Annotated in this window: 54 protein-coding genes and 1 tRNA gene (1 of these 55 running past the window's edge); 26 read left to right on the forward strand and 29 right to left on the reverse strand. The window is 75.6% G+C overall.

Annotated elements, in window-relative coordinates; all coding sequences use genetic code 11:
• Positions 1-42: 42 nt before the first annotated feature.
• The 6 genes from BLW63_RS19030 to BLW63_RS19055 form a co-directional block, all read right to left on the reverse strand.
• On the reverse strand, positions 43-2646 hold the full coding sequence (locus BLW63_RS19030; RefSeq protein ID WP_091159759.1) for a bifunctional FO biosynthesis protein CofGH: 2604 nt from the start codon (positions 2644-2646) through the stop codon (positions 43-45).
• Positions 2647-2742: 96 nt separating this feature from the next.
• Positions 2743-3600: an ABC transporter permease gene (locus BLW63_RS19035; RefSeq protein ID WP_091159762.1), complete on the reverse strand. Its 858-nt coding sequence runs from the start codon at positions 3598-3600 to the stop codon at positions 2743-2745.
• Positions 3597-4598 carry an ABC transporter ATP-binding protein gene (locus BLW63_RS19040; RefSeq protein ID WP_091159765.1) on the reverse strand — a complete coding sequence of 334 codons (1002 nt, stop codon included), beginning with the start codon at positions 4596-4598 and terminating at the stop codon, positions 3597-3599. Before BLW63_RS19040 ends, BLW63_RS19035 begins: the two co-directional genes overlap by 4 nt.
• Positions 4595-5674, reverse strand: a complete 1080-nt coding sequence (locus tag BLW63_RS19045) for a hypothetical protein (protein WP_091159768.1) — start codon at positions 5672-5674, stop codon at positions 4595-4597. The genes BLW63_RS19040 and BLW63_RS19045 overlap by 4 nt, the downstream gene beginning before the upstream one ends.
• Positions 5658-6182: an RNA polymerase sigma factor gene (locus BLW63_RS19050; protein ID WP_244522669.1), complete on the reverse strand. Its 525-nt coding sequence runs from the start codon at positions 6180-6182 to the stop codon at positions 5658-5660. The genes BLW63_RS19045 and BLW63_RS19050 overlap by 17 nt, the downstream gene beginning before the upstream one ends.
• A 308-nt stretch (positions 6183-6490) precedes the next feature.
• Positions 6491-7003: a flavin reductase family protein gene (locus BLW63_RS19055; protein ID WP_091159771.1), complete on the reverse strand. Its 513-nt coding sequence runs from the start codon at positions 7001-7003 to the stop codon at positions 6491-6493.
• A 420-nt stretch (positions 7004-7423) separates the two neighbouring features.
• Between BLW63_RS19055 and BLW63_RS26275 the strand changes: the two genes are divergently transcribed.
• The gene (locus BLW63_RS26275; RefSeq protein WP_139263675.1) at positions 7424-7702 is read left to right on the forward strand and encodes a hypothetical protein; all 279 of its coding nucleotides are present in this window, start codon (positions 7424-7426) and stop codon (positions 7700-7702) included.
• Positions 7703-7706: 4 nt separating this feature from the next.
• Here the strand turns inward: BLW63_RS26275 and BLW63_RS19065 are convergent, their stop codons facing one another.
• Positions 7707-8234: an NUDIX domain-containing protein gene (locus BLW63_RS19065; protein WP_091159777.1), complete on the reverse strand. Its 528-nt coding sequence runs from the start codon at positions 8232-8234 to the stop codon at positions 7707-7709.
• A gap of 59 nt (positions 8235-8293) precedes the next feature.
• Between BLW63_RS19065 and BLW63_RS19070 the strand changes: the two genes are divergently transcribed.
• Positions 8294-9088 (forward strand): SGNH/GDSL hydrolase family protein, encoded by a 795-nt coding sequence (locus BLW63_RS19070; protein ID WP_091159780.1) that lies wholly within the window; start codon positions 8294-8296, stop codon positions 9086-9088.
• A 108-nt stretch (positions 9089-9196) separates the two neighbouring features.
• Here the strand turns inward: BLW63_RS19070 and BLW63_RS19075 are convergent, their stop codons facing one another.
• A complete protein-coding gene (locus BLW63_RS19075) occupies positions 9197-11122 on the reverse strand; it encodes a putative bifunctional diguanylate cyclase/phosphodiesterase (protein ID WP_091159782.1) in 1926 nt (641 codons plus the stop codon).
• Between the two features lie 217 nt (positions 11123-11339).
• On the opposite strand from BLW63_RS19075, the gene BLW63_RS19080 reads away from it, so the two are divergent.
• Together BLW63_RS19080 and BLW63_RS26990 are read left to right on the forward strand one after the other, a co-directional pair.
• Positions 11340-12377, forward strand: coding sequence for an LLM class flavin-dependent oxidoreductase (locus BLW63_RS19080; protein WP_170856861.1), 1038 nt, complete (start codon positions 11340-11342; stop codon positions 12375-12377).
• A gap of 156 nt (positions 12378-12533) precedes the next feature.
• A complete protein-coding gene (locus BLW63_RS26990) occupies positions 12534-12689 on the forward strand; it encodes a DUF6131 family protein (RefSeq protein WP_091159788.1) in 156 nt (51 codons plus the stop codon).
• Positions 12690-12785: 96 nt separating this feature from the next.
• On the opposite strand, the gene BLW63_RS19090 is transcribed toward BLW63_RS26990, so the two are convergent.
• Positions 12786-12858: transfer RNA gene (locus BLW63_RS19090), tRNA-Arg, on the reverse strand.
• 242 nt (positions 12859-13100) lie between these two features.
• On the opposite strand from BLW63_RS19090, the gene BLW63_RS19095 reads away from it, so the two are divergent.
• The 5 genes from BLW63_RS19095 (at position 13101) to BLW63_RS19115 (ending at position 18188) form a co-directional block, all read left to right on the forward strand.
• Entirely contained in the window at positions 13101-13598 is a 498-nt protein-coding gene (locus BLW63_RS19095; protein WP_091159791.1) for a single-stranded DNA-binding protein, read from the forward strand.
• Positions 13599-13699: 101 nt separating this feature from the next.
• Entirely contained in the window at positions 13700-15370 is a 1671-nt protein-coding gene (gene ettA / locus BLW63_RS19100) for an energy-dependent translational throttle protein EttA (RefSeq protein WP_091159794.1), read from the forward strand.
• 176 nt (positions 15371-15546) lie between these two features.
• Complete coding sequence (locus BLW63_RS19105) at positions 15547-15960, forward strand: acyl-CoA thioesterase (protein WP_170856862.1); 414 nt, start codon at positions 15547-15549, stop codon at positions 15958-15960.
• Positions 15961-15963: 3 nt separating this feature from the next.
• The gene (locus tag BLW63_RS19110) at positions 15964-17037 is read left to right on the forward strand and encodes an AMP-binding protein (RefSeq protein WP_091159800.1); all 1074 of its coding nucleotides are present in this window, start codon (positions 15964-15966) and stop codon (positions 17035-17037) included.
• Positions 17034-18188: a thiolase family protein gene (locus BLW63_RS19115; protein WP_244522670.1), complete on the forward strand. Its 1155-nt coding sequence runs from the start codon at positions 17034-17036 to the stop codon at positions 18186-18188. Before BLW63_RS19110 ends, BLW63_RS19115 begins: the two co-directional genes overlap by 4 nt.
• Positions 18189-18197: 9 nt before the next feature.
• On the opposite strand, the gene BLW63_RS19120 is transcribed toward BLW63_RS19115, so the two are convergent.
• From BLW63_RS19120 to BLW63_RS19135, 4 genes are read right to left on the reverse strand one after another with little or no spacing between them, the layout of a single operon-like run.
• Positions 18198-18716: an MOSC domain-containing protein gene (locus BLW63_RS19120; RefSeq protein WP_244522671.1), complete on the reverse strand. Its 519-nt coding sequence runs from the start codon at positions 18714-18716 to the stop codon at positions 18198-18200.
• Positions 18717-18727: 11 nt separating this feature from the next.
• A complete protein-coding gene (locus BLW63_RS19125; protein WP_091159806.1) occupies positions 18728-19369 on the reverse strand; it encodes a CbiQ family ECF transporter T component in 642 nt (213 codons plus the stop codon).
• Positions 19366-20106, reverse strand: a complete 741-nt coding sequence (locus BLW63_RS19130) for an energy-coupling factor ABC transporter ATP-binding protein (RefSeq protein ID WP_211517185.1) — start codon at positions 20104-20106, stop codon at positions 19366-19368. Before BLW63_RS19130 ends, BLW63_RS19125 begins: the two co-directional genes overlap by 4 nt.
• Positions 20103-20666: a biotin transporter BioY gene (locus BLW63_RS19135; RefSeq protein ID WP_091159808.1), complete on the reverse strand. Its 564-nt coding sequence runs from the start codon at positions 20664-20666 to the stop codon at positions 20103-20105. Before BLW63_RS19135 ends, BLW63_RS19130 begins: the two co-directional genes overlap by 4 nt.
• 559 nt (positions 20667-21225) lie before the next feature.
• Here BLW63_RS19135 and BLW63_RS19140 point away from each other — a divergent pair.
• A complete protein-coding gene (locus BLW63_RS19140; RefSeq protein ID WP_091159811.1) occupies positions 21226-21594 on the forward strand; it encodes a hypothetical protein in 369 nt (122 codons plus the stop codon).
• A 243-nt stretch (positions 21595-21837) separates the two neighbouring features.
• On the opposite strand, the gene BLW63_RS19145 is transcribed toward BLW63_RS19140, so the two are convergent.
• The 6 genes from BLW63_RS19145 to BLW63_RS19170 all read right to left on the reverse strand — a co-directional run bounded on the left by BLW63_RS19145 (position 21838) and on the right by BLW63_RS19170 (position 30320).
• Positions 21838-23370: an ATP-binding cassette domain-containing protein gene (locus BLW63_RS19145; RefSeq protein WP_091159813.1), complete on the reverse strand. Its 1533-nt coding sequence runs from the start codon at positions 23368-23370 to the stop codon at positions 21838-21840.
• Positions 23371-23553: 183 nt separating this feature from the next.
• Positions 23554-25083, reverse strand: a complete 1530-nt coding sequence (locus tag BLW63_RS19150) for a glycoside hydrolase family 13 protein (RefSeq protein ID WP_244522672.1) — start codon at positions 25081-25083, stop codon at positions 23554-23556.
• 348 nt (positions 25084-25431) lie between these two features.
• Positions 25432-25860, reverse strand: a complete 429-nt coding sequence (locus tag BLW63_RS19155; protein ID WP_091159816.1) for a globin — start codon at positions 25858-25860, stop codon at positions 25432-25434.
• Positions 25857-27284, reverse strand: a complete 1428-nt coding sequence (locus tag BLW63_RS19160) for an MFS transporter (protein ID WP_244522673.1) — start codon at positions 27282-27284, stop codon at positions 25857-25859. The genes BLW63_RS19155 and BLW63_RS19160 overlap by 4 nt, the downstream gene beginning before the upstream one ends.
• Positions 27170-28180 carry a mechanosensitive ion channel family protein gene (locus BLW63_RS19165; protein ID WP_091159818.1) on the reverse strand — a complete coding sequence of 337 codons (1011 nt, stop codon included), beginning with the start codon at positions 28178-28180 and terminating at the stop codon, positions 27170-27172. The genes BLW63_RS19160 and BLW63_RS19165 overlap by 115 nt, the downstream gene beginning before the upstream one ends.
• Positions 28181-28250: 70 nt before the next feature.
• Positions 28251-30320 (reverse strand): prolyl oligopeptidase family serine peptidase, encoded by a 2070-nt coding sequence (locus BLW63_RS19170; protein ID WP_091159960.1) that lies wholly within the window; start codon positions 30318-30320, stop codon positions 28251-28253.
• 214 nt (positions 30321-30534) lie between these two features.
• On the opposite strand from BLW63_RS19170, the gene BLW63_RS19175 reads away from it, so the two are divergent.
• From BLW63_RS19175 to BLW63_RS19195, 5 genes are all read left to right on the forward strand, one after another.
• Positions 30535-31071, forward strand: a complete 537-nt coding sequence (locus BLW63_RS19175) for an HNH endonuclease (protein ID WP_091159819.1) — start codon at positions 30535-30537, stop codon at positions 31069-31071.
• 124 nt (positions 31072-31195) lie between these two features.
• Positions 31196-32059, forward strand: coding sequence for an SCO6745 family protein (locus tag BLW63_RS26995; RefSeq protein ID WP_091159822.1), 864 nt, complete (start codon positions 31196-31198; stop codon positions 32057-32059).
• A 96-nt stretch (positions 32060-32155) separates the two neighbouring features.
• The gene (locus BLW63_RS19185) at positions 32156-33271 is read left to right on the forward strand and encodes a hypothetical protein (RefSeq protein ID WP_091159824.1); all 1116 of its coding nucleotides are present in this window, start codon (positions 32156-32158) and stop codon (positions 33269-33271) included.
• Between the two features lie 260 nt (positions 33272-33531).
• A complete protein-coding gene (locus BLW63_RS19190) occupies positions 33532-34668 on the forward strand; it encodes a hypothetical protein (RefSeq protein WP_091159826.1) in 1137 nt (378 codons plus the stop codon).
• A complete protein-coding gene (locus BLW63_RS19195) occupies positions 34659-35333 on the forward strand; it encodes a class F sortase (RefSeq protein WP_091159828.1) in 675 nt (224 codons plus the stop codon). Before BLW63_RS19190 ends, BLW63_RS19195 begins: the two co-directional genes overlap by 10 nt.
• A 60-nt stretch (positions 35334-35393) precedes the next feature.
• Here BLW63_RS19195 and kynU read toward each other — a convergent pair whose 3' ends face one another.
• Entirely contained in the window at positions 35394-36650 is a 1257-nt protein-coding gene (kynU, locus tag BLW63_RS19200) for a kynureninase (protein ID WP_091159830.1), read from the reverse strand.
• A 96-nt stretch (positions 36651-36746) separates the two neighbouring features.
• On the opposite strand from kynU, the gene BLW63_RS19205 reads away from it, so the two are divergent.
• The 3 genes from BLW63_RS19205 to BLW63_RS19215 are packed head-to-tail and all read left to right on the forward strand — an operon-like array spanning position 36747 to position 39125.
• Complete coding sequence (locus BLW63_RS19205) at positions 36747-38171, forward strand: amidase (RefSeq protein ID WP_091159833.1); 1425 nt, start codon at positions 36747-36749, stop codon at positions 38169-38171.
• Positions 38172-38209: 38 nt separating this feature from the next.
• Entirely contained in the window at positions 38210-38608 is a 399-nt protein-coding gene (ctaJ, locus tag BLW63_RS19210; RefSeq protein ID WP_091159836.1) for an aa3-type cytochrome oxidase subunit CtaJ, read from the forward strand.
• Between the two features lie 52 nt (positions 38609-38660).
• Positions 38661-39125: a DUF5130 family protein gene (locus BLW63_RS19215; protein ID WP_091159839.1), complete on the forward strand. Its 465-nt coding sequence runs from the start codon at positions 38661-38663 to the stop codon at positions 39123-39125.
• Between the two features lie 177 nt (positions 39126-39302).
• Here the strand turns inward: BLW63_RS19215 and pepN are convergent, their stop codons facing one another.
• Positions 39303-41855, reverse strand: coding sequence for an aminopeptidase N (gene pepN, locus BLW63_RS19220; RefSeq protein WP_091159963.1), 2553 nt, complete (start codon positions 41853-41855; stop codon positions 39303-39305).
• 164 nt (positions 41856-42019) lie between these two features.
• Here pepN and BLW63_RS19225 point away from each other — a divergent pair, with 164 nt between their 5' ends.
• The 3 genes from BLW63_RS19225 to BLW63_RS19235 all read left to right on the forward strand — a co-directional run bounded on the left by BLW63_RS19225 (position 42020) and on the right by BLW63_RS19235 (position 44192).
• Positions 42020-42682 carry a mycothiol-dependent nitroreductase Rv2466c family protein gene (locus BLW63_RS19225; RefSeq protein WP_091159841.1) on the forward strand — a complete coding sequence of 221 codons (663 nt, stop codon included), beginning with the start codon at positions 42020-42022 and terminating at the stop codon, positions 42680-42682.
• A 172-nt stretch (positions 42683-42854) separates the two neighbouring features.
• The gene (locus BLW63_RS19230) at positions 42855-43292 is read left to right on the forward strand and encodes a VOC family protein (protein ID WP_091159844.1); all 438 of its coding nucleotides are present in this window, start codon (positions 42855-42857) and stop codon (positions 43290-43292) included.
• 144 nt (positions 43293-43436) lie between these two features.
• Positions 43437-44192, forward strand: coding sequence for an SDR family oxidoreductase (locus BLW63_RS19235; RefSeq protein ID WP_091159847.1), 756 nt, complete (start codon positions 43437-43439; stop codon positions 44190-44192).
• 212 nt (positions 44193-44404) lie between these two features.
• Here the strand turns inward: BLW63_RS19235 and BLW63_RS19240 are convergent, their stop codons facing one another.
• Positions 44405-45073, reverse strand: a complete 669-nt coding sequence (locus BLW63_RS19240) for a DUF429 domain-containing protein (protein ID WP_091159850.1) — start codon at positions 45071-45073, stop codon at positions 44405-44407.
• A 26-nt stretch (positions 45074-45099) separates the two neighbouring features.
• Here BLW63_RS19240 and BLW63_RS19245 point away from each other — a divergent pair, with 26 nt between their 5' ends.
• Positions 45100-45579, forward strand: coding sequence for a ribose-5-phosphate isomerase (locus BLW63_RS19245; RefSeq protein ID WP_091159854.1), 480 nt, complete (start codon positions 45100-45102; stop codon positions 45577-45579).
• 102 nt (positions 45580-45681) lie between these two features.
• On the opposite strand, the gene BLW63_RS19250 is transcribed toward BLW63_RS19245, so the two are convergent.
• Genes BLW63_RS19250 through BLW63_RS19270 form a run of 5 tightly spaced genes read right to left on the reverse strand, consistent with a single transcriptional unit; the run spans position 45682 to position 49957 of the window.
• Entirely contained in the window at positions 45682-46923 is a 1242-nt protein-coding gene (locus BLW63_RS19250; RefSeq protein ID WP_091159856.1) for a GNAT family N-acetyltransferase, read from the reverse strand.
• 40 nt (positions 46924-46963) lie between these two features.
• A complete protein-coding gene (locus tag BLW63_RS19255) occupies positions 46964-47713 on the reverse strand; it encodes an MBL fold metallo-hydrolase (protein ID WP_244522674.1) in 750 nt (249 codons plus the stop codon).
• Between the two features lie 33 nt (positions 47714-47746).
• Positions 47747-47989 (reverse strand): hypothetical protein, encoded by a 243-nt coding sequence (locus BLW63_RS19260; RefSeq protein ID WP_244522675.1) that lies wholly within the window; start codon positions 47987-47989, stop codon positions 47747-47749.
• Positions 47990-48005: 16 nt separating this feature from the next.
• Positions 48006-48653 (reverse strand): response regulator, encoded by a 648-nt coding sequence (locus tag BLW63_RS19265; RefSeq protein ID WP_091159859.1) that lies wholly within the window; start codon positions 48651-48653, stop codon positions 48006-48008.
• Entirely contained in the window at positions 48641-49957 is a 1317-nt protein-coding gene (locus BLW63_RS19270; protein ID WP_091159861.1) for a sensor histidine kinase, read from the reverse strand. Before BLW63_RS19270 ends, BLW63_RS19265 begins: the two co-directional genes overlap by 13 nt.
• A 220-nt stretch (positions 49958-50177) precedes the next feature.
• Here BLW63_RS19270 and BLW63_RS19275 point away from each other — a divergent pair, with 220 nt between their 5' ends.
• A complete protein-coding gene (locus tag BLW63_RS19275; RefSeq protein WP_091159864.1) occupies positions 50178-51818 on the forward strand; it encodes a hypothetical protein in 1641 nt (546 codons plus the stop codon).
• A 65-nt stretch (positions 51819-51883) separates the two neighbouring features.
• Complete coding sequence (locus BLW63_RS19280; RefSeq protein ID WP_091159867.1) at positions 51884-52861, forward strand: sigma-70 family RNA polymerase sigma factor; 978 nt, start codon at positions 51884-51886, stop codon at positions 52859-52861.
• Positions 52862-52970: 109 nt separating this feature from the next.
• Here the strand turns inward: BLW63_RS19280 and larE are convergent, their stop codons facing one another.
• A complete protein-coding gene (gene larE / locus BLW63_RS19285) occupies positions 52971-53822 on the reverse strand; it encodes an ATP-dependent sacrificial sulfur transferase LarE (RefSeq protein WP_091159870.1) in 852 nt (283 codons plus the stop codon).
• 59 nt (positions 53823-53881) lie between these two features.
• A complete protein-coding gene (gene larA, locus BLW63_RS19290) occupies positions 53882-55177 on the reverse strand; it encodes a nickel-dependent lactate racemase (RefSeq protein ID WP_091159873.1) in 1296 nt (431 codons plus the stop codon).
• Positions 55178-55301: 124 nt separating this feature from the next.
• Here larA and larB point away from each other — a divergent pair, with 124 nt between their 5' ends.
• Together larB and larC are read left to right on the forward strand one after the other, a co-directional pair.
• Positions 55302-56003 (forward strand): nickel pincer cofactor biosynthesis protein LarB, encoded by a 702-nt coding sequence (gene larB / locus BLW63_RS19295; RefSeq protein WP_091159876.1) that lies wholly within the window; start codon positions 55302-55304, stop codon positions 56001-56003.
• Positions 56000-56795: the 5' portion of a nickel pincer cofactor biosynthesis protein LarC gene (larC, locus tag BLW63_RS19300; protein ID WP_091159879.1), read on the forward strand. Its footprint extends 422 nt past the window's final position; 796 of the gene's 1218 nt are visible here — the first part of the coding sequence; its start codon is at positions 56000-56002; its stop codon lies beyond the right edge, outside the window. Before larB ends, larC begins: the two co-directional genes overlap by 4 nt.

The raw sequence follows: 56795 nt of genomic DNA on the forward strand, positions 1-56795 counted from the left end.
GCTGTGCGTCCGGGAGCGTGCCAGATCGGCGATCTCGCCGCTTCACACCGGGGTGATCGACAGGTCCAGCGCGCGGCGGCCCTCCTCCGAGCGGGCGGTCGCCAGCCGCTCCGCCGACGGGGTGCCGTACTCCGTCGTCCGCTGCCGGGCCGGGCGGCCGATCGCGGCGGCGATGGACTCCAGCTCGGCGATGGTCTTCGACGAGCCGTTCTCGCTGCCGGCCATCCGGCTGATCGTCTCCTCCATCAGCGTGCCGCCGAGGTCGTTGGCGCCGCCCTGCAGCACCGCCCGCGTGCCGACGTCCCCGAGCTTCACCCACGAGGTCTGGACGTTCGGGATGCGCCCGTGCAGCAGCAGCCGGGCGACGGCGTGCACCGCGCGGTTCTCCCGCACCGTCGGTCCCGGGCGGGCGACGCCGGCGAGGTAGATCGGCGAGCTGTGGTGCACGAAGGGCAGCAGCACGAACTCGGTGAAGCCGCCGGTCTCGTCCTGCACCCGCGCCAGCGTGCGCAGGTGCGCCACCCAGTGGGCCGGGGTGTCCACGTGGCCGTACATCATCGTCGACGTCGTCGGGATCCCCACCCGGTGTGCCGTGGTGATGATCTCGATCCACGTGGCGGTGGGCAGCTTGCCCTTGGTGAGCACCCAGCGGACGTCGTCGTCGAGGATCTCCGCCGCGGTGCCGGGCACGGAGTCGAGCCCCGCTTCGCGAGCCGCCGTCAGGAAGTCGGCGAACGACAGTCCGGTGCGGGCCGCGCCGTTGACGATCTCCATGGGGGAGAAGGCGTGCAGGTGGATGCCGGGCTGCCGGCGCTTCACCTCGCGGGCGAGGTCGAGGTAGGCGGTGCCGGGCAGGTCGGGGTGGATGCCGCCCTGCATGCAGATCTCGGTCGCGCCGGCGGCCCAGGCCCGGTTCACGCGGGCGCCGACCTCCTCCAGCGAGAGCGTGTACGCGTCGGCGTCGGTGCGCCGCTGGGCGAACGCGCAGAACCGGCAGCCGGTGTAGCAGACGTTGGTGAAGTTGACGTTCCGGTTGACAACGTAGGTGACGTCGTCGCCGACCGTGTCCCGGCGGACGGCGTCGGCCAGCCCGCACAGCGCGTCGAGGTCGGTGCCGTCGGCGCCCAGCAGCGCGAGGTACTCGGCGTCGGTCAGCCCGGCCGGGTCGCTCTCGGCCGACCGGAGGGCGGCGTGCACCGCGGGGTCCCCGGCGGACAGAGCGGTGGACCCCGCCGACCGGGCCGACTCGGTGCGGGAGCGGAGTTCGGCCCAGTCGCCGTAGACGGCGTCGAAGTCGCTGCGCCGGTCGGCGGTGCGCCCGGTGGTGTCCACCTCGACGTGCAGGTCGGTCCGCCCGGACGACGTCCACGCCGCGTCGGGTTCCTGCCACGGCAGCCCGGCGGGGGTGCGCCCCTCCACCGCGAGCCCGTCCGGGCCGGCCAGTGCGGCGACGTGCGGGCGCACCCGCGGGTCCAGCCATGGCTCAGGGGAGAGCACGTACGGCGGCTGGGCGGCCAGCCGCTCGCGCAGCTCGAACCCGGCCTCGGCCGACAGGACGGCCAGCTTGTCGATGTTGGGCCAGGGCCGCTCGGGGTTGACGTGGTCCGGGGTCAGCGGGCTGACGCCGCCCCAGTCGTCGACCCCGGCGCGCAGCAGCAGGCCCAGCTCGGTGGAGTCGCTCAGGTTCGGCGGGGCCTGCACCCGCGCCTTCGGGCCCAGCAGCAGCCGGGTGACGGCGACAGCGGCGACGTACTCCTGCAGCGCCAGGTCGTCGTGGGCGGCCATCGCCGTCCGCGGCTTGGCCCGGAAGTTCTGGACGATGACCTCCTGCACGTGCCCGTGCCGCTGCGCGGACGCCCGGATCGCGGCGACGGCGTCCACCCGCTCGGCGTAGCTCTCGCCGATGCCCAGCAGCACGCCGGTGGTGAACGGGACGGCGGAGCGGCCGGCGTCCTCGAGCACGCGCAGCCGGACGGCGGGCTCCTTGTCGGGGCTGCCGAAGTGCGGGCCGCCGCGCTCGGACCACAGCCGGATGGCCGTGGTCTCGAGCATCATGCCCATCGAGGCGGAGACGGGCTTGAGCCGCTGGATCTCCTCCCAGCTCAGCACCCCGGGGTTGAGGTGCGGCAGCAGCCCGGTCTCCTCCAGCACCCGGATCGCCATCGCCCGGAGGTAGGCCAGGGTGGAGTCGAAGCCGTGGGCTTCCAGCCACTCACGCGCGACCGGCCAGCGGTCCTCCGGGCGGTCGCCGAGGGTGAACAGCGCCTCCTTGCAGCCGAGCGCCGCGCCGGCCCGGGCGACCTCGAGCACCTCGTCGGGGGAGAGGAACGGCGCCTTCCCCTGTGCCCGCAGCTGCCCGGGCGTGGTCACGAACGTGCAGTAGTGGCAACGGTCGCGGCACAGGTGGGTGAGCGGGATGAACACCTTGCGGCTGTAGGTGACCACACCGGGACGCCCGGCGGAGGCCAGCCCCGCGTCGCGGACCCGGCCGGCCGCGGTCAGCAGCCGGTCCAGCGGCTCACCCTCGCCCAGGCCGCGGGCGTGCAGCAGCGTCTCGGCCTCGACGGCGTCCAGGGTCACCCCGCGCTCGGCCCGGGCCAGCGCGCGGCGGACGGCGGACTCCGACGGGTTCAGCGGCTCGGTCATCGCGCCCGACGCTAGTAGAAGGACCCCGCTGCCGGGCCCGGGCTACTCGTCGCCCGCCTCTCGACGATCATGGAGCTGACGGGACGGCGTCCTCTCTCACACGTCGCGGCGGGAGAAGGACAGCGCGGTCAGTGCCCACACCATGGCGATCCACACCGCGGCCCACGCCAGGTAGGCGGGGGACAGCGTGGCCTCGCTCAGGAAGGGGAACCCGCCCTCACCCGGGCCCATCTGGACGAGCGCGATCGGGTCCTGGAACGCGCTCATGGCGCCGCGCCACAGGCCGTCGGTGGGTAGCAGGATCCGGGACACGGTGCCCACGCTCTCGACGCCGTCGTTGCCCAGCGCCCCGCCGATCCCACCGACCACGCCCGCGACCCAGGTCGCCCCGAACAGCCCGACGGCGACGATGCCCGACGCCATGGTCGAGACCACGCTGGACAGCAGGAGGGCCAGGGTCAGCAGCACGACCGTCTCCGCCGCGAGCAGCGCGAGCCCGGTCGCGGGCGCCGGGGGCCAGTAGCCGACCGTGGCGGCGACCACGAGGATCTGCGCCAGGCCGGCCAGCACCACGTAGCCGCCGCCGAAGGCGACCAGGCCGAGCCACTTGCCGAGCAGGACCGACGACCGTCGGACCGGCCGGGCGAGGATGACCAGTGCCTGCCCCGACTCCAGCTCGCCGGCCAGCGTGGGCCCGGCGAGGAACGCCGTGCCGATCGCCGCGATGAGGCTGAGCCCGAACATGATCAGGTTGAGCAGCAGCGAGGCCACCAGGCGCGCCTCGCCGCTGGTCATGGTGCCGAGCTCGGTGTCCAGCCCGACCAGCTTCGAGAAGCCCCAGGCGCTGAGCGCGAGCAGCACGACCGTCAGTGCCAGGAGCGCCCAGACGACCCGCCGGCGGGCGGCCTCGCGCAGGGTGAGCCCCGCGACGGTCAGGACGGTCCGCGTGGTCACGACCGGTCCCCGGCCCCGGCGCGGAGGATGCCGAGCAGGCGCTCCTCCAGGCTGATCCGCGCCGGCTCCACGGCGTGCACCCGCGCGCCCAGGGCCACCAGGTCGCGCACCAGATCCGGCACGGTCGTCCCGTCGTCCTCGGCCGACAGCCCGACGGTGAACCACTCGCCCTCGCGCTCCACCGGCCCGGCGGCGGCCAGCCGCGCCTGCCCGTCGGCACCGAGCGCGGTCAGGTGCAGCCGCACCTCGCGCCGGCCCAGCAGCTCGGCCAGCGTGCCCGAGGCGGCGACGCGGCCGCGGTCGAGGACGACCACGCGGTCGCACACCCGCTCCACCTCGCCGATGAGGTGCGAGTTCAGCAGCACCGCCACGCCCCGCCCCCGCAGCGACAGCACCACGTCGCGCACGTCGGCCCGGCCGAGCGGGTCGAGGGCGCTGGTGGGCTCGTCGAGCACCACCAGCTCCGGGCGGGCCACCAGCGCGACGGCCAGGCCCAGCCGCTGCTGCATGCCCTTGGAGAAGCCGCCGACCCGGTCGTCGGCGCGGGCGGCCAGCCCGACCAGCTCCAGGCAGCCGTGCTGCTCGTCCCGGGGGATGTCGGCGCCGGCCAGCCGGACGTGCAGCCCGAGCACCTCGGCCGCGGTCAGCCAGGGCTGGTAGCGGAACAGCTCGGGCAGGTAGCCGACCCCGGCGCGGGCGGCCGGGTCGCTGCCCGGCCGGCCGAGCACCATCACCTCGCCGCAGTCGGGCCGGACCAGGCCCAGCAGCATCTTGATGACCGTGGTCTTCCCGGCCCCGTTCGGTCCGAGCAGGCCGACCACCTCACCGCGGCCCACGGACAGCGAGACGCCGTCCACCGCGGTGCGCCGTCCGTACCGCTTGCGCAGGCCGTCGCACCACAGCGCCGGGGACGGCGGCAGGTCGCGGACCAGCTGCGCCGCGGCCCGGACGGCGGGGTCGCCCGGGCCGGCGAGCGGAGGTGCGTCGGCCGTGCTCACCCGAGGTCCCCGGCGACGGCGAGAATCTCCTCGGTGCTGACGCTGCCGCCGACGAGGGTGACGACGCCCTCGTCGACCCAGACGACGGCGGCCAGGGCCTGGTCATGCGACTCCAGCACGGTGGCGGGCAGGCCGCCGACCTCCGCCTGCGAGGTCTCCACCTGGTCGGCCGGCACCGGGATCGGCAGGGTGGAGCCGTCGGCGGTGAAGGTGCGCAGCTGGGCTGCCAGGTCCTCGGGCAGGCCCGGCAGCGAGAGCAGGAAGTCGCGGACGGTCTCGAACGGGACGCCGGACGACGACGCCGACGGGGCCACCGCGCGGCCGACCACCAGCGTGGGCACCCCCGAGGGCTGCGACCACACCGCCGCGACACCCGGACCGGCGGTGAGCCGCACCCGGCTGCCGTCGAGGCCCACAGGCAGGGGCGGCAGGGACTCCCCGGACGCCGCCGCGGCCTGGGCCGCCTTCTCGGCGGAGAACGTGAAGACGCCGCTCAGCTCGCCGACCACCTGGTACGTGGGCTCGCCGGCCACGCCTTCGGGGAGGGCACCCACCTCGGGGACGTCCAGGCCGGTCTCGGCGCGCGCGGCCGCGGCGTCGGGCACCGCGTGCGGGCCGCCGTCCCCGGTCAGCTCGACGTCGCCGTAGGCGGTGAGGTCGGGCAGCGCCACGAGGTCGGTGCTGCTGACCTCGAGCGGGGCGACCTGCTCGGTGCGGAAGATCGGCAGCCAGTCGTTCGCCGCGGCGACACCGGCACCGGAGAGGACGACAACGAAGGCGAGCACTGCCGCGGCCGGACGGTGCAGCAGCCCGCGGCGCCGCCGGGGAGCCGCCGGTGCCGGCGTCGCGGCTCGGGCGGGCAGCGCCGTGGACAGCCGCTGCCACGCGGCCGCGGGGTCGGGGGAGGCGGCGCCGTCGGAGTGCAGCGCGGCCCCCACGGCCGCGGCGTCCTCGCGGGCGGCGGCCAGGCCGACGAGGCACACGGGGCAGTCGGCGACGTGCTGCCGGTCGGCGTCGGAGACCCCGGCCGGCTCGTCGACGAGACGGCGCAGCACGCCCTCAGTCGGATGACGCATGGCGATCCAGCTCCTTCCGCAGCGCGGACTCGGCGCGCCGCACGGTCGTGCCGACGCTGCCGGGGGACAGGTCGAGGGCCGCCGCGACGTCGGCGTAGCCCATGCCGCTGTGCCGCAGCACGAGGGCCACGGCCTGCTTGCGGGGCAGCCGGGCGAGCGCGGCGCGCACCCGGCGGCGTTCCTCGAGGGTCACGACGGCGTCGGCCACGTCGGGCGCGACGGCGTCGTCCGCCGCGGCGGCGGTCTCCTCGCGGGAGGCGCGGCGGCGTCCCGAGCGGAGCAGGTTCAGCGCGGTGTGGGCCGCGGCGACCGAGAGCCAGCCGCGGGCCTCGCCGGCCGGGACCGACGAGCGGGCGAAGGACAGGAACACGTCCTGCGCGACGTCCTCGGCCCAGTCCCGCGACCCGAGCACCCGGGCGGCCACGCCGACCACCCGCGGGTACTCCAGGCGGAAGACCTCGCCGAGGTCGGCGCGCACGGTCCCGGGGACCGCCCGCGCTACCGCCACGCCGTCGGTCCCCCCGATCCCGCCCGTGGCGCTGCGGTGCCCCGTGCCCGGGAGGGCCAGGACGGCCTCGGGTCGCGGGGGTCGAACGAGCTCCATGTCCCTACAGCACCGCCCGGGGCCGAGATGTGACACCCGTCGAGGATGCCTGCCCATGGCCCCCTGCAGGGTCCCGCCGCGAGCCTGAGAAAGGACCCCGTCCTCCCCACCCCTCGCAAGCTCGGGGCGGTGCCCTGGACGGGGCCTGGAACGGCCACCCTCCAGGGGCCCGCGCCGAGTGTGCGAGGCGTGGGGGGAAGGGTGGTCCTTGCTCAGGCCCGTCCCGCGGCCTCGCCGCGCGCGTCGACGTAGCGGCCGCGCAGCCGGACCAGCGGGACGCCACCCGCGGCCAGCACCGGGACGCCGGTGACCTCGAGCAGCGCCAGCACGTGGTCGCCGGCCCCGACCAGCCGCTCCAACCGGCAGTCCAGGGCGGCCAGCCCGCCCTCCAGCACGATCCCCCCGCTGTCCTCGGCCCGCCGCCACGGGACCGACTCGAGCAGGTGCCGCGCGCTGGGCCGGCCGGCGGAGGAGAACCGGCTCGCCACGATGGCGTGCTCGTCGGCGAGCACGGTCAGCGCGCAGCGGCCGACCTCCTCGAGCACCTCGGCCGGGTAGCCGCCCGCGGCCAGACCGACGGCGACGAGCGGCGGCTGCGCGGACACGCTCATCACCGAGGAGACCGTGGTGCCGACGTCGTCGATGTCGTCGCGGACGGTCAGCAGGCACACCCCGGCGGCGTACTGGCGGAGGGCCTCGGCGAACGTGGCGGGGTCGACCGGCATGGCGGCCAGTCGACCACACCCCGGCGGCCGGGAGCTTGGACGCCGTGGACTCCTCGCCGACGGCCCGCATCGGGCTGGTCCTGCACCCACGGCGGACGCCGGCCTCGGCCGTTGCCCGCATCGCCACCTGGACGGCGACGCACGGCGTCGAGCTCGTCGCCAGCGCCGATGACGTCGCCCGCGCGGACGCAGCCGGCGTGACCGCCGTCCCGCCGGAGGTGCTGGCCGGGACGTGCGACGGAGGAAGGACCCGCCTGCCCCGCGCCACTCGCAGGCTCGCGGCGGGCCCCTGCAGGCGGCCCGCGCTGGAGGCCCTGGCCGCGGGACGCGCGCACCGAATCCCGCCCCTGAGGTCAGCCCGTCGGTGGCCGGGGAGCTGGTGACCCCGTCGGCGCCGGCGGCCGGGATCGCCGCAGTCTGTTGGTCGGGCCGGCCGAGTCGCTGACCCTGCGGCTCACCGCCGGGCATCCCGCGGTGGAGCTCGACGGCGTCCTCACCCGGCGAACTGGGGCCGAGGGCGGTTCTGGAGGTCTCGCTGCGTCCCGACGCCGGCGGCTGGTGCGCATCGACGGCTCCCGCGCCGCCGCCCGCAGGCGGGTCGAGCTCTCACCGGTCGACCTGCCGGTGTTGCCCCAGGAGCTGGTCGAGCTGCTGCCCGACGACCTCCGCCGACGCCTGGACGCCTCGGCGCAGTCGTGACCGGTCAGGTGCGGTCGAGCAGCAGCAGGCTGTAGGCGGCCAGGCTCGGGCCGTCGGTGAACCGCCCGTCGCGGACCATCGCCCGCAGCGCGGCCTCGGTCACGAAGGCCGACCGCATGTCGGCCTCGGTCGCCTCCCGTGCGGTCGGCCCGGGCGTGAGGTCGGTGGCCAGCCACACGTCGAACCCCTGCGTGGACAGCCCCGGCGCGAGGTCGAGGTGGCCCAGGTGGCGCAGCGCGCCGGCGCGCAGGCCGGTCTCCTCCGCCAGCTCGGCGCGGGCCAGCTCCTCGGCCGAGCCCTCCGTCCCGGCCGTCCAGGTGCCCTGCGGGAACTCCCAGGCGCGCCGGCCGACCGGGTGGCGGAACTGCTCGACCAGCCAGAAGCCGTCTCGCTCGAAGGGCAGGACCAGGGCGAAGTGCGGCTTCTCGACCACGCTGTAGATCCCGGTGCTGCCGTCGGCGCGCTCGACCGCGTCCTCCCGCACCCGGAGCCACGGGTTGCGGTAGACCTCCCTGCTGCCCGTCGTCCGCACGCCGGCCAGCCTCCCAGGGCCGCGGGGCGTGTGCCGGGTCACCGTGCTGGAGTGGAGGCGTGCAGCTCGGACCGACCCGTACCACCTGGCGCCGATACGTCGCCCTCGGCGACTCGTTCACCGAGGGGCTGGCCGACGCCGACCCGCACCGCCCGGGCGAGTACCGGGGCTGGGCCGACCGGCTGGCCGAGCACCTGGCGGCCGCGGCTCCCGGCGACCTCGAGTACGCCAACCTGGCGATCCGCGGCCGGCTGTTGGCCCAGGTGCTCGCCGAGCAGGTGCCGGTCGCGCTGACCGCCGAGCCGGACCTGGTGAGCCTGGTCGCCGGCGGCAACGACCTGCTGCGCCCCGGCGCGGACCCCGACCGGCTGGCCGCCGACCTGGAGGACGCGGTCGTCCGCTTCCGGGCCCTCGGGGCCGACGTGCTGCTGGCGACCGGCGTGGACCCGCGGCAGACGCCGATCCTCCGGCGCACCCGCGGGCGGGTCGCGGTCTTCAACGCCTCGCTGTGGTCGATCGCCGCCCGGCACGGCGCCGTCGTCCTCGACCAGTGGGGCGCCCGGTGGGTGCAGGACTGGCGGATGTGGGACAGCGACCGCATCCACCTCACCGCCGAGGGTCACCGGCGGACGGCGCTGGCTGCGGCGACCGCGCTGGGCATGCGGGTGGACGAGGACTGGCACACCCCGCTGCCGCCGCAGCCGCCCCGTGCGCTGCGGGCGGCGCTGACCGAGGAGGCGGCGTGGGTTCGCGGCTTCGTCGCGCCGTGGATCGGCCGGCGGCTGCGCGGCCGGTCCTCGGGGGACGGCCGCGCGGCCAAGCGGCCGGTGCCCCTGGCGCTGCCGCGCGCCTGACGGAAGGACCCCTGCCCCCGCCACTCGCCGGCTCGCGGCGGGACCCTGCAGGGGGCCGGGCGGCGTCGGGCGGAGGGCGCGGGCCGGCCGTGCGCGCTGGAGCGGTCTCTACTCGGTGTCGAGCCGGCGGTCCTCGGTGGGCAGGCCCTCGTCGAGCAGCTCGTCGACCGTCATCGTCCGGGTGGTCGGCGGCTTGGGCGGGGGCACCGGCGGCAGCCCGGAAGTGACCAGGGCCTCGCCGGCGAGCACGTCCTGCACGGTGACCTCGCCGGGCGGCAGGGTGCCGGTCAGGTCGACGTCCCCCGTGCTCGGGACCGTGGCGGGCAGCGGCGCCGGCCGGCCGAAGGCGTAGCCCTGGGCCATCTCGCAGCCGTGCTCGCGCAGCCAGTCGGCCTGGTCGAGGTCCTCGATGCCCTCGGCGATGACCTGCAGGCCCATGCCGAGGCCCAGCTGGACCAGGCCCTGGACCAGCGCCGCGGTCGAGGGCTCGGTGACCACGTCGGCGACGAAGGACCGGTCGATCTTCACGGTGTGGATGGGCAGCCGGTGCAGCGCGGTGATCGCCGAGTAGCCGGTGCCGAAGTCGTCCAGCGCCAGGGTGACGCCGGCGTCGGTCACCTCCGAGACCGCCTGCAGCGTGGCGTCGGCGGCGAACAGCGCCGTCGACTCGGTGATCTCCAGTTCCAGCCGCTCCGGCGGCAGGCCGGACTCGGCCAGCGCGTCGGTGACCAGCTCGGGGAAGCCGGGCTCGGCGAGGTGGCGGGCGGAGACGTTGACGTGCACGCGCAGGCCGGCCGGCCAGCCGGCGGCGTCGAAACAGGCCTGGCGGAGCACCCAGGCGCCCAGCCGGGAGGTGAGCCGGTTGTCCTCGGCGGCGGCGAGGAAGGCCCCTGGCGGCAGCAGTCCGCGGGTGGGGTGCTGCCAGCGGATGAGCGCCTCGTAGCCCAGCAGCGTCTCGTCGGCCAGGGACACGATCGGCTGGTAGAAGAGCCGCAGCTCGTCGGACTCCAGCGCGTTGCGCAGGTCGGCCTCCAGCTGCAGCTGGTCGACCTCGCTGTCAGAGAGGCCGCCGTCGTGCACCTCGATGCGGGCGCGGCTGCCGTCGGCCTTGGCGCGGGCGAGCGCGGCGTGCGCCTGGCGCAGCAGGTCGTCGGGGGCGACGTCGGAGCCCAGGGTCAGGCCCACGCTGGCCGACAGCACGATCTCGCGCTTGCCGATGAGGAACGGGTCGTCGAGCACGCCGAGCAGCCGGTCGGCCATCGTGCGCAGCCCGTCGAGGTCCTCGACGTCCTCGGCGAGGATGAGGAACTCGTCGCCGCCCAGCCGCACCGCGGTGTCCTCGACCCGCGTGCTCCAGCGCAGCCGCTCGGCGACCTGGATGAGCAGCTGGTCGCCGGCCTCGTTGCCCAGGACGTCGTTGACCGCCTGGAACCGGTCGAGGTTCAGATGGACCAGCCCGACCTGCAGGCCGCGGCGGCGGGAGAGGGCCAGGGCGTGGTTGAGCCGGTCGTTGAGCGCCCGCCGGTTGGGCAGGCCGGTCAGCGGGTCGGTGAAGGCCCGCCGGACCAGGTCCTCCTCGGCGCGGCGGCGGTCGGTGACGTCGACCAGCGAGAGGACGACGAAGTGCGGCGTCCCGGCGCTGGTGTGGATGACCTCGTGCGACTGGGTGGCCCAGAGCTCGGTGCCGTCGGCGCGGCGCAGGCGGCGTTCGCCGTCCACGCGCAGCCACGGGTCCAGCGGGCCGTCGGCGCGGTCGGGCACCGGGGCCTCGTCGGGGTGGGCGAGCAGGTCGACGTGCCGGCCCACCATGTCCTCGGGCGTGCGGCCGGTCATGGCGCACAGCGCGTCGTTGACCACGAGCAGGTGGCCGTCGAGGTCGACGAGGGCCTTGGGGATGGGCGCGGCGACGAACAGGGCGCGGAAGAGCTGTCCGCGGTCGGCCAGCAGGGTGTCGATCGCGCGGAGCCTCGAGCCGGCGGCGGCGCCGGCGGTCCCCTCCTGGGGACGCGACACGTCGGGGGCGCTCGGGTTCACCCGGACAGCCTGCGGGACCGGACCGCTCCAGGCCGGGAACCCGAGGACGGAGAGTCGTGGTCGATCGATCACAGATCGTGACATCGCGTGCACGGTGAGGCAGGGGGGACGGGTGGGGCGTCCGAGGTCGCCGTCCCGGGGGTCGTGCCGGTCCCCGCCGGGAATCCGCGCGGGGCTCCCGGTGCTCGATCGCAGGGAGCGACGAGAGGTGAGGGTGATGGAGAAGCGGATCGGGTTCCTGTCCTTCGGGCACTGGCAGCCGATCCCGGGCTCGCAGGTGCGGACCGGGCGGGACGCGCTCGTGCAGAGCGTGGAGCTGGCGGTCGCGGCCGAGGAGATCGGCCTCGACGGCGCCTTCGTGCGGGTGCACCACTTCGCCCGGCAGCTGGCCTCGCCGTTCCCGCTGCTGGCCGCCATGGCCGCGCGCACCCGGCGAGTCGAGGTCGGCACCGGCGTCATCGACATGCGCTACGAGAACCCGCTGTACATGGCCGAGGAGGCCGCGGCGACCGACCTGCTCAGCGACGGCCGGCTGCAGCCGGGCGTCAGCCGCGGGTCGCCCGAGACGGCGCTGCGCGGGTCGGAGGCCTTCGGCTACGTGCCGCCGGAGGGCTCGACCGACGCCGACCTGGCCCGGCAGAAGACCGCGCTGTTCCTGGCGGCGGTCCGCGGCGAGCGGCTGGTGGACGCCGACCCGCGGATGACCGGCGGCGTGCCCAGCAAGCTGCCCCTCCAGCCCCAGTCGCCAGGCCTGGCCGAGCGCGTCTGGTGGGGGGCGGGCACCCGGGCGACGGGGGAGTGGGCCGCCAGCCAGGGGATGAACCTGATGAGCTCCACGCTGCTCAGCGAGGACACCGGCGTCCCCTTCGACGAGCTGCAGGCCGACCAGATCGCGCGCTACCGCGCCGCCTGGGCCGAGGCCGGCTGGGAGTGGACGCCGCGGGTGTCGGTGAGCCGCAGCGTCCTGCCGATCACCAGCGACCTCGACCGGCGGTACTTCGGCGAGCGCTCGGGCGAGGACCAGGTCGGGCTGCTCGAGGGCGTGCGCGCCCGCTTCGGCAAGAGCTACGTCGGCGAGCCCGACCAGCTGGCCGAGGAGCTGGCCAAGGACGCCGCCGTCCGCGAGGCCGACACCCTGCTGCTCACCGTGCCCAACATGCTTGGCGTCGAGTACAACGCCCGGCTGCTGGAGACGGTCGCCCGCCACGTCGCCCCGGCCATCGGCTGGGTGCACCCGGAGCGGCGCGGCGGCTGACCGTGCCGTCTCGGGCGGAGCGCCCCGTGGGTGTGCCGTCCGGGTGAGCGCGTGTCCGCCGAACGGGCGACACGTCCGGTCACAGCGTTTGGCGTCCCGGGGCGGCGAGGCAGTCCTCGGCGCCCGGTCACTCCGGCTGACTGTGAAGGAGACGCTGTGATCGTCCTGGGACTCATCCTGTTGCTGCTCGGTTTCCTGCTCAAGATCTCGATCCTGTGGACCCTCGGGATCGTGCTGCTCGTGGTGGGCGCGGTGCTGTTCCTGCTCGGTTCCACGGGCCGGGCGGTGGGTGGGCGACGGCACTACTGGTGAGCAACGCCGGCCGGCGGCGGGTGTGCCGGCGAGAGGATGGCGGTGGCCCGGGACGGGAGGTCTCGGGCCACCGCTGTCCACGGACGTGCGGTCGGGCGCGCCCGGCAGGGATCGAACCTGCGACCGGCGGTTTAGAAGACCGCTGCTCTGTCCGCTGAGCTACGGGCGCTCGCCCCCCGATCATCGCACCCCGGGTGTGCAGGACCAGCCGGTCTGCGGTGGTCGACGTCGTCATGAGGCGAGTCGAGCGTCGGCGGGTGACAGCGGCGCCTGCCTCGTCCACAGGGCGCGGGCTCGTCCACAGATCGGCTCCCCGGCCTCCGGCCCGGTCGCTGACGTCCCAGGGTCCTCAGGTAGCCCGGCACCCCGCCGGCCCGCCGGTCCCGGCGGAGAGCACCCCCGAGGAGCACCGTGAACGACACCCACGTCACCGTCGTCGGCAACGTCGTCGACTCGCCCCGCCGTGTCAGCCTGGAGAACGGCACGGTCACCAACTTCCGGCTGGCCTCGACCGCCCGCCGCTTCGACGGCCAGACCCAGGAGTTCGTCGACGCCGGCACCTTCTGGGTCGACGTCGAGTGCTGGAACGACCTGTCCGGCAACGTCTCCGGCAGCGTCAGCAAGGGCGATCCGGTCATCGTCCAGGGCACCCTGACCACGCACAGCTGGGAGAGCGAGAACGGTCGGCGCAGCACGCCCCGCATCCGCGCCGTGTCCGTCGGCCACAACCTGGCCCGCGGCATCGGGGTGTTCAAGCGCAGCCGGTCCGCCCGCCCCGCCGAGGCGGTGCCGGCCCCGGTGCAGCCGGGCGACGAGGAGCTGCTGCGCGGCCGGGACTACGAGGAGGGTCCCGAGATGTTGCACTCGGTGGACACCGCCGACCTCGCCACGGAGCCCGCGCACGGCTGAGCGCCCGGGCTGGGAGGATCGGAGGGGAGAACGCACGGGGGCGGGCCGGCACCGGCCGGCCCGCCCGCCACTCGCGAACCGACGGAAGGCCTCGAAGCCCAGTGGCTCAGTACATCTACACGATGGTCCGTGCGCGCAAGGCGCACGGCGACAAGGTGATCCTGGACGACGTCACCCTGTCGTTCCTGCCCGGCGCCAAGATCGGCGTCGTCGGCCCGAACGGGGCCGGCAAGTCGACCGTCCTCCAGATCATGGCCGGGCTGCAGCAGCCCTCGAACGGCGACGTGATGCTGGCGCCGGACGCGACGGTCGGCATCCTGCTCCAGGAGCCGCCGCTCAACGACGAGCTCGACGTCCGCGGCAACGTGGAGGAGGCGGTCAAGCCGCTGCGCGACGCGCTGACCCGCTTCGAGGAGGTCAGCGCGGCGATGGGGGAGCCCGACGCCGACTTCGACGCCCTGCTGGGCGAGCAGGGCGAGCTCATGGAGTACATCGAGAACCACGACGGCTGGGAGCTCGACGCGCGCATCGAGCAGGCCATGGACGCGCTGCGCTGCCCGCCCGGCGACGCCGACGTCTCCGTCCTCTCCGGTGGTGAGCGTCGCCGCGTCGCGCTGTGCCGGCTGCTGCTCGAGGCGCCGGACCTGCTGCTGCTCGACGAGCCCACCAACCACCTCGACGCCGAGAGCGTCGCGTGGCTGGAGCAGCACCTGGAGAAGTACGCCGGCACCGTCGTGGCCGTCACCCACGACCGGTACTTCCTCGACAACGTCGCCCAGTGGATCCTCGAGCTCGACCGCGGCCGGGCGTACCCCTACGAGGGCAACTACTCCACCTACCTCGAGACCAAGGCCACCCGGCTGAAGGTCGAGGGCGCCAAGGACGCCAAGCGGCAGAAGCGCCTCAAGGAGGAGCTGGAGTGGGTCCGCTCCGGCGCCAAGGCCCGGCAGGCCAAGAGCAAGGCCCGCCTGCAGCGCTACGAGGAGATGGCGGCCGAGGCCGACAAGTACCGCAAGCTGGACTTCGAGGAGATCCAGATCCCGCCGGGCCCGCGGCTGGGCAACGTGGTCGTCGAGACCAACGACCTCACCAAGGGCTTCGGGGAGCGGGTGCTCATCGATGACCTGTCGTTCACCCTGCCCCGCAACGGCATCGTCGGCGTCGTCGGCCCCAACGGCGCCGGCAAGACCACGCTGTTCAAGATGCTGGTCGGCGAGGAGAAGCCGGACGACGGCGAGATCAAGGTCGGCGACACCGTCAAGGTCTCCTACGTCGAGCAGAACCGCGCCGGCATCGACCCCAAGAAGACGCTGTGGCACGTCGTCTCCGACGGCCTCGACCACATCAAGGTCGGCAACGTCGAGATGCCGTCGCGGGCCTACGTCGCCGCATTCGGGTTCAAGGGCCCGGACCAGCAGAAGCCGGCGGGCGTGCTGTCCGGCGGTGAGCGCAACCGGCTCAACCTCGCGCTGACCCTGAAGCAGGGCGGCAACCTGCTGCTGCTCGACGAGCCGACGAACGACCTGGACGTCGAGACGCTGAGCAGCCTGGAGAACGCGCTGCTGGAGTTCCCGGGCTGCGCCGTCGTGGTCAGCCACGACCGCTGGTTCCTCGACCGCGTGGCGACGCACATCCTCGCCTACGAGGGCGACTCGAAGTGGTTCTGGTTCGAGGGCAACTTCGCCGACTACGAGAAGAACAAGGTCGAGCGGCTCGGCCCCGAGGCGGCCCGGCCGCACCGGGCGACCTACCGGAAGCTCGCCCGCGACTGAAGAAGGACCCCGCTGCCCCCACGCCTCGCGAGCTCGGCGTGGAGCCCTGCAGCGGGGCCGGTTCCAGTGCGTCACCCACGGCCGGTCGGGGCAGCTGCTCCGACCGGCCGTCGGCGTCCGTGCCACCGTCCTGACCGGCGGGCGGCCGTCCGAGGGCGTGCGGCAGGGTGTCGGTCGTGAGGCATACCGTGCAGGTCCCCATGCGCTGGTCGGACATGGACGCCTACGGCCACGTCAACAACGTCGTCTTCCTGACCTACTTCGAGATGGCCCGCGTCGACCTCTTCTTCGACCGGGCCTCGCTGGAGGAGCAGACCGGCCTGCGGCGGGGCACCGTCGTGGTGGCCCACGACGTCCGGTACCGGCTGCCGGTGGTGTACTCGCGCGACCCGCTCGAGGTGCACATCTGGGTGTCGGGCATCCGGGCCGCCGCCTTCACCTGCCACTACGAGCTGTTCGACCACGGCCGGGGCGCGGTCACCGGCAGCACCCTGCTGGCGCCCTTCGACTTCGCCATCGACCGGCCCCGCCGGCTCACCCCCGACGAAAAGTCCTTCCTCGCCCGCTACACCGACGAGCAGGACGGCTGACCGGTGCCGCCTGCCCCCATCCGAGGAGAGGCGGCGCCCCTCGTCGACGTCGCCACGGCCGCGGACCCGGTCACCGCCGTCCTCGACGCCCACGACCGGGGCCACCTCATCGCACTCCGGACGTCCGGCACGACCAGCCGGCCCCGTTCCGTCGTCCGCACCACCGCGTCCTGGGTCGAGTCGTTCGGTCATGTGTCGGCGCTGGCGGATGTCGGTCCCGGGTCACGGGTCTGGTTGCCCGGGCCGTTGTCGGCCACGATGACCCTCTTCGCCGCCGTCCACGCCCGGTACGTCGGCGCTTCCCTGGTCGGGTCCCCGGAGGAGGCCACGCACGCCCACCTCACCCCGGCGGTGCTGGTCGCGACCCTGGCAGCGGGAACAGACCTGCGCGATCGCTCCATCGTCGTCGCCGGCGATCGGTTGCGCCCCGAGGTCGCTCGCCGGGCCGCCACGGCCGGTGCTCGGGTGACCCACTACTACGGGGCTGCCGAGTTGTCGTTCGTCGCCTGGGGTGCGCACGAGGCGGACCTGCGTCCCTTCCCCGGGGTCACGGTCGCGGTCCGCGACGGGTGCATCTGGGTGCGGTCCCCGTACCTCTCGCAGGGCTACGACGGCGGGGACGGTCCGTTCGTCCGGGGCGACGACGGCTTCGCCACGGTGGGCGACCGCGGGAGTCTGCGCGGCGACCTGCTGACGGTCGCCGGGCGGGGGACTGACGCCGTGGTCACCGCCGGGGTGACCGTGCTCGTCGCCGACCTCGAGCACGCGCTGCGCTGCGCCACCGGCGAGGAGGTGCTCGTCGTCGGCGTGCCGCATCCACGTCTGGGCGCGGTCGTGGCTGCGGTCCTCCCGAACCGGGATCCGGGCGCCCTCGCCCGGGTGAAGGAGGCCGCCCGGGAGGTCCTGCCTGCGGCGCACCGGCCGCGGCGGTGGTTCCACGTCTCGAGCCTCCCGCTGACCGCGGGCGGCAAGGTCGACCGTGCCGTGCTCGCCGACCTCGCCGCATCCGGCCGGCTGGGGCCGGGCCGACCCGGGCCGATCCCGCCTGCCGTCGCGGACGTCGAGGAATGCCGGTGAGCCGACCCAGATCCGCGGACGCCCCGGTCCTGGTGGCCGCGCGGCGTACCCCGATCGGCACGGCCGGCCGCTCGCTGGCCACGTGCACCGCTGCCGACCTCGCCGCCCCCGTGATCTCGGCCCTCTGGGGGGAGCTGCGACGACACGGTGACGTCGACCTGCGCGACGTCGTGCTCGGCAACTGCATGGGCCCCGGCGGGGACGTCGCCCGGGTGGCAGCTCTGCAGGCCGGCCTGCCGGTCTCCGTGCCAGCCCTCACCGTCGACCGGCAGTGCGGCAGCGGCCTCGCAGCCATCGTGCTGGCCGTCTCCGCGGTGCGCGACGAGCTGGGCACGCTGCTCGCCGGGGGCGTCGAGTCGGCGTCCACCACTCCCTGGCGGTCCTGGCCGCCCACCGCCGGCGGTCCGCCGATCCGGTACGAGCGGGCCCCGTTCGCGCCGGCGTCGCTGGGCGATCCCGACATGGGACCGGCCGCCGATCTGCTCGCCGCCGACTTCGGGGTGCCGAGGGAGCGCCAGGACCACTACGCGGCCCGATCGCACGCCCGGGCCGTGACCACCCAGCGATCCGGTGGCTTCGACGACGAGATCGTGCCGGTGGCCGGCGTGGTCGGCGACGACCGCCCGCGCCCAGGACTCTCGCAGCAGCGGCTGGCCCGGTTGCGTCCGGCCTTCCGACCGGACGGCACCGTCACGGCGGGCAACTCGTGCGGGATCAACGACGGCGCGGCGCTGGTCGCAGTGGTCGATGCGGCGACCCACCGCCGCATCGGCACCCCGGGGCTGCGGGTCCTCGCCACCGCCACGGCCGGCGTGGACCCGAATCGGCCGGGGCTGGGCATCGTGCCGGCCACCCGGCTGGCGCTCGACCGGGGAGGGCTGACCCTCGACGACCTCGACGTCGTCGAGTTCAACGAGGCCTTCGCCGGGCAGGTGCTGGCCTGCTGCGACGCGCTGGGGCTGGACGAGGCGCGGGTCTGCCCCGAGGGCGGAGCGCTGGCCCTGGGGCACCCCTGGGGTGCGTCCGGCGCCGTGCTGGCCGTCCGGCTGTTCTCCCAGCTGGTCCGCCGTCCGGGTGGCCGCTACGGCCTGGCAGCAATCGCCGCCGGTGGCGGGCAGGGCGTGGCGATGGTGGTCGAGACCTGCGGGTGACCGACCCGGTCAGACGCGCCGCGGCACCGGTCGGTCCGCGCCGGTCGGCGCGCCCCGGCGCGCGGCCTCCTCGTCGGTCACCGGCCGCACCACGGCGCCCTCGGCGATCTGCGCGCCGGCGAACACCGCTGCGTTGATCCCGCCGCGGTGCACCATCGCCTTGATCAGCCGCGCGCCGGTGAGCCGCTCCAGGTGGGTGCACGGCGGGCAGCGCTTCACACCGAACAGCAGCGCGTCCCCGACGGCGAACCAGTGGCCCACCAGGGACGGCAGGTCGACGCCCGCGGTCACCAGGTTTCGGCGGGTGTCGCCCGCCGTCAGCGGCACGCCCACCTCAGCGGCGACCGCGGCGACGTCGGCGGCGTCGATCAGGGTCAGCTGCTTCTCCAGGTCCGGGTACTGCGCCCACGTGCCGCCGCCGAGGGCGTAGCGATCACCCTCCAGGCCCCGGCCGGCCACCAGCCGCGCCGACGGCACCCGGCGCATCGGCGCGGCCGCCTCACCGGTCAGCCAGATCCCGGTCAGCACGCCGCCGTCCATCACGCTCCCCCCGGCCGGCGCACCGGCACGTCGTCCGCACCGCGCGCGTCCAGCGCCTCGCTCACGTCGTGGGCCATCTGCAGCAACTGCACCAGCAGCGGGGCGACCGTCGTCCGCAGCGCTCGCAGCCCTCGGGGCGCGCCGCCCCGGGCTGCCTGGGCCGCGCGGATCCGGTCGGCCCGCTCGATCAGCACCGGGACGAACCGCAGCGCCATCGCGAACAGCAGGCCCACCCGCTCCGGCCGCCCGCCCACCAGCCGCAGCGGCGCGCCGAGCAGCTCCACCACGCGCACCATCTCGCTCACCCGCGTCGTCGCCGTCACCACCGCCGCGGCGAGCACCAGCGTCAGCAGCCGCAGCACGGTGTGGGCACCGCTGACCACGTCGGCGGTCAGCGCGTGCACGACGAAGAGCACGAGGAGGAACCACCGCAGCGCCCACGCCTGCCGGGCCAGGACGGCGACCGGCAGCCGGGCCGCCCCCAGCCCCACCACGAGCGTGCCGACGAGCGCGGCCCCGGCCACCGCCGGGGTCGGCCGGGCGAAGAGCAGGACGGCGAGCGCGGCCAGGCACAGCAGCTTGACCCCGGCCGGCAACCGGTGCACGGGGCTGGCGACCGGCACGTACAGCGCGAGGGTCACCGGCGCTCCGCGAGGGTGCGGTAGGCGGCCACGGCCGGGCCGGGGGGAGCGTCCTCGACGACCCGGCCGCCGTCCACCACCAGCACCCGGTCGAAGCCGTCGAGCAGGTCGAGGTGGTGGGTCACCACGACCACCTGCTGCTCAAGGCCGGCGATCAGCTCGGCGACGCGGCGGGCGTTCACCAGGTCCAGCAGCGTCGTCGGCTCGTCGAAGACGACGCGGGCCGGCTGCATGACCAGCACGCCGGCGATGGCGAGCAGCTGCTTCTGGCCGCCGGAGAGCAGGTGGGCCGGGTGGTCGGCGTGCCCGGCCAGGCCGTAGCGCTCCAGTGCCTCGGCGACCCGGGCGGCCCGCTCGTCCGGGGGCACGCCCTGGTTCTCCAGCCCGTAGGCGACGTCCTCGGCGACCGTCGGGTGCACGATCTGCGCGTCCGGGTCCTGGAAGACGAAGCCGACGCGGCGGCGCACCGCGCGCACCTGCGTGCGCGTGTCCAGCCCGTCGACCAGCACCTGCCCCTGGGTGGGCAGGACCAGGCCGTTGAGCAGCCGGGCGAAGGTGCTCTTGCCCGAACCGTTGGCGCCGATGACGCCGACGCGGGGCTCGGTCAGCTGCAGGTCGATGCCCTCGAGCACCACCCGGTCGCCGTACCGGTGCCCGACCCCACGGAGTTCGATGCCGCGGCCGGGTTCGGCGACGTCGGTGTCCGCGGTCGCGGCAGGGGAACGGCGGAACCTCACCGGGTGGTGGCGGTCCGGCGGGGACGCTCGATGACCGGGTAGCTGCGCCGCACGACGTCGGCGATGGCCGCTGCGGCGAAGGCCTTGAACAGGTCACCCGGGATGAACGGGAGCGCGCCGCCGGTCAGCGCCTGACCCCACGTCAGCCCGGCGACGGCCTTGAGTACCGGCACGCCGACGGCGTAGATGACGACGATGCCGCCCACGACGTTGACCAGGGTGCCGCGCAGGACGTTGTAGCGGTCCCAGGAGCGCTCGGTCAGCCAGCCGATGACGAAGGCGGCGACCGGCCAGCTGTAGAGGTAACCGGCCGACGTGCCGACGAAGGGTGCCAGGCCGCCGCGGCCGCCGGACAGCAGTGGTAGGCCGACCGCCACCAGGACGAGGAAGAGCAGGACGGCGAGGAAGCCGCGGCGGGCCCCCAGGACGGCGCCGGCCAGCATCACGCCGAGCGTCTGGGCGGTGATCGGCACCGGGCCGACGGGGATGGCCGGGATCGTCCCCAGCACGGCGATGACCGCCGCGAACAGCGCGATGTAGGCGAGGTCCCTGGTCTTCACGGCGCTCTCCTCCCGGGACGCGGGTAACTCCCACGCAGCTCCCGGCGGAAGGTACCCGAGGACGGACGTGCCATCGAGCGGCCGGGTGGGCGGGGCCGCGTCCCCGGGACCGTCGACGACCGGTGGCCGTCGGTGGCGACGCGCTCACCTGCAGAGACGTCCGCCGGTTTGCCGGGCCTGCCGGGGGCGTGTTCCCTGGGGTCCCTGAGCCCCTCGGCGAAGGCGGAACAGAGGCATGGCAACCGGGTGGTGGGCGTCGCTGTGGTCGTGGGGACGCCCCGCTGCCCGCGAGATACCCGCGAAGCGTCCGCAGGACCGGGAGCCCGACACGGGGGACCGGCCAGCCCGGACGGCACCACCCGCGGTGCCTCCCGCCGACGACGGGACGGCTACGCACCGCGCTCCGGCCGGTGCGACGCGCGCCCGGGCAGCTCCACCGCCGCCCGGGGACCCCGCGCACCCCCAGGCGTCCGGTCCGTCCGGTCGATCCGGGTCGCAGCCCGACCCGGACCGCAGCACCCCGCTGCGTCTTCCCCTCGAGACGACAGGAGTCCCCTCCGTGGCACAGCTGGACAACGTCATCGCCGACCTGCTCGCGATCGAGGGCGCCAACGGCGCCGCGATCGTCGACATCGACAGCGGCATGGCCCTCGCGGCCGGCGGCACCCCCGGGTTCGACCTCAACGTCGCGGCCGCCGGGAACTCGAACGTGGTCCGCGCGAAGCTGCGCACCATCCAGGACCTCGAGCTGAAGGACGAGGTCGAGGACATCCTCATCACGCTGCAGAACCAGTACCACCTGATCAACGTGCTCAAGGGCCAGGGCAACGCGGGCCTGTTCATCTACCTGGTGCTCAACCGCGTCACCGCCAACCTGGCGCTGGCGCGGCACAAGCTCCGGGCCGTCGCGGCCACCGTCGCCGTCTGAGGAAGGACCCCGCGTCCCCATCCCTCGGAGAAGGACCCCCTGCCCCCACCGTGTAAGGCCCCGTCCTCCTCTTGAAGGACCCCCTTGCCCCCCGCCACTCGCAGGCTCGCGACGGGACCCTGCAAGGGGGCCGTCGGGGCTCGGGACGAGCCTCTGGACGGGGCCAGCGGCGGGACCGGGGCCCCTGACGCGGAGCCGTTCGAGCACCTCACCGGGCGCGGTGCCGCTCGGTGAGGTGCTCCCTCAGGCCGCGGTGGCGGCCTCGACGATGCGGTCGCGCACCGCGTCCACGGACAGCTCGCGGGTGTCGATCCAGCGGGCCACGCGGCCGCCGGCCACGATGCCCACGCGGTCGCAGCACTCGGCCAGCTCGTCGGGGTCCACCGACACCACGACGACCGCCGTGCCGTCCGCCGTCACCTCGTCGAGAAGCTGGCGCACCTGCCGGCGGGCCCGGACGTCCAGCCCGCGGGTGGGCTCGTGCAGCACGACGACGTCCTCCGCCGAGGCCATCCAGCGGGCCAGCGCGAGCTTGTGCTGGTCGCCGCCGGACAGGGCGCCGAAGGAGGTGCGGATGCTCAGCGTCTGGACGTCGAGCCGGTGCACGGTCTTGATCACGCCCCGCAGGCTGGCGATCTCGCTGCGGATGTCGGTCAGTGCGCCCCACGGCTCTTGGGTGAGCGTCCGGGCGATCGTCTCGCCGGGGTCGACCCCGTAGGCGTCGTCGTCGGGGCGGTACGCGGGCAGCCGCAGCGCCGCCTCGTCCGCCGTTGTACCCAGCGACCGCGGCTCGCCGTGGAGCACCAGCTCGTCGCTGAGTGCGGGCAGCTCACCGGTCAGGGCGCCGGCGATCTCCTGGACACCGGAGGAGCGGTGCCCGGTCAGCCCGACCACCTCGCCCTGCCGCAGCAGCAGGTCGACGCCCTCGACCCGGCCGGGCACCCGCAGGTTGCGGACCCGCAGGGCGACGTCCTCCCCGGCGGGGACCGGCCACGTCGAGGCCCGCGCCGGGGGGGCGTCCCGCCCGGACCGCACCGGCGCGGTGGCCACCCGGGGCTCCGGCAGCGACGGCTCGCCCACGGTCTCCGCCGCCAGCCGGACCGGGTCCAGGGCCGCCGCCGGGCTGTCCAGGGCGATCACGCCGTCGCGCAGCACCAGCACGCGGTCGACCAGCTCGAGCATCTCGGGCAGCCGGTGGCTGATGTAGAGGACGCCGCGGCCCTGCCGGCTCAGCCGGCCGGCAACGGCGTGCAGCCGGGTCACCTCCACGGGCAGCAGCGCCGCCGACACCTCGTCGAGGACGACGAGCCGGGTGTCCTCGGCGAGCACGCGCGCGGTCTCCACCAGGCCGTAGACGAAGTGCGGCAACTCCCCGACGAGGGTGTCCGGGTCGACGTCGAGGGTCACCTCGGCGAGCAGCACCTGCGCCGGCTCGCGCAGCTCGGCCTGCGGGCGGCCGGCCTGCGGCGTCCCGCTTAAGACCGCCTGCGCGACGGTCAGCTCGGGGTCGATCCGGACGAGCTGCTCGACCACCCCGACCCCGAGGTGGCGGGCGTCGCCCGCCGACAGCGGCGCGTACGGGTGGCCCTGCAGCGTCATCACGCCCGCGTCGGCCGGGGTGATGCCGGCGACGATGTCGCCGAGGGTCGACTTACCCGCGCCGTTGCTGCCCACGAGCCCGACGATCTCGCCCTCGGCGACGCCGAAGGTGACGTCGCGCAGGACGCGCCGGGCCCCGAAGGACTTCCGGAGTCCCTCGACCTGCAGCAGCGCCATGGGCGGGCGGGCCTCCCCCGAGCAGAGCCCCGACCCCGGGGCGGAGAACGAGCCGTCAGCGTCCCCCGCGACGCTGTGTCACCGGGTCGATGCTACCCGCCTCGGGCGTCGGCGCCTCTCGGGGACGGCGACCCCGCGGCCCCGCCCCCGGGACCGCGAGCGACGGGGCAGGGAGGTCCTCTCTCAAGGGTGCAGCCACACCGCCGCGTCGTCCGGCACCACGCCGCCGGTGGTGTCGGCGCTGGCCAGCAGCACGCGGCCTTCGGGCAGCGGCACCGGCGCGCCGGAGAGGTTCACCAGGCACACCAGGCCGCCGGGACGGCGGAACGCGAGGCAACCGTCGGGTGCCGGTACCCACCGGAGGGCCTCGCCGGTGAAGGCAGGCGAGGTCCGGCGCAGCGCGAGCGCGGTTCGGTACAGCGACAGCACCGAACCGGCCTCCTCCTCCTGCGCCGCGGCGGTCAGCGGCTCCCAGCCCGCGGGCATCGGCAGCCAGGTCTGCGCGCCCGAGGAGAAGCCGTACGGGGGCTCGGTGCCCGACCACGGCACCGGGATGCGGCAGGCGTCCCGGCCGCGCTCGGTGTGCCCGGAGCGCTCCCAGATCGGGTCCTGCAGCACCTCGTCGGGCAGGTCGACGTCGGGCATGCCCAGCTCGTCGCCGTTGTAGAGGTAGGCCGCACCGGGCAGGGCCAGCTGGAGCAGCGCCGCCGCCCGCGCCCGCCGGGTGCCGACCTCACCACCGCCGTACCGGGTGACGTGCCGGGGGCGGTCGTGGTTGGACAGCACCCAGCAGGCCGGCGCCGGCGTCCCGGCCACGGTGGCCAGCGAGTGGACGACGGCGTCGCGCAGCTCGTCGACGTCCCAGTCGGCGGTCAGCAGCCTGAAGTTGAACGCCAGCTGCAGCTCGTCGGGGCGCAGGTACCGCGCCAGCCGGTCGTCGTCGGACACCCAGACCTCACCGACGGCCATGGTGCCCGGGTACTCGTCGAGGACCCGGCGGACGCGGCGGTGCACGTCGTGCACGCCGTCGTCGTCGAACCGGTGGTCTCCGGGCCCGTGGTCGTCGAGCAGGCCGGTGTCCTCCATCGGCAGCATGTCCGGCAGCCCCTCGGGCTTGGCCATGCCGTGGGCGACGTCGATGCGGAAGCCGTCGACGCCGCGGTCCAGCCAAAACCGCATCGTGGTCTCGAGGTCGGCGAGCACCTCGGGGTCGGTGAAGTCCAGGTCGGGCTGCTCGGGCGCGAAGATGTGCAGGTACCACTGGCCGTCGGGCACCCGGGTCCACGCCGGGCCGCCGAACACCGAGGGCCAGTTGTTCGGCGGCTCCGCGCCGTCCGGGCCGCGGCCGTCGCGGAACAGGTAGCGCGCCCGCTCGGGCGAGCCCGGCCCGGCCGCCAGCGCCGCCTCGAACCACTCGTGCCGGTGCGAGCTGTGGTTGGGCACTAGGTCGACGGTCACCCGGATGCCGAGCGCGTGGGCCTCGGCCAGCAGCGCGTCGAACTTGGCGAGGTCGCCGAAGACCGGCTCGACGTCGCGCGGGTCGGCGACGTCGTAGCCGTGGTCGGCCATGGGGGAGGGGTAGAACGGCGTGATCCACAGCGCGTCGACACCCAGCGCGGACAGGTGCGGCAGGCGGGCGCGGATGCCGGCCAGGTCGCCCACGCCGTCGCCGTTCCCGTCGGCGAAGCTGCGGATGTAGACCTGGTAGAACACCGCGTCGCGCCACCAGTCGACGTCGGTGCGGCGGAACGGGCCGGCGGCCCCCTGCAGGGGCCCGCCGCGAGCCTCGACCGGCCCCCCTGCAGGGTCCCGCCGCGAGCCTGCGAGTGGCGGGGGGCAGGGGGGTCCTTCAAGGGGGGCAGGGGGTCCTTCTACCGGGCTCACCGGTCTCCTCGGGTGTCGTACGTGCGGGTGGCCCCGTCCCGCGGCTCGCCGGCCCCCTGCGGGGTCCCGCCCGTGGCCCCGTCCGGGTCCCGCTGCGAGCGTGCGAGGAGTGGAGAGGGGTCCTTCCACGGTGGGGGCAGGGGGTCCTCCCACGAGGCGTGCGGAGGACGGGGTTCTCTATCGGACGGTGGAGAGGGCGCCGGGCGCGTCGTCGGGCCAGCGGTTCTGCATGCTGCGCGCGGCCATCTCCATGTAGCCCCACAGCGTCGCGTCCTGCTCGGGGGTCAGCTCCAGGGAGTCCACGGCGTCGCGCATGTGGCGCAGCCAGGCGTCGCGCTCGGCGGCGCCGATGGCGAACGGCGCGTGGCGCATGCGCAGCCGGGGGTGGCCGCGCTGCTCCGAGTAGGTGGTCGGACCGCCCCAGTACTGCTCGAGGAAGCCGCGCAGCCGGGCCTCGGCGCCCTCCCAGTCGTCCTGCGGGTACAGCGGCGCGAGCACCGGGTCGGCCCGCACCCCCGCGTAGAAACGGGCCACGAGCCGACGGAAGGTGGGGGCGCCGCCGACCTCCTCGTAGAAGGTCCGCGCCGACGGCAGGGATCGGCTCATGCCCTCGATCGTCCCCCGGCGGGCGGGGCCGCTGCCACGTGACCCTGGGTACGCACGTAACCCAGCAGGGGCGGGACGACGGCCACCAGCCCGAGCCCGCCGATCAACGCGACCACGCCGCCGGGCGCGAGCCCCTCGGTGGCGGCGCCGGCGCCGAGCACGCCGATGCCCTGGACGCCGTAGAGCCCGCTGACCGCGACGCCGAAGGCGCGCCCGCGGTAGGCCGACGGCACCGCCTGCACGAAGGCGACGTTGAGCGGGATGGTCCAGGCCCCGCCGAGCCCGGCGAGGAACAGGAGGGCGACGACGGCGGCGTAGGCGCCGGTGCCCGGGGCGCCCCAGACGGTGACGAGGCCGGCCAGCAGGATCGGCGCCAGCGACAGCCCGACGAGCGGTGGCACGAGGCGCTCCCGGCGCTCCTGGGTGAGGGCGCGGGCGACGAGCAGCCCGCCGATGGTGACCCCTGCCGGGTTGGCGGCGAGCAGGACGCCGACCTGCGCCGCGCCGTGACCCAGCTGGTCCACCAGGGGCGCGGCGATGCCCTCGGGCGCGTTGGCGAACAGCGACCCCACCCACGTGACGGCGATGATGGCCAGCAGCCGCGGCGTCCGGCCGATCAGGCGCAGCCCCTCCCCGGCGTCCCGCCACATCGACCGCGGCCCCTCGGCGTCGCCGCCGTCGTCCGGCGCCGGTCGGCGCTGCAGCCGCGCCCAGAGCCACACGGCGGAGACGGCGAAGGTGGCCGCGTCGAGCAGCAGCGCGGCCGACGGGTCCAGGACCGCCACCAGCGTGCCCCCCAGGACGTACCCGAGCACCTGGGCCAGCTGCGACCCGACGTTGGTCAGGGACGTAGCCAGCGCGTACCGGTCGCCGTCGAGGACGTCGGCCATGAGCGCCGAGCGGGCGGACTCGAAGGGCGGCCCGCACACCGCGACGACCAGGAGCAGGCCCAGCAGCACCGGCAGCGGCGTCCCGGGGACGGCCATCCCGGCGACCAGCAGGGCGCGCGCCGCGTCGGCGGTGATGAGCACGCGGTGCCGGGGGAACCGGTCGGCCACGGTCGACAGCAGCGGCCCGCCCAGCAGCCACGGCAGGTAGCTGATCGCGAACGTGATCGCCGAGAGCAGCGGCGAGTCGGTGCGCTGGTAGACGAGCACGGTCAGCGCGACGCGGGCCAGCTCGTCACCGATGGTCGACAGCAGGTAGGTGCCGAACAGCGGCCGGAACTCCCGGACGGCGAAGAGCCCGCGGAAGGTCGAGGGACGGTCGGTCGCGCCGGCCGGCCGCCCACCGGCCGGCGCGCTGCCGCTCAGGGGGCTCCCGCCGGGGCGCCGGCCGCGGACAGCAGCGGCAGGGGCGTGCGGATGTCCTCGGCGACGAAGCGCTCCTTGAGCCGCAGCCGCAGCTCGCGGCCGACCCGCCACTGGTCGGCGTTGGTGGTGCGGACCTGCAGGCGCATGACGACGCCCTCGGCGGCGATCGACTCGACGCCGAGGGACTCCGGCTCGGACAGCAGCACCGCGGCCCACTCGGCTTGCGCGTACATCGCGTCGGCGACCTGCTGCATGACCGTCCGGCAGCGCTCCAGGTCGGTGTCGTGGGCGACCGGCATGTCGATGACGACCTGGGCGTAGCCCTGGCTCTTGTTGCCGACCCGCAGGATCTCGCCGTTGCGGGCGTACCAGACGACGCCGTTGACGTCGCGCAGCCGGGTGATCCGCAGGCCGACGGCCTCGACGGTGCCGCTCGCCTCGCCGAGGTCGACGACGTCACCGACGCCGTACTGGTCCTCGAGGATGATCCCGATCCCGGCGATGAAGTCCTTGACCAGGTTCTGCGCGCCGAACCCGAGCGCCACACCGACCACCCCGGCGCTGGCCAGGATGGGCGCGAGGTTGATGCCGAGCTCGCCGAGCACCAGCACCACCGCGATGGCGAGCACCACGATCGAGGCGCAGCTGCGCAGCACCGACCCGATGGCCTCGGCCCGCTGGGTGCGCCGGGCGGTCACCTGCTCGGCGCCGTCCCCCAGGGCGGTGGCGCGCAGCCGCCGGGCCCGCAGGATCGAGGGCAGCGGGCCGATGGTGGTCGAGTCGGTCAGCCGGCGGATCGCCCGGTGCGCCAGGTACCGCACCACGACGGCGATGACGACGATCAGCAGGATCCGCGCCGGTGTGGCGATCAGCGCCTGGGCGTTCTCCGCGAGCCACTCGGCACCCGACCACTCGTAGACCTGCTGGCAGAGCCAGTAGTCGGCGCAGTCGGGCATGGGGTCGGACCCGGTGTCGGCGGCAGTGATCACGGACGGTGAAGCGCTCATCACGGCGATACTCTCAGGTGCTGGCAGAGCAACACAGGGTTCTCGCGCGTGGCGCGGCGCACGGTCCGGGTCAGCCGCCCAGGCCGGTGTGCGCGGCGAGGAAGGCCAACTGGTCCGCGGCCAGCCCCACGGTCCGGCTGACCGCCCGGGCGCCGTGGCCGACCGACGTCTCGCGGCGCAGCAGGACCGGCGCGTCGGACGACGTGGCGTGCTGCAGCGCCGCGGCGAGCTTGCGGGCGTGCAGCGGGTCGACGCGGGTGTCGGACTCGAAGGTCGTGAACAGCACCGCCGGGTAGGCCGTCCCCTCCACCACCCGGTGGTAGGGCGAGTACCCCAGCAGCCAGCCGAGCTCGGTCGGGTCCTCGGCGGTGCCGTACTCGTCGTTCCAGGTGCGGCCCAGGCCGAAGCGCTCGTAGCGGACCATGTCCAGCAGCGGCGCGCTGCAGACGACGGCCGCCGCGAGATCCGGGCGCTGGGTCAGCGTCGCGCCGACCAGCAGGCCGCCGTTCGACCCGCCCATCACCGCCAGCTGCGCGGGCGTCGTCCAGCCCTCGGCGACCAGGTGCTCGCCCGCGGCGGCGAAGTCGTCGAAGACGTTCTGCTTGCGCTCCCGCATGCCGGCGCGGTGCCACTCCTCGCCGTGCTCGGAGCCGCCGCGCAGGTTGGCCACCGCCCACACGCCGCCGGCCTCGACCCAGGCCAGGGCCTGCGCCGAGTACCCGGGGGTGAGGGCGACGTCGAAGCCGCCGTAGCCGTACAGCACGGTGGGCCGCGGGGTGTCCGGGGCGCCGGCCCGCGAGACGACGAACAGGTGCACCGGCGTCCCGTCCGCGGAGGTTGCGTGCGTCTCCACGACCTCCACCGTAGGTACCTCGCCGGCCACCGGCGCCTGCTCCCAGGTCCCCAGCCGCGCCGGGTCGGTGGCGTCCCACCGCAGCACCGACGGCGGGGTCGAGTGGTCGGTGAAGCCGACCCAGGCGGTGCCGCCGCCCTCCGGGGGCGCGCTCACGCCCGACACGCTGCCGGCGCGCAGGCCGCTGACCTCGGCGCGCCGGCCGGACCCGTCGGCGGCCCACACCGAGAGCCGGTCGGTGGCGTCCACGGAATGCACGGCCAGCACCTGCAGCCCGCCGTCCGGACCGTCGACGAGGGCGACGTCGGTCAGCACGCCGCCCTCCTGCTGCGGTACGACGTCGCGCCACGACCCCGGCGCCCAGGTGGCCGGGTCCGCGGGGTCGGCGACGGCCAGCCGCCAGCGCGGCGTGCCGCGGTCGCTCATCAGCCACAGCCGCCCGTCGCGGGCCACCCACGCCGCGGTCTGCGCGTCGACGCCGACCTGCAGCTCGCGCAGGCTGCCGTCCCCGGCGAGGTCGGCCAGCCAGACGTCGTCCCGCGGCGCGGTCCCCACCGAGGCGGAGACGACCAGCCAGCGGCCGTCGTGGCTGGTGCGGGCGCCGAAGTAGGTCGACGGGTCGCTGCCCTCGCCGTGCACGAGGGCGTCGCCGTCGGCGTCGGCGCCCACCCGGTGGCGCCAGACCCGCCGGTGGAACTGCTCCTCGCCGGCGGGGACCAGCCCGGGGGCCAGGCGGCGGACGTAAAAGAGCTCCTCGCCGCCGGGCAGCCAGGCCACGGGGGAGTAGCGGCAGCGGTCGATCGGCCCGTCGAGCTGCTCGCCGGTCGCCACGTCGAGCACGTACAGCCGCGACTCCTCGTCGCCGCCGGTGGAGAGCTGGTAGGCCAGCCGGTCGCCCTCCCAGGACGGCGACCAGGCGTCAAGGGTGGTGGTGCCCGTGGGGTCGACCGCCATCGGGTCGACGAGCACCCGCTCGCTGCCGTCGGGCTCGCGCACCCGCAGCACCGCGTGCTCCTGGCCGGGGTCGCGCCGGGTGGAGAAGGCCCGGCCGGCCCGCCACACCGGGACGCCGACGGCGCCGGCGTGCACCAGCTCGGCCAGCCGCGCGGCGAAGCGGTCGCGCAGCGGCAGGGCGGCCAGCGCCCCGGCGGTCAGCTCGTCCTGGGCGGCGGTCCAGGACGCCGTCCGCGGGTCGGCGGGGTCCTCGAGCCAGCGGTAAGGGTCGGCGACGGCGTGTCCGTGGAGCTGCTCGACCAGGTCAAGCCGCTCGGCGTGGGGGTAGCGCACCCGGCCCACGGTAGTGACGGCCGGGGAGGCCCCCGGGCCCGCCGGAGGCATCCCGGGAGCGCTGGAGCGGGTCCGCAGGTCAGAATGGGGTCGCCCACGGGTCGCACTGCACCCGGCGCGCGGCCCCGGGCGCCGGAGGTGCCCCGTGCCGCGTACCGCGTCCGGGTCGTCCGCAGGCCATCCAGGTCCGCGGCGCGACCACCACTCCCACCCGATGACGCCTGTCCCGGCGCGGTCCACCGCCGCCGCGACGCTGCTGCTCAACGCCACCTACGAGCCGCTGTGCGTGGTCTCCAGCCGCCGCGCCATCGTGCTCGTGCTCGCCGAGAAGGCGGTCTCGGTGCACAGTGCGCCCGAGGAGGTGCACGCCGAGACCGTGGTCCTGCCCGTTCCGGTGGTGGCGCGCCTGACCCGCTACGTCCGGGTGCCCTACCCGGCGCAGGTGCCGCTGTCGCGGCGGGCGGTGTTCCACCGCGACGCCTCGACCTGCGTCTACTGCGGTGGGTCAGCCACGAGCATCGACCACGTCGTCCCGCGCAGCCGCGGGGGCACGCACACCTGGGACAACGTCGTCGCGGCCTGCCGGCGGTGCAACCACACCAAGGCCGACCGGTCGCTGGCCGAGCTCGGCTGGAAGCTGCCGCACCCGCCGCGGACCCCGAGCGGCGCGGCTTGGCGGCTCCTCGGTGCCCGCAGCGTCGACCCGCGCTGGCGGGAGTGGCTCGGCATGCCGGAGAGCGTGTCGGCCTGATGGAAGGACCCCACTGCCCCCCTCGAAGGACCCCCCTGCCCCCCGCCACTCGCAGGCTCGCGACGGGACCCTGCAGGGGGGCCGGTCGAGGCTCGCGGCGGGCCCCTGCAGTGGGGCCGCACCCATGACGTCACCAGCAACGGCGCGGCGGTTGTGGGCGCTGGGGGAGCCGTACCACGCGCTCACCTACTTCGCCGACGAGTGCCGGTCGGCGGCCGAGGCGACCGGGCTGCGCGGCTTCTGGAACGGCTACTTCGCCATGCGCGCCGCGCCGCTGGGACCGGTCGGTGCCGAGGTCGTGACCGCGACCTTCTACAACTTCGCGCCGGAGTTCGTGGCCCGCCGGGTGCCCGGCGTGTGGCAGGTGGTCGACCCGGCCGCGGCGCTCGCCGCGCGGCTGGCCGGGGTGGACGCCGCCGTGCGCCGGGTGCTGGGGGAGGAGTGGCCCGGCTCGGCGGCCGCGGCTGAGACCGCCGGGCTGCTCGCCGTCGCCGCCGCGGCGGTCGAGCTCCCCGGCCGCCCGCTGGCGGCCGCCAACGCCGGGCAGCCGGTGCCCCCCGAGCCGCACCTGGCGGTCTGGCAGTCGCTCACCACGCTGCGCGAGTACCGCGGCGACGGGCACAACGCGGCGCTCCTGCAGCGGGGCATCTCCGGAGCCGGCGCCCACGTGCTGGCCGCCGCGGCCGGCCGGACGGCGCGGGAGTGGCTGCTGCGCGCCCGCGGCTGGGACGACGTCGCGTGGGACGCCGCCGTCGACGAGCTGGCCGGCCGCGGCTGGCTGGCCGGCGGGGAGCTGACCGCGGAGGGCGCGGCAATCGTCGCCGCGGTCGAGTCCGACACCGACCGGCTGGCACTCGGCCCGTGGCGGGCGCTCGGTGACGCCCGCTGCGACCGGCTGGCGCAGCTGCTGGGGCCGGTGCGCCGCGCGGTGGTGGCGGGAGGAGCGTGGCCCGAGGGGAACCCGATCGGCGCTCCGGACCCCGGCTGAGCCCGCGGGGCGTGTCGCACGGCAACGCGACGTTGCCGTCACCCTAGGTTGCCCCGGACGGCGCGGCCGGCGCGCCCGGACCGGAGAGGCGCCCCGATGACCCCGCTCGTCCCCGCCCGCCGGCGGCTCACCGCACGCACCGGCGTGCTCGGCCTGACCGTGCTCGCCGCCACCGCCCTCGGTGCCGGGACGGCCGGGGCCGAGGGGCCCGCGACGGTGGTACTGGACCCGACGGACGTCGCCATCGTCCTCGAGGCGGCCGAGAACTTCGGAACAGCGGCCGACCCGGCCGAGGTCCCCGGCGCGGTCCCGGTCGCCTGGGGCGGCACCGTCGAGCTGCAGCTCCCGGACGGGCTGGACGCTCCGACGCTGGGCGCGCGCCTGGAGCTCGGCCCCGAGGTCGGCGGGTCGCCGACGCGCGTGCTGTCCACGGACACGCCCGGGCCCGACGGGCTGCTGGTCGGCCGCGTCGCCGCCGGGCGGTTCACCGTCGCGCTCCCGCCGGTCGACCCGGCCAACGGGCCGATCGGCGCGCTGCTGCTCTCCGGGATCGCGTCTGCAGAGGGCTTCCCGGTCCACCCCGACACCTACTTCCTGGAACTGGACCCCGCTGCCCCGGCCACCGTCGGGCTCCGGCCGCAGGTGACGGTCGTGGCCCACCAGCCCTGCGACCCCACCGCGGCCGTCGGCTGCGCGGGGACGACGGTTCCGGCCGGCGTCCCCTTCCGCGTCACGGCGCCGCCGGTCTCGGAGCTGCGGACCCTGGGCCACGGCACCCTGCAGGACGCCGAGGTGACCCTCGCGGACCTCACCGGCGCCTCCGACGGGCCGCTCCCGCTCAGCGGCGACCCCGCCCGGTACGCCCCGGCCGGCCCCTGGGACGCCACGGTGACCCTCCCCGCCGGGCTCGGGGCCGGGCGCCACCACCTCTCGCTGCTGCTGGGAGACGCCACGTCCGGCGGCCCCGTCACCATCGCGACGGTGGAGCTGCAGGTGCTGGCCGCGCCGGCCGTCCCCCCGGCCGCGGCGCCGACGCCGGCCGCCCCCGCGGTGGTCAATGCGGGCCTGCTCTCGAACACCGGCGTCGAGGACACCGAGGCCGGCGCCGCCCGGACGGGCGCGGTGGCCACGGGTGCCGGGCTGCTGGTGCTCGCGGGCGTGGGCACCGTTGTCGTGCGCGCCCGGCGCGAGCCGCCGACCTCGGACGCGTGAGTCGGCGGAGCTGGAGACTGGCGACATTCGACTCCGTGCGACGCACGCGGGCGGCAAGACCTGACGCCAGAGCCGGCAGGCGCGCCCCGGTCGTCCATCAGGAGCTGACGACGGATCAGCCGTCTTAGGTCACACCTCGGTCACGTCCCGCCACACAGGGCTCACCGCACGTGTCCAGCGCACAACGGAACTGAGTCGTCACGTTACGTTCGCGGCTGCCAGCGCCGCTGGGGCGCTGCGGTCGCCGGAAGGTGTCCTCCATGTCCAGCCCCACCCCGTCTCGCCGGCCGCTGCAGCGCCTCGGCCTCGCCGGCATCGGCTCCGCCGTGCTGCTCGTCGGGATCGCCCCCGCCGCCCTCGCGGCGGAGAACGTCATCATCTCGCTCGCGCCGACCGAGGTGGTGCTGCTCAATTACCCGGTCGAGAACTTCGGCGGGGACCCCATGGACCCCATGACCGGCCCCACGGGTGCCGCCGCACCGGTGGTGGTCCAGTACGGGGAGACGCTGACCGTGGACCTCGCCGACGAGTTCGACCCCATCAACGCCGTGGTCGAGCTCGAGTTCCCCGACGGTGCCGACCCCGACAGCCTCCCGGACAAGACCTATTCCACGGATCCGAGTGCGACCGACCCGCTGGTCGTCACCGTGGTCAACGGCAACGACCTGGAGATGGTCCTGCCCGCCAATGACACTGTGAACGGGCCGCTGGCCACCCTCCGCATCGCCCCCGTCGAGCCCGACAGCATCGTCCTCGGGCCGGAGTTCACCGTCGACCCGCTGCTCGAGTACGAGCTGGACCTCAGCGCCCCGGCCCCGACCGCCACCACCCTCTATCCCGAGCTGGTGGCGATCGCGCAGGTGCCCTGTGCGCTGAGCTCGGCCACGCCATGCCCGATCGCGGTGACCGCCGGCACGATCTTCGGCCTCGACCTGACCGCCGACTCGGCCCTGCGGGACCTCGGCCTCACCGACCTGACCGGTGTCGAGGTGGCGCTGCAAAGCACCGCCGATCCCGCCGCCGCTCCCGTGGTGCTCGACGTCCAGGTGAGCGGTTCTACGGCGACGGTCGCCCTGCCCGCCGAGCTGACCGCCGGCTCCTACGCCCTCGTCCTGGGCCAGCCGGTCGGGTCGGGCCTCTCCATCGTGGTCGCCGAGCTGACCGTCGCTGCCCCGGCCGCCGCGCCGCCCGCGACGGCGACCGTGGCCCCGGCGCCCCAGGCCGTCGTCAACGCCGGTCTGCGCTCGAACACCGGTGTCGAGGCCGTCGAGACCGGCTCCACCGGCTCCGTGGCGATCGCCGTCGGTGCGGGGATGCTCGCCCTCGCCGGCGTGGGTGGTGTCGCCGTCGCCCGCACCCGTCGTCGTCCGGCGGCCGAGGGCGGCACGTGCGCCTGACCCGACCGAGTCGGCGCACCGCCGCGGTCGCGGCGGTCCTCGCCCTCGGCTGCGCCGGAGGCACGGTGCTCGCCGTCGGCCTGGCCGACGGCGAGCAGCCGGCCGCGGCCGCCGGGTCCCCCGACCCGGTGGCCGCGGCCACCGCGGCGCCGCCGCACGTCGAGGAGGCGCAGCCCACGCTGCCGCCCGAGGGGGTCGTACTGCCCACGCCCTCGTCGGACGTGCACGTGGTCGTCCCCGGGCTGGAGCTGGACCTGCCGGTGCTGCCGCTCACCCCCCGCAACGGGACGATCAACCCGCCGACGCTGACCGCCGCCTACTGGCTCGACCCGTACGGCGACCCGGTCGGCAGCCCCGAGCAGGCCGACAACACTCTCTACCTGGCGGCCCACTCGACCGGAACCGGCGAGTACGGGTTCGACCCGCTGATGCAGTCCGACGGCGGCGGCTCCACCCTCGAGGCCGGCGACGTCATCGAGGTCAGCACCCCGCAGGGCACGGTCGACTACACCGTCGAGCGCACCGAGCGGTACGCCAAGGGCGAGCTGCCCGGCGCCACCGAGGTCTGGGAGGCCTCGCCGGGGCGGCTGGTGCTCATCACCTGCTTCCAGCGCGGCGGCGGCCGGGCCTCGACCGAGAACCTCGTGGTCTTCGCCGAGTCCTGAGAAAGGACCCCGTCCTCCCCACCCCTCGCAAGCTCGGGGCGGGCCCCGGGACGGGGCCGCTCACGTCACCCGGCTGCGCTCGGTGGGGTAGCCCTCGTGCACCCCGCTCGCCAGCACCTCGCGGATGCACGCCATCGCGTCCCACACGTCGACGAAGCGGGTGTAGAGCGGGGCCGGGCCGAGCCGCACGCGGTCCGGCGTCCGGAAGTCGGGGACGACGCCGCGGTCGACCAGCGCCTGGGTGAGCTGCCAGGCGGCCGAGGAGGCGAGGGTCACGTGCGCGCCGCGGCGGGCCGGGTCGCGGGGCGAGGCCAGCGCCACCCCGTGTGGCGCCAGCCAGTCGTCGGCGAGGGCGACGACGAGCTCGCCGAGCGCCCGGCCCTTGGCCGCCAGCCGGTCGACGCCGGCCTCGGCCACCAGCCGGGCACCCACCTCCACCGCGGCGAGCGCCAGCACCGGCGGCGTCCCGACGGCGAAGCGCTCGATGCCGGGAACCGGGTCGTACACCGGGCCCATCGCGAACTGGTCGCGCTGCCCGAACCAGCCCCAGATCGGCTGCCGCAGCTGCTCCTGGAGCTCCCGCCGCACGTAGAGGAACGCCGGCGCGCCCGGCCCGCCGTTGAGGTACTTGTAGGTGCACCCCACGGCCAGGTCGACGCCGTTGGCCGCCAGGTCGACCGGCACCGCGCCGGCGGCGTGCGAGAGGTCCCACAGCACCAGCGCGCCGGCGTCCCGCACCGCCCGGGTGACGGCGGCGACGTCGGCCAGCGCCCCGGAGCGGTAGGCGACCGCCGACAGGACGACGACGGCGACCCGCTCGTCCAGGGCCGCGGCCAGCACAGAGTGGTCCAGCCCCTCGTCGACGTCGGCCGGCACCTCCCGCACCGTCATCCCGCGCGCCTGCGCCACCCCGGCGACGACGTAGCGGTCGGTGGGGAAGTCGTCGGCGCAGCACACCAGCACGTCGCGGCCCGGCCGGGCGTCGGCGGCGGCCACCAGCAGCTTGTAGAGGTCGACCGTCGTCGAGTCGCCGACCAGCACCTCGCCCGGCCCCGCGCCGAGCACGCCCTCGGCCAGCAGGTCGCCGACCCTCGTCGCGGCACCCACCCACGACGACCACGAGCGCACCAGGCCCCGCGCCCACTCCTCCTCGACAACCCGGGTGAGCGCGGCCGGCGTCGCCACCGGCATCCGCCCCAGCGAGTTGCCGTCCAGGTAGAGCAGGCCGTCCTCGCCGGCGCCGGCGAACCGCGCCCGGAAGGCGGCGACCGGGTCGGCGGCGTCGAGGGCCTCGGCGGCGGCGCGGGTCAGGTCCACGGGTCCTGTCTACCCGGCCGGACGGGGCCGGGGCGGCGTCCGGGAGGTCCGGGACGGACGGCCGGGCGTTCCGGGCGGCGGCTAGCGTTCGCGGCCGTGACCCGGTTGCACGATCTCACCGCGCTGGAGCAGGCGGCCGCCGTCCGGTCGCGGGAGGTGAGCCCCACCGAGCTCGTCGCGCACGCGCTGCGCCGGGTCGAGGCTCTCGACGCCGGTCTGGGCGCCTTCCTCACCGTGACCCCCGAGCGTGCCCTCGCCGCGGCCCGCCGCGCCGAGCGCCGGCTGCGCGAGGGCGGCGAGCTGCCGCCGCTGCTCGGCGTCCCGACGGCGGTCAAGGACCTCAACAACACCGCCGGTGTCCGGACGACGTTCGGCAGCACCGTGCTCGCCGACAACGTGCCCACCGTCGACGACGCCGTCGTGACCCGGCTGGCCGAGGCCGGGACGATCTCGATCGGCAAGAGCAACACCCCCGAGTTCGGATTCCCCTGCTACACCGACAACGAGCTGGCCGGCCCGGCCCGCTGCCCGTGGGACCCCACCCGGCTGGCCGGTGGCTCCAGCGGGGGAGCGGCGGTCGCCGTGGCCGCCGGGATGCTGCCGGTCGCGCAGGGCAGCGACGGCGGCGGGTCGATCCGCATCCCGGCCAGCATCAACGGCCTGGTCGGCCTCAAGCCCAGCCGGGGCCGGGTGAGCAACGCGCCCCTCGGCGGCGACGTCACCGGGCTGGGCACCAACGGCCCGCTCGCCCGCACCGTGCGCGACGCGGCGGCACTGCTCGACGCGATGGCCGGCCCGGTGACCGGCGACCCGGCGTGGGCGCCGCCGCTGCCGCCCGGCGAGACCTTCCTCGGCGCCGCCGACCGGCCGGTCGGCCGGCTGCGGATCGGCCGGTACCTGGAGACCCCCATGGCCGACGCCGGGCTGGAGCCGGCGGTCCGGACGGCGTTCGACGACGCCGCCCGGCTGCTCGAGGAGCTCGGCCACGAGGTCGAGGACGTGCCGCCCGGGCTGCTGGGCCCGGACGTGCTGACCGCCTTCGAGCGGGTGTGGAGCCTGTCCGGGACGCTGCTGCCGGTACCGCCCGGGCGGGTCGGCGAGCTGCGGCCGCTCACCCGAGAGCTGCGCGCCCGCGGCCTGGCGCTGTCGGCGCAGCAGGCGATGGAGGCCCTCACCGCGCTGCGGCTGTTCGCCCGCCGCTTCGTCACGGCGACCGATCGCTTCGACGTGCTGCTGGCGCCGGTCACGACGATGACGCCGCGGCCGCTGGGCTGGTTCGACGCCGACGGCGACGGTGCCGCGGACTTCGCGCGGCAGGAGCGCTACGCGGCCTTCACCGCGGTGTTCAACGTGACCGGCCAGCCCGCCGTGAGCGTGCCGCTGCACTGGACCGGCGACGGGCTGCCCGTCGGGACGATGCTCGTCGGGCGCCCGGCCGACGAGGTCACGCTGCTCGCGCTGGCCGCCCAGCTGGAGGCCGCCCGGCCCTGGGCGCACCGCCACCCGCCGTCCTGGGACTGATCATGAGGGCGGAGGCGACTGCCGGTAGGTTGAGCGGCGTGACCGTCGTCGAGACCATCCTCGTCTACGCGGGCGCCCCGCTGGCCGTGGTGGCCGTCCTGGCCCTGCTCACCCTCGTCCCCGGGCGGCCCAAGCGGCTGCGCTACAAGCCGGGGCAGCCGTGGCAGCACGAGCCGGTCTGGTACGAGCCGCACCCGGTGGGCGGCGGGGGCCACGGCCCCACCGAGGCGCACGGCCCGGCCGGCGTCCCGGGCGACGGGACGACCGCGCTCGGCTCGTCGATGTACCCCGAGCAGCACGGCCCGGGCGCTCCCGGTCAGTCCGGCGCGTACGGCGGGGGCGACTCGCACGGCGCCACCAGTGTCCGCGCCCTGACCGCCGGGCCCTCCGCCGCGGCCGCGGCGCGTCCCTTCGGCGGCGCGCGCGGCACCTGGTGACCGGCGTGAGCGCCCACCGCAGCACCCCCGAGAACCCCCACGGAGGCCAGAGATGACCCGCGTGCTCGAAGCGACGTCGCACGACACCGCGACGTCCGCCGGCACCATGGCGACGCGCGCCGACGAGGCCGAGGCGCCCGACTCGCTCTTCAGCTACCGCGAGCTGCTGCGCGTCGACGAGGCGCTGACCATGTCCTCCCGGGAGACCGGGCTGCGCTTCACCCTCTACATCGGTGACCTCGGGCAGCAGACCCGGGCCCGCGCCGAGGAGCTCTTCGAGCACTCCGGGCACGACCTGCCGGAGTCGGTGCTGCTCGCCATCTCGCCCGGTCAGCGGGTCGTCGAGGTCGTCACCGGCGCTGCGGCGGCGCGCCGGCTGCCCGACCGCGCCTGCGCGCTGGCCGTGCTGTCGATGACCAACGCCTTCGCCTCCGGCGACCTGGTGGGCGGCATCGTCAACGGGCTGCGCCAGCTGTCCGACCAGGCCGGCCACCCCCGGGGGCTGCGCACGCACTAGGCACCTCGTCGCCCTGCCGGGCGACACCGCGACCAGGTGCCGTCCCCGGCTGTCGTCGAGCCGCCCCCGTCCTTCGTCGGGGGACCCTCCGGGCCCCCGCTCCTCAGGACCCCTCGTCGAACACCAGAGGCCCGGCAGCCATCGGGTTTCGGGCCTCTGGCGTTCGACGGTCCTCGCTCAGCTCTCCTCGGCGGCGTCCCGCTCGCGGGCCCGCAGTGAGCGCGCGATGCCGTCGCGGCCCTCCGCGACCAGCCGGCGCAGCGGCGCCGGGTGCTCGTCACCGGCCAGCCAGGCGTCGGCGGCCTGGACCGTGCGCAGCTCGACCACCGGTGGGAACAGGTACTGCACCGCGTTCTTGGCGATCTCGCCGGGGCGCCGGTCCCAGAGCGGCCGGATGTCGGTGAAGTACCGGTCGACGTAGCCGGCCGTGAGCGCCCGCTGGGCCGGGTGCCAGAAGCCCTGCAGCATCGCCTCGTGCACCGCGTTCGGGATGCCGTCGTCGGTGAGGGCCCGGGTCCAGGTCTCCTCCTTGGCCTCCGGCGTCGGCCGCAGCGCCCGCGCGGTCGCGGCCCGCCGCTGCCCGGTCGCCGTGGCGTCGCGCTCCTCCTCGGCGGCGATCTCGGTGTCCCCGGCCGCGCCGATGGCGACCAGCCCGTGCAGGAACGCCCAGCGCGCATCGGCGTCGACCGGCAGGCCCTCGACGACGCGCGAGCCGTCGAGCAGGCCCCGCAGCACGGCGGCGTGCGCCTCGGTGCGGGCGGCGCCGGCGAAGGTGCGCGACCACTGCAGCTGGGTGTCGCTGCCCGGCTCGGCGGCCTCGAGGGCGGCCATCGCCTCGTCGGCCAGGGCCCGCCAGCCGGTCTCGGCCCAGCGCGGGTCGGCGTAGTTGGCCAGCGCCGACTGCACCCGGGCCAGCAGCGACTGCACGACGCTGATCTCGCTCTCGGCGTCCACCCCGGCCAGCACCAGCGCCACCCAGTCGCGGGCCGGCAGCTCGGCGTCCCGGGTCATGTCCCAGGCCGCCGACCAGCACAGCGCCCGCGGCAGCGGGTCGGGGATGGTGCCGATCGCCTCCTGCAGGATGGCGAGCGACCGTTCGTCGAGCCGCAGCTTGGCGTAGGTCAGGTCGTCGTCGTTGACGAGCACCAGGTCCGCCACGGGGTGGCCGGCGAGCTCGGGGACCTCGGTCAGCTCGCCCTCGACGTCCAGCTCGACGCGCGTGCGCCGGGTCAGCCCCGCGGGACCCCGGTCGTACAGACCCACGGCCAGCCGGTGCCGGCGCAGCACCGGGTGCTCGGGCACCGCCGTCTGCCGGATCGCGACGCGGGAGTACCGGCCGTCGTCGTCGACGTCGAGGACCGGCCGCAGCGTGTTGACCTGGCTGGTCTCCAGCCACTGCCGCGACCACTCGGTCAGGTCGCGGCCGGTCGCCTCCGACAGCGGGTCGAGCAGGTCGGCCAGCGTGGTGTTGCCGAACGCGTGCTCCCGGAAGTAGCAGCGGATGCCGGCCAGGAACTCGTCCCGGCCGACGTAGGCCACCAGCTGCTTGAGCACCGAGGCGCCCTTGGCGTAGGTGATGCCGTCGAAATTCACCTCGACCGCCGCGACGTCGACCATGTCCGCGGCGATCGGGTGCGTCGTGGGCAGCTGGTCCTGCGCGTAGGCCCAGGCCTTCTCGGTGTTGGCGAACGTCGTCCAGGCGGTCGTGTACTCGGTCGCCTCGGCCTGGCACAGCGTGGAGATGTAGGTGGCGAAGGACTCGTTGAGCCACAGGTCGTCCCACCAGCGCATGGTCACCAGGTCGCCGAACCACATGTGCGCCAGCTCGTGCAGCACCGTCTCGGCGCGCCGCTCGTACTTGGCCCGGGTGGCCTTGGACCGGAAGACGTAGTCCTCCAGGAAGGTCACCGCGCCGGCGTTCTCCATCGCCCCGGCGTTGAACTCCGGCACGAACAGCTGGTCGTACTTGTCGAACGGGTACGGGTAGTCGAAGATCCGGTGGAAGAAGTCGAAGCCCTGCTTGGTGACCCGGAACAGCTCCTCGGGGTCGAGGTGCTGGGCCAGCGAGGCACGGCAGTACAGCCCCAGTGGGATGCCCTCGTGGGAGTCGGTCACCTTCGCGTAGGGGCCGGCGACCAGCGCGAGCAGGTAGGTCGACAGCCGCTGCGTCGGGGCGAAGTGCACCAGCTGGGATCCGCCGGGACCGGCCTCGACGGTCCGGCCGCCGGTGTTGGAAACGACCTGCCAGTCGAACGGCGCGGTGACGTGCACCGTGTAGGGCGCCTTGAGGTCGGGCTGGTCGAAGCAGGTGAACACCCGCTTGGCCTCGGCCGGCTCGAAGTGGGTGTAGAGGTAGACCCGCCCGTCCTCCGGGTCGACGAAGCGATGCAGCCCCTCGCCGGAGTTCGAGTACCGGCAGTCGGCCTCGACGACGAGCGTGTTGTCCTCGGCCAGCCCGGGCAGCGGCAGGCCGCCCTCCTCGGTGTAGCTGGAGACGTCGAGCGGCTTGCCGTTGAGCGTGGCGGAGCGGACGGTCTCGGCGACCAGGTCGATGAAGGTGTCCGCGCCGGGCTCGCGGCAGGTGAACCGCACCGTCGTCGTCGACCCGAAGGTGTGCTCGCCGGGGCGCCCGGCGCCGTCGGTCAGGTCGAACTGGACGTCGTAGCTGTCGACCGCCAGCAGTCGGGCGCGGGCGGCGGCGTCATCGCGGGTCAGGTTGGGTACGGCCACGCAGGGGAGCTTCCCACGGCCCTCCGACACGCCCCCGGACCTGGACCGGGACGCCGACCCGCCCGGGCGAGCGCGGGAACAACGGCTCCCCGGTCCGGCTTGGCACCGGCAGGGCAAGACCCGGCACACCGTCGCCGGGCAGGACGACGCGAGGAGCGGAACGCATGACCGAGGCAGTGCAGAGCGCGCCCGTGAAGGCCCGCGTGGACTTCTGGTTCGACCCGCTGTGCCCGTGGGCGTGGCTGACCAGCCGCTGGGTGCTCGAGGCGGCGAAGGTCCGCGACATCGACCTGCGCTGGCACGTCATGTCCCTGGCGGTGCTCAACCGCGGCCGGGACCTGCCGGAGGAGTACCAGCAGATGATGGAGCAGGCGATCGGCCCGGTCCGGGTGGCGATCGCCGCGGCGCAGCAGCACGGCGACGAGGTCCTCGGCGACCTCTACACGGCCATGGGCACGCTGCGCCACCACGAGGGCCTGGAGCTCGACGAGCTGATCGCCCCCGCGCTGGAGCGGGTCGGCCTGCCGGCGTCGCTGGCCGAGGCGGCCACCTCCACCGAGTACGACGAGGCCCTCGAGAAGAGCCACCACGAGGGCATGGACCCGGTCGGCGACGACGTCGGCACGCCGGTGATGCACATCGACGGCGTGGCCTTCTTCGGCCCGGTCATCAGCAAGGTGCCCACCGGCGAGGACGCCGGCAAGGCCTTCGACGGCGCCGTCCTGCTGGCCAACCTGCCCGACTTCTGGGAGCTCAAGCGGACCCGGCTGTCCGGCCCCGACATGGAGTCCGTGCCGGCCGACGCGCTGGAGATCACCCGCCGCTGAAGAAGGACCCCGTCCTCCTCACGCCAGGTGAAGAGCCCGGTGGTGCCGGCGGCTGACCGTGGACCACGGTCGACGGTCAGGGGACGTCCTCGCTCCTCGGTCGAGGACGTCCCTGACCGGTCGGCGACGTCCCGGCCCCGGTCAGGGTCCTCGGTCCCCTACGTTGCGTGGCATGACGGTCCACCGGATGGATCACGTCGGCGTCGTGGTCGAGGATCTCGCCGCTGCCCTCGCGTTCTTCGTCGAACTGGGCCTGGAGCTGGAGGGCGAGGCGACGGTCGAGGGTGAGTGGGTGGACCGGCTCGTCGGGCTGGAGGGAGTCCGGGCGGACATGGCCGTCCTGCGGACCCCGGACGGCCACGGCCGGGTCGAGCTGTCGACGTTCCACACGCCGGTGGCCACCAGCGCTGCGCCGAGGGCGCCGGTGAACACCCCGGGCATCCCTCGCCTCACGTTCTCCGTCGACGCCGTCGACGACGTCCTCGACCGCCTGCGCGCCCACGGCGGTGACCTCGTGGGCGAGGTGACGCAGTACGGGGACGTCTACCGGTACTGCTACGTCCGCGGCCCCGACGGCGTCATCATCGGGCTGGTCGAGGACCTCCGCTGAACCGGAGCACCGGCACCACCGCGTGACGGCCGCCGCTCGGTGGGCGGCGACGCCGGCCGCGTCCGGTGACCCGGGAACCGGCCACCACCAGCTGCTGCCGGGCCGCCCGCCGCTAGCGCCCGCGGTGTGCGGCATCCTCGACGGGTGCCGCACCCCGTCCGCCAGCGCATCCTGATCTCCGGCGCCAGCTCCGGTCTCGGCGAGGGCATGGCGCGCCGCTTCGCCGCGATGGGCCGCGACCTGGCGCTCGTGGCCCGCCGGTTCGACCGCCTCGAGGCCCTGCAGCGCGAGCTGCTCGCCGCCCGTCCCGGCATCCGGGTCGAGGTCGCGGTGATGGACGTCGACGACGCCGACTCGGTCGCCACGGTCCTGCCTGCGCTGGCCGAACGGCTCGGCGGCCTGGACCGCGTGATCGCCAACGCCGGCATCGGCAACGGGATCGCCGTCGGCACCGGTGCGGCGGCGACCAACCGGGCCATCCTGGCCACCAACGTGCTCGGCACCCACGCGCAGTGCGAGGCGGCCGTCGAGCTCTTCCGCGCCCAGGGCTCCGGGCACCTCGTGCTGGTGTCGTCGGTCGCCTCGATCCGGGGCATGCGCGGCAGCCGGACGGCGTACGGCGCCAGCAAGGCGGCGCTGAACGCGCTCGCCGAGGGGATCCGCTCCGACCTGCTCGGCACCGACGTCCGCGTCACCACGGTGCTGCCCGGCTACATCGCCACGGACATCAACGTGGGCCGCCGCGGGCCGTTCACCGTCGACGTCGACACCGGCGTCGACGCGCTCACCGCCGCGATCGAGAGGGAGCCGGTGCGCGCCTACGTGCCCGAGTGGCCGTGGCGCCCGATCGCCGGGCTGCTGCGGGTGCTGCCCCTGCCGGTGGTCCGCCGGCTCACCTGAGAGCGCTCCCAACGTCCCTCGGCCGTGACCATCGGCGGGTGGCTCCCGGCGTCGGCGTGTCACACCACCACGCGCCGATGATCACGTCAGGAGTCAGGAGTCAGGAGTCAGGAGTCAGGATCCCGTCCGCCCAGCCCTCGCCGGTCCCCGCCGCGCCCCGTCCAGAGGCTCGCCGCGAACCTGCGAGTGGTGAGCAGGACGGGGTCCTTTCCTCACCAGCAGATGCGCATCGGCCGGCCGCGGGCGTCGGTCGCGCCGTCGCCGAGGCACTCCGCGGTGCCGTCAGCGATCCGCCGGGCCGACCAGGCAGCAGCGCAGGCGTCGAGGGCGTCGACCGCCGGCACGCGCGGCGGGGCATCGAGCAGCGCAGCGTCGACGTCCATGACCCCGCAGAGGGCGGCCAGCCGCCGCGCCATCCCGCGCGCGGTGACCTTGGCGTCCGTGAGCCCGGGGTCGAGCGCCCGGAACGCCAGCTCGGGGTGCACCTCGACGACGTGCTCGGCCGGTGGCTCGCCGAGGGCTTCGTCGAGTGCCCGGATGGAGCGGACCAGCTGCCAGGCCTGCGCCGACAGCGACGTCCCACCCGTGGCGCGGACGGACAGGACGCGCGCCTCGGCGTAGTCCTGGGCTGCGAGCACCGCGCGCACCGGGGCGGGGAACACCGAGCTGCCGGCCTTCCCCAGCCGGGCCTTGGCGCTCCGGTCGCAGGCTCTGGCTCCGTCGTCGGACAGTCCGATCGGCATGTCTATGCCGACCACCTCGACGTCGGGGACGGCGAGGACCGCGGTGGCGTCGGCCAGGTCCAGCAGGCGGACCGAACGACCGTCGAGCAGCGCTCCGACCCACCGGCCGCGCCACCCGTCGACACCCAGCACCGCCACCCCGGCAGCCTGTCAGACTCCCCGCCATGCGCGTCTTCGTCGGGACCGACCACGCCGGCCTGGAGTTCAAGGAGCATCTCAAGCAGGCGCTGACCGACGCCGGCCACGAGCCGGTCGACTGCGGGGCGGTCGAGTACGACGCGGAGGACGACTACCCGCCGTTCTGCTTCGAGGTCGGCGAGCGGACGGTGACCGACCCGGGCAGCCTCGGCGTGGTCATTGGCGGCTCGGGCAACGGCGAACAGATCGCGGCCAACAAGGTGCCGGGCGTGCGCGCCGCGCTGGTGTGGAACCGCTCGACAGCCGAGCTCGCCCGCCAGCACAACGACGCGAACGTGGTCTCGATCGGTGCCCGCCAGCACAGCGTGGAGGAGGCCACCGAGCTGGTGCTGCACTTCCTCGCGACGCCCTTCAGCGGCGAGGAGCGGCACGCCCGCCGGATCGGCCTGATCAGCGACTACGAGCGCGACCGGCACCGCCCCGCGGGCGGGTTGCCCACCAGGTGACGTGGTGGAACGCCCCCCTGCAGGTATAAGGACCCCCTGCCCCCCGCCACTCGCAGGCTCGCGGCGGGACCCTGCAGGGGGCCGTGGGGCAGCGGGGTCCGCTCAGAACTCGTCCGGGCACCACGGCGTGACCGGCCAGCGGAACGCCGTCCCGGCCTGGGTGACCGCGCCCGGGCTGACCTCGGTGACCCGCCCGGCCGCCTGCAGCGTCGCCAGCGAGACCCCGCCGAGGTAGGCCGCGCCCAGCGCCTCGACGTCGAGCACGAGGTCGGGGTCGGCGTCGGTCTCCGAGCAGAACGCGCCGGCCGGGTGGCCGACGAGGGCCCAGCGGCCGTCGTTCCACGGGCAGGACCGGTCGCGCACCTCGAGCACCAGGTTGACCGGAGCCGGGTAGCGGCGGGCGGCCAGGGCGCGGCCGACGTCGACCAGCCGCACCCACAGCGCGTCGTACTGGTGCACCCGCAGCGCCCGGGGCTCGGCCAGCAGGTGGCGCAGCGGGTCGTCCGGCGAGGCGGTCGGCGCCCGCATCGTGCGGATGAGGTCCAGCGACAGCAGGAACCGCCACAGCGCCGCGTGCGCCGGCGGGCTCAGCGCGAGCACCTCCTCGACGACGACGGTGCCGTCGGGCTGGCCGTCGTCCGTCCACGCCGACCGGACGCGGTAGGCGGCGTAGCCGGTCACCGTGCCGTCGGGCTCGACGTGCCGCAGCAGGCGCCGCTCGGACGCCCCCTGCCGCTGGGTGGGGTCGTCGGCCAGGCCGCGGTCCCACCAGCGGGCGTCGCGGGCGAGGTTGCCGGGCACCGACCGGCGCACCCGGTCGTGCAGGTTCACGGCGGCCGCGCGGTACTCCTCGACGCCGACCTGCTCGACCCGCCCGTCCCCGAGGTCGACGTCCGGCCGGAACCGCAGCCGGGCCACGTCGCCGGAGAGGTTGCCGCGCTGGGTGGCCGGCGCGTAGCCGAACCGGCCGTAGATCGAGGACTCCGAGGCCCACAGCGCCGCGACCGGCTCGCGGCCCTGCTCGTGCAGCTCGGTGAGCTGGCGGTGCATGAGGGCGGTCAGCACGCCGCGGCGGCGGTGGCTGGGCGCGACGCTCACCCACGTCACGCCCGCGCAGGGGACGACGCCGCCGGGCACGGTCAGCTCCCGGCTGTAGACGCCGGACGTCGCGACCACCCGGTCGCCCTCCCACAGCCCGAGCGAGCGGTCCAGCTCCGCGTACGGGGGGACGGCGTCGACGAAGGAGGCCGGCGGCTCCTCGGCGAACGCGGTGAACAGGGCCCGGCTGAACGACGGCCACTCCTCAGCAGTGGCGGGGCGCAGCCGGTCGGCGAAGTCGGTCACCGGAGTTGTCTACCGGCAGCCGGTGACCTCGTGCGACCGGTCACCGGTCGAGGGCCCGGAGGACGGCGTCGCGCACCGGCCCGCGGTGCGGCCGGCCGTGCCCGGGCAGGAGGACGTCGGCGTCCAGCCCGGCGAGGTGGTCGAGGGCGGCGCGGGCCCGCTGGGGATCGTGCGAGAACAACTCCGGCAGGAGCTGGGGACCGCGGCGGGCCGAGGTGGGGTGGCCGGTGACCAGCGCGTCGCCGGTCAGCACGACGCCGGTCCGCGGCAGGGAGAAGGCGGTGTGGCCCGACGTGTGACCGTGGGTCGGGACGGGGACCGGGGCGCCCGGCAGGTCCAGCGCACCGCCGGCCGGGAAGGGGAGGACCTCGGGAGCGCGCACGTCGCGCGTCCCGCCGCGGCGCAGGGCGCGCAGGGCCCAGCTCGCCACGCGCGGGCGCCACGAGTGCGCGAGGACCGTGGGGACCGACACCTGCTCCAGGCGCTCCCGCCGGGCGTGGGGCACCTCAACCGGGTCGGTGTAGGCGGGGACGCCGTGCGCGGCGGACAGCCGCGGCACCGCACCGAGGTGGTCGGCGTGGGCGTGGGTGACCAGGACGGCGCGGACGTCCTCGACCCGGTGGCCGCTCAGCGCGATGGAGGCCTCGACGTCGTCGGCGTCGCCCGGGTAGCCGGCGTCGACCAGCGTCAGGTCCCGGCCGTCCTCGAGCAGGTACCAGTTCACGAGGGCACCGCGGACCCAGAACACACCGTCGGCCACCCGCACGACGTCGTCCGGTCGCACGGTCACGTCGGCTCCCTCCCGTCCTCCCGCGCGGAGGCGTCAGCGGACCACGGTGGCCCCGGCGGTCAGGGTCCCCGGCGCCACCTCGGTGCGCCCGGCGTCGCGGACGACGGCGTCCATCGCCGCGACCTCGTCCGGCCGCCCGCCGAGCACCACGACCCGACCGTGCGGGATGCCGAAGGCGGCCAGCGCGGCGTGCACCGCCTGCGCCGCGGCCTTGTGCCGGGACATCGACACGTTCGTGTTGACGAGGATGCGGACCTCGGGCCCGTCGGCGTCCACGGTGGTGACCTCCCGGTCAGCTGCGCAGGTAGGCCAGGGTCGCCATCACCCGGCGGTGCTGGTCCTCGTCCTGGGTGAGGCCCAGCTTGGCGAAGATCCGCTGGGTGTGCTTCTCGACGGCGCCCTCGGTCACCACCACCCGCCGGGCGATCGCGCCGTTCGAGGAGCCCTCGTCGGCGATGAGCCCGAGGACCTCGCGCTCCCGCGGTGTCAGCCGGCGCACCGGGTCGTCGGCGCGCCGGCGGGCGAACAGCTGGGCGACCACCTGCGGGTCGAGCACGGTGCCTCCGGCCGCGACGCCGGTCAGCGCGGCGAGGAAGGAGTCGAGGTCGGTGACCCGGTCCTTGAGCAGGTAGCCGACCCCGCCCCGGCCGTCGGCGAGCAGCTCGTCGGCGTAGGCCACCTCGACGTACTGGGAGAGGACCAGCACCGCCGTGCCGGGGACCGCGACCCGGGCCGCCACCGCGGCCCGCAGTCCCTCGTCGGTGTGGGTCGGGGGCATCCGCACGTCCACCACGGCGACGTCCGGCCGGTGCTCGGCCACGGCACGGACCAGCGAGGGGCCGTCGCCGACGGCGGCGACCACCGCGCTGCCCTCCTCCTCGAGGAGCCGCACGAGCCCTTCGCGGAGGAGGACCGAGTCGTCGGCGATCACGACCCGCACGGCACCTCCGCGACCAGGCGGGTGGGGCCTCCGGGCGGGCTGTCGACGGTGAGGACGCCGTCGACCGCGCGCAGCCGGTCCGCCAGCCCGGCCAGGCCGTGCCCGGGCGCGAGCACTGCGCCGCCGTGGCCGTCGTCCTCCACGGCGACCCGCAGGGCGGGGCCGGCGGCCACGACGACGACCTCGGCGCGGGTGGCCCCGCTGTGCTTGGCGACGTTGGCCAGGGCCTCGCTGATGACGAAGTAGGCGGTGTTCTCCACGACGGGCGCCAGCCGCTCCTGCGGCAGGTCCACGGCCAGTTCCACCGCCACCGGCGAGCGCGCGGCGACGGCGGCCAGCGCGGCGGCCAGACCGCGGTCGGCCAGCACCGGCGGGGCGATGCCGCGGGAGAGCGCGCGCAGTTCCTCGAGCGCCTCGTGCGCCAGCGTCGCCGCCTCGTCGAGGGTGGCCTGGGCGGCGGCCGGGTCGCGGTCGAGCTGCCGCTGGGCGCGGGAGAGGTCCATGCCCAGGCGCACCAGGTGCTGCTGCGGCCCGTCGTGGATGTCGCGCTCCAGCCGGCGCAGCGCGACCGCCTCGGCGGCGACGGCGGCGTCGCGCCCCTCGGTCAGCCGGCCGATCTCCGCATGCGCGGCGGCCCGGGAGGTCAGCAGGGCGCGGCCCAGCTGCGCCTGCAGCAGCGCCGCCCCGCGGACGACGAACGGCAGCAGGACGGCGAAGACGGCGCCGACCAGCGTGTAGGAGAAGATCCGCGACCACGACGACGACTCGAGGCCGAGGAGTTCGAGCAGGTCGGAGTTGTCCGGGTCGGTGGAGGCGTCCGGCAGCGCCCAGTCCCACAGGCCGTAGGTCAGCCCGCCGAGGGCTCCCGCCCACCAGGTGACCGTCACGACGAACGCCAGGACCGCGAACGGGAAGCGCAGCAGCCCGTGCAGCGCGTCGAGCCAGCACTGGGGGTCGCGCAGCGGCGCGGTCAGCCGCCGCACCGCGCCGCCCTCGCCGGCGGGCAGGTAGGCCGGCCGGGGCAGCTCCCGGCCGAGGACGGCGGGCAGCCAGGCGCGCTCGACGCCGGCCAGCCCCCGGGCGGCCAGCAGCGTGCCGGCCAGGACGGCGACGCCGATCCAGACGACGAGCAGCCCGGCGCCGGCGGACAGCCCCGTCACCACGACGACGAAGGCGGCCACGGCGAGGGGGAGGGCGAGCAGGGAGTAGCCGGTGTCCACGCCCAGCTGCCGCAGCGGCCCGCGCGGCCGGGTGGGGGGCGCCGGGGCGGGGGCCGGTGGGGGCAGGACGGCGGTGTCGCTCATGCCGTCGAGCCTGGCCGCGGGAGCGCGCTCGTCCCATCCCGCCAGCCGGTCGATCGGGTGTCGGGCTGGCCCGACAGCACGGGGCTGCTCATCTCGGACGCGATGCTCCCGAGGTGGTGGGCGCGGTGTCCAGGGCCGGGGCCTCGTAGGGTCGCGGGGAGCCGGGCGCGCCCCGCCGTCGCGCCCCGCGTGACCGTGCGACCGGCGGGGGGAGGGAGCCGTGCGCTCTCGGACGCTGCCGATCGCCCTGACCGCGGCGCTGCTGGCCGGCGGCTGCGGCGCGGCCTCCGGCGAGGAGACCGAGGACGCCGCCGGGGTGGCGACCTCCGCGCCCGACGCGCGCCTCACCCTCGTCGCCGACGAGGACGCCGTCGCCTCGGCGGCCTCGGCCAGCCGGGCGCTGTTCGACCGCGCCGACGTCGTCGTCCTGGCCCGGGACGGCGACGCGGCCGGCACGCTGCTGGGCGCCTCGACCGCCACCGGCCTCGGCGTCCCGCTGCTGCTCGAGCCGGCCGGCGGGGGTCCCGCGGACGCGCTGGGCAGCGAGCTGGAGCGGCTGGGGACCACGACGGTCCTCGCCGTCGGGGCGGCCGAGGGCGGGGGCGATGGCGGACCCGAGGTGGTCGCCGTCCCCGCCGTGCCGGACGCCGTCGCCGAGGTGACCGGTCTGGAGCTGGGCGAGGCACAGCAGGTGGACGGCGACGGCGCGGCGGCCGCGGTCGCGGGGCTGGACGCCGAGCAGCCGGCCGCGCTCCAGCCTCCCGGCGCCGAGCCGGCCACCGGCGAGGCGGGGGAGGGCGAGCTCCCCGCCGTCGAGCGCGCCGAGCCGCTCGAGGACACCGTCGTCGTGACCACCGGCGCCCCGGAGGCGCTGGCCGGCGTGGCCACCGCCCGGGCCGCCGGGGCGCGCGTGCAGCTGACCGGTGGGGGCACCGACCCGCGCGGGTCGGCCGAGCTGGTCGAGCTCCTCGCCGAGCGGCAGCCCGGGACGGTCGTGGCGCTGGGCGCCGGGTTCGCCGCCGAGGAGGGGCTGGACTGGAAGCTCGAGACCGCCACCACCGGGCAGCAGCTGCCCGGCGGCGGCCAGCTGCTCTTCCCGGAGCACTTCCTCGTCGCGCTCTACGGCAGCCCCGGCACCGGCGCGCTCGGCGTCCTCGGCGAGCAGGACCTGCCGGAGTCGATCGAGCGGGCGCAGGCCCACGCGGCCGACTACGAGCCGCTGGTGCCGGATGCGACCGTCGTCCCCACTTTCGAGGTCATCGCGACCGTGGCCTCCTCGGTGGCCGGGCCGGACGGCAACTACTCCACCGAGCTGCCGGTCGAGGAGCTGCGGCCGTGGGTCGAGGCGGCCGGCGAGGCGGGCATGTACGTGGTCATCGACCTGCAGCCCGGCCGCACCGACTTCGTGACCCAGGCCGAGCTGTACCGCCCGCTGCTGGAGCTGCCGCACGTCGGCCTGGCGCTGGACCCGGAGTGGCGGCTGGGGCCGAACGAGGTGCACCTGACCCAGATCGGCTCGGTGTCCATCGACGAGGTCAACCGGGTGGTCACCTGGCTGGCCGACCTGACACGGGCCGGCGACCTGCCGCAGAAGCTGCTCCTGCTGCACCAGTTCCGGGTGGACATGATCCCGGACCGGGACCGGCTGGACACCTCCCGCGACGAGCTGGCGCTGATGGTGCACGCCGACGGCCAGGGCGGGCAGGGCGACAAGCAGGCCACCTGGCGGACGCTGCGGCAGACCGAGCCGGACGAGGTCGCCTGGGGCTGGAAGAACTTCTACGACGAGGACGTCCCGATGCTCACCCCGGAGGAGACGGTGGCCGTCGAGCCGCGGCCGAACCTGATCAGCTACCAGTAGCGCGGGCCTCCCGTTCCGTCGGTGTCCTGTGGTGAGCTGTCGCGGCCCACGCCGGAGGAGGACCCGTGACGACCGTGCTGACCGACGAACTCGACCCGCGGCTGCTCGAGCACCGGCGGGAGCTGACCGGCTACTGCTACCGGATGCTCGGGTCGGCCTTTGACGCCGACGACGCGGTGCAGGAGACGATGGTCCGCGCCTGGCGGGGCCTGGCCGACTTCGAGGGCCGCTCGGCACTGCGCTCCTGGCTGTACCGGATCGCCACGAACGTCTGCCTCGACCAGCTCTCCGGCCGGCAGCGCCGGGCGCTGCCCATGGACCTCTCCGGCTCGCCGTGGCAGCCGGTCGAGGCCTCGCTGGCGGTCCGCCGCCCGGGGACGGCGTGGGTGGAGCCGGTGCTCGACCGGCAGGTCGTGGCGGAGGACGCCGACCCCGCCGAGCAGGCCGTGCAGCGGGAGTCGATCCGGCTGGCCTTCGTCTCCGCGCTGCAGCACCTGCCGCCGCGCCAGCGCGCCGTGCTGCTGCTGCGCGAGGTGCTCCGCTGGCGGGCCGAGGAGGTCGCGCAGCTGCTCGACACCACCGTGGCGTCGGTCAACAGCGCGCTGCAGCGGGCCCGCGCCACGATGGCCGAGGTCGGCGGCGAGGCCGAGACCGAGCCGCTGGACGCCGTCCAGCGGGCCCTGCTGGAGCGCTACGTCGACGCCTTCGAGCGCTACGACGTGGAGGGCCTCGTCCAGCTCCTGCACGAGGACGCCACCCAGCACATGCCGCCGTTCGCCATGTGGCTGCGCGGCCGGGCCGACATCGGCACCTGGATGCGCGGCCCGGGTGCGAAGTGCGAGGGCTCCCGGCTGCTGCCGACCCTCGCCAACGGCGCGCCGGCGTTCGCGCAGTACCGGCCCCGCCCCGGTGGCGGGCACGAGCCGTGGGCGCTGCACGTACTCGAGGTGCGCGGCGGCCGGGTCGCGCACATCTCCAGCTTCCTGGACCTGGACAACAACCTGTTCCGCCGGCTCGGGCTGCCCGTCGAGCCGCCCGCCTGAGGAAGGACCCCTGGAAGGACCCCCTGCCCCCGCCACTCGCGAGCTCGCGGCGGGACCCTGCAGGGGGCCAGGGAAACCCGCGGCGGGACCTCGCAGGAACCTTCCAGGCTCAGCCCTCGCGGACGCCCACCAGCGGCAGGGTGAACGCGCCGGACTGGATGCCGGCCAGGTCGAGGGCGAGGAAGCGGAAGCCGGCGGCCCGCACCACTGCGATCGCCTGCTCCCGCAGCGGGTCGGACACGAGCGCCGGCAGTTCCTCGACCGGGACCTCGAGGCGGGCGACGTCCCCGTGGTGGCGGACCCGCAGGTCCCCGAGCCCGAGCCGCCGCAGCCCGGACTCGGCCGCCTCCACCTGGGCGAGCTTCTCGGGGGAGACCTCGCTGAAGTGCGGGATCCGCGAGGCCAGGCAGGGCGCCGCGGGCTTGTCCGCGCAGGGCAGCTCCAGCGCCCGGGCGATCCGGCGCACCGCGGCCTTGTCCAGGTCGGCGTCGGCCAGCGGGCGCAGGACGGCGTGCGCGGTGGCCGCGCGGGCGCCGGGGCGGTCGGGTCGCCGGGCGTCGTCCGCGTTCTCCCCGTAGGCGACAGCGGTCAGGCCGTACCGGGACACGACGTCCTCGGAGATCCGGGTGAAGAGCTCGTCCTTGCAGTGGAAGCAGCGGTCCGGGCCGTTGCGCCGGTAGTCGGGCCGATCGCCCTCGGCGGTGGGCACCTCCACGACGGGCACCCCCACGTGCGCGGCCACCCGGTGCGCCGCCGCCCGCTCGTCGGCGGCGAGGCTGGGGGAGACGCCGAGCAGCGCGAGCACCCGGTCGGCGCCGAGGGCGTCGGCGGCGAGGGCGAGCAGCACCGAGGAGTCGACGCCGCCGGAGAAGGCGACCCCCAGCCTCGCCGTGCCGGCCAGCCGCTCCCGGAGGTCGGCGACCGCCCGGCGGTCCGCCGGCTGCAGGTCTGTCGGAGTCACGTGCTCACCCGTTCCTCGTGCGTGCCGGCCCTGCCGGTGGCCGGTCGACGTCGTCCGGCTCAGCGCGCGTCGGCCAGGAGCTCGCTGCTGACGTAGGGGATGGTCTGCGGCCCCTCGGGCAGCACGCACACCCGGGCGTCGGGCCCGGCCGCGTCGAGCAGTTCCCGCACCGTGGCCCCGATGTCGTGGGTCTGCTCCAGGTGGGCCGCCTCGAGGGCGTGGTCGGAGAGGTACGCGGTGTGCATGATCACCCGCGCCCGGGTCTGGATCTTGGCCTGCACCTGGACCTGCCACTGGTCGGGCACGGTCTTCGGCCGGCTCTCGATGAGGTCGAGGAGCGCCTGGGGGGACGCCGCGGACTCGAGCACCTCGCGGTAGGAGCCGTGGTTGGGGAACCCGTCCCGGCACTCGGCCGCGCAGATGATCGCGCCGCCGTCCTTGACCACCGTGGCCGCCGCGGAGATGCCCTTCACGGCCTGGTACAGGTTCTGGTCCAGGGGGAAGCCGGAGTTGGTCGTGACCACCACGTCGAAGCGCTCCGGCACCGGTGCCATCGCCAGCTCCCGGGCCGCCTCGCGGGCCGCGGCGTGCATGGCGAACAGCTCCCCGGCGAACGCGCCCACCACCTGCTGCTCCCGGTTGAGGGTGACGTCGAAGCCGAAGTGCACGCCACCGACCGCCGCGACGACCGCGCGGATGTCGTCGTGGACGGGGTTGCCCTCGCAGACGCCCCACACGGCCTGGGGGGAGCCGATGCGCTCGGCGTCGTGCAGCGTGAGCACGGTCTCCAGGCCGGCGAGCCCGGGGACGGCCAGCTTGGGGCCACCGCTGAACCCGGCGAAGAAGTGCGGCTCGACGAACCCGGTGGTGATCCGGACGTCGGCGTCGACCCAGTGGCGGTCGAGCCACACGGGCACGCCGTTGCCGTGGGTGCCCATCCAGACCAGGGAGTCCTGGTCGCGCGCGTCGTGGTTGAGGACGTGCACGCTGTCGACGACGTCGTCGCCGAGCATGCTGCGGATCTCGGCCTCGGTGTTGCCGCGGTGCGTGCCCGTGGCGATGAGGATCACCACGTCGTCTCGGTCGACGATGCCGTCGAGCTCCTCGAGCACGGCCGGGACCATGAGGTCCCGCGGCTGGGCGCGGGTGCCGTCGCAGACGGAGATGGCCACCTTCTGGCCCGGTCGCGCGATCTCGCGCAGCGGCGGCCCGACGACCGGCTCCCGCAGGGCCGCGCGCAGGACGGCAGCGGGGTCCTCCGCGCCAGGCACGTACCGGGGCTCGACGACGGTCGTCCGGTCGTCCGGCAGGTCGACGCTCAGCCCCTGCTCGCCGTAGGCCAGTTGCACCCTCATGTGATCACCCGTCCGGTCGCTGGCGCGTGCCCGGACCCTAACCGGGCAGACCGCCGCGGCGCCCGACAACGACCTGCTCCGGCCCCGCTGGGAGCGGCCGGCTGCCGCCGGGCAGGATGCCGCTGTGGACGGCGAGGCACGCGACCCCGGGTACGTCGACCTGGGGTTCGCGCGGGTGGACACCGACCGGCTGTCCCGCACCGGGGACCCGGAGGTGGTCTACGCCGCCGGCAAGACGCCGGACGAGGTCGTCGCCGTCGTCGGGACGCTGCGCGCGGCGGCGCCCCACCGACCCGCGCTCGTCACGCGGGCGGACCCGGCGACGGTGGCGGCGGTGCGGTCGCGGTGGCCCGGGGCGCAGGTGGAGGCGACGACGGTGGTCGTCGGGGAGCTGCCGCCGGCCCGGGGGCTGGTCGCGGTGGTCACGGCCGGCACGTCGGACGCACCGGTGGCGGCGGAGGCCGCGACGACGGCGCGGGTCTTCGGCGCCGACGTCGTCCGGGTGGTCGACGTCGGGGTCGCCGGGCTGCACCGCGTCCTCGACGCCCGCCCGGTGCTGCAGGACGCCGACATCGCGATCGTGGTGGCGGGCATGGAGGGCGCGCTGCCCAGCGTCGTCGGCGGCCTGGTCGGCACACCGGTGGTCGCCGTGCCGACCAGCGTGGGCTACGGGGCCAGCTTCGGCGGGCTGTCCGCGCTGCTGGGCATGCTCAACTCCTGCGCCGCGGGCGTGGTCGTCTGCAACATCGACAACGGCTTCGGCGCCGGGGTGTTCGCCGCCCGGATCGCGCGCCGCATGCACGCGGGTGCCGTGGAGCCGCGGTGACGAGGGTCGGCTGGCTGGACCTCGGCAACGGCGTGGCCGGCGACATGCTGCTCGGTGCGGTCGTGGGGGCGGGCGTGCCGCTCGCCGACGTCGCCGCCGCGCTTGAGCCGCTGCAGCTGCCGATCACGCTGCGCGCCGAGGACGTGCGCCGCGGCGGACTGCGGGCGGTCCGGGTGGTGGTCGAGGCGCCCGAGGCCGGCCAGCCGACGCGCCGCTGGTCCGACGTCCGGCGGCTGCTCGACCGGCTCCCCGATCCGCTGCGGTCGTCGGCGGTCGCGGTGTTCGGCGCGCTCGCGCGGGCCGAGGCGGCGGTGCACGGCGTGGCCGAGGAGGACGTGCACTTCCACGAGGTGGGCGCGCTGGACGCCGTCGCCGACGTGGTCGGGGTCTGCGCCGGGATGGCCGCGCTGCGCCTGGACCGGCTGGTCGCCTCCCCGATCGCCCTCGGTGGGGGGCGGGCGCGGACGGCGCACGGCACGATCCCGGTCCCCGGACCCGCCGTGCTGGCCTTGCTGGAGGCGGCGGGGGCGCCCGGGCGCGGCGGCCCCGACGAGGAGGAACTGGCCACGCCGACCGGGGTCGCGCTCGCCACCACCCTGGCGTCCGGGTTCGGTCCGATGCCGGCGCTGCGCCCGACGGCGACCGGCACCGGCGCCGGCGCCCGGGACCCCGCCGGCCGGCCCAACGTGGTGCGGCTGGTCGTGGGCGAGGGTCCGCCCGGCGCGCCCGGGGGCCTGGACACGACGACGGCAGTGGTCCTCGAGGCCAACGTCGACGACCTCGACCCGCGCG

It is taken from the genome of Geodermatophilus africanus, assembly GCF_900107105.1.
GTDB lineage: Bacteria > Actinomycetota > Actinomycetes > Mycobacteriales > Geodermatophilaceae > Geodermatophilus > Geodermatophilus africanus.

What these genes read in the sequence shown, in the direction of transcription:
- BLW63_RS19155 (WP_091159816.1), bottom strand. Translation starts at nt 25,860, where the DNA reads ATGAGCCGATCCCTGCCGTCGGCGCGGACCTTCTACGAGGAGGTCGGC.
- BLW63_RS19045 (WP_091159768.1), bottom strand. Translation starts at nt 5,674, where the DNA reads ATGCGTCATCCGACTGAGGGCGTGCTGCGCCGTCTCGTCGACGAGCCG.
- BLW63_RS19055 (WP_091159771.1), bottom strand. Translation starts at nt 7,003, where the DNA reads ATGCCGGTCGACCCCGCCACGTTCGCCGAGGCCCTCCGCCAGTACGCC.
- BLW63_RS19230 (WP_091159844.1), top strand. Translation starts at nt 42,855, where the DNA reads ATGACGGTCCACCGGATGGATCACGTCGGCGTCGTGGTCGAGGATCTC.
- BLW63_RS19245 (WP_091159854.1), top strand. Translation starts at nt 45,100, where the DNA reads ATGCGCGTCTTCGTCGGGACCGACCACGCCGGCCTGGAGTTCAAGGAG.
- BLW63_RS19165 (WP_091159818.1), bottom strand. Translation starts at nt 28,180, where the DNA reads ATGAGCGCTTCACCGTCCGTGATCACTGCCGCCGACACCGGGTCCGAC.
- BLW63_RS19030 (WP_091159759.1), bottom strand. Translation starts at nt 2,646, where the DNA reads ATGACCGAGCCGCTGAACCCGTCGGAGTCCGCCGTCCGCCGCGCGCTG.
- BLW63_RS19080 (WP_170856861.1), top strand. Translation starts at nt 11,340, where the DNA reads ATGGAGAAGCGGATCGGGTTCCTGTCCTTCGGGCACTGGCAGCCGATC.
- BLW63_RS19185 (WP_091159824.1), top strand. Translation starts at nt 32,156, where the DNA reads ATGACCCCGCTCGTCCCCGCCCGCCGGCGGCTCACCGCACGCACCGGC.
- BLW63_RS19270 (WP_091159861.1), bottom strand. Translation starts at nt 49,957, where the DNA reads ATGAGCGACACCGCCGTCCTGCCCCCACCGGCCCCCGCCCCGGCGCCC.
- BLW63_RS19175 (WP_091159819.1), top strand. Translation starts at nt 30,535, where the DNA reads ATGACGCCTGTCCCGGCGCGGTCCACCGCCGCCGCGACGCTGCTGCTC.
- larA (WP_091159873.1), bottom strand. Translation starts at nt 55,177, where the DNA reads ATGAGGGTGCAACTGGCCTACGGCGAGCAGGGGCTGAGCGTCGACCTG.
- BLW63_RS19225 (WP_091159841.1), top strand. Translation starts at nt 42,020, where the DNA reads ATGACCGAGGCAGTGCAGAGCGCGCCCGTGAAGGCCCGCGTGGACTTC.
- BLW63_RS19215 (WP_091159839.1), top strand. Translation starts at nt 38,661, where the DNA reads ATGACCCGCGTGCTCGAAGCGACGTCGCACGACACCGCGACGTCCGCC.
- BLW63_RS19190 (WP_091159826.1), top strand. Translation starts at nt 33,532, where the DNA reads ATGTCCAGCCCCACCCCGTCTCGCCGGCCGCTGCAGCGCCTCGGCCTC.
- BLW63_RS19145 (WP_091159813.1), bottom strand. Translation starts at nt 23,370, where the DNA reads ATGGCGCTGCTGCAGGTCGAGGGACTCCGGAAGTCCTTCGGGGCCCGG.
- BLW63_RS26995 (WP_091159822.1), top strand. Translation starts at nt 31,196, where the DNA reads ATGACGTCACCAGCAACGGCGCGGCGGTTGTGGGCGCTGGGGGAGCCG.